Here is a 57,671-nt window from a genome sequence, read left to right on the forward strand (position 1 = left end):
TGGTAGTGTGGGGTTTCCCATGTGAGAGTAAGTCATCGCCAGCTCATTATTCTAACACCCCGGTCTCGAAAGAAACCGGGGTGTTTACTTATGCAGGAATTAAATTAATGAAAACAATTTAATGTATAGAAGAGCCAGATTTTTATTAAGGGAACTCTTCTAAATTGATTATTTCAACTGTCTACGAGCATGTTTTAAAGCAGTGCGAAGACCTTCTTCTAGAGTAGGGTGATAGAAAGGCTTCTCCAGAATATCATTTAAAGTCAATTCTTCACCTATTATCCAGCTTAATAAATGAGCCATATGTTCTGTTGCTTCTGTAAATAATTCAGCACCAAGAAGTTTTTGGCTTCCTTTTTCTATATAAACCTCAATCGCACCTCTGTTTTTCCCAAGAACTATAGCTCTTCCTTGCCGTTCATAAGAGGCTTCACCTGTAATAAAGTCTATACCATTGTCTTTTAGTTGTTTATAACTTTGCCCGACGACCGCCATTTCAGGATGACTGAATACAATTCCTAATGGAGTAAGCGTCTTAACTGAATTAACCTGTGGATAATTCAAACAGTTATAAACAACTTTTTTCCCTTCATGTGCCGCCTCATGTTGCAGTGGTGTTGAGGTATAAGCATCACCAACAACAAAAATTGGATATGTGTCTAACTGCTTGGTTTTTGCATTTATAGGTAATAACTTAATATCTTTAAAAGAGTTATCAATATTTTCTAGTTTTAAAGTATCAATTAAACTTGTACGGCCTGTTGCTGCTAAAACATATTCAACTTTGAGAGTTTTCTCTATTTCATTAAGTTGGTAAGTTAATACAACGTTTTCTTCACTGCATTTAACTTCATTTGGTAGTGTTTCGAATAGAATTTTTAACTCTTTGCCTAGCTCTTTTTGTGCAAGTTGTTGAAGCCTAGAACTAGTAAGTACTCCAATTCGTTTACTACGAGCAAAGATAGTAGTTTCTACACCTAAACGATGCATTGCTTGAGCAATCTCAAGAGCAATCACACCACTTCCAATGACAGCAATAGATTTAGGCAGTGTTTTTAACTCAAATATTTGATTTGTTGTTATAAGCCGATTACCAAGTTCTTTTTTCCAGGTTTGATCATAATTAGGAGTTGAACCGACAGCGAGAATAAAACTTTTTGATTGGTACTGTTGCCCATTAACTTCTACAGTTTGTGAATCCATAAAATGTGCTTTACCAGAAATTTTATGTTCTGCAGGCCATTGTTCTACATCTTTTAATGTTGCTTGTGTAAAACGATCACGTAAAGTTTGTACGTGCTGCATCACTTGATCTGTATTAATTTTTGCAGATACATTCAAAGCAACCTCTTGAGCATTTTGAATGTCAAACATACGGTTTGCTGTAGAGATAAGGACTTTACTTGGCATACAACCTACACGAGCACAAGTAGTATCCCATGGCCCATCATTTATAATTAAAATATTATTGGTATGTTTAATGGCTTCTTTATATGCGCTAATACCAGCAGTACCTGCGCCAATGATAATAATATCGAACATTGTCATTAAGCTATTTTAATAGATATTTAGAATATATAGAAAAACCCTCTTGAACAGAGGGTTTGGCTCTAATTATTTAGCTTTAAAATGTAAATTTTTGCATAAAAGGTGTTTTTAAAGTGGTTGAAACAGTCCCATTTTGATTAATAGATTGACCTTCAATGCTGATACCATTAATGACATGCTTAAAGTTTAATGTAGTTCCATTCGGAGACTGTTTAAAAGTGAAAATATTTGGTCCTTCTAAATAAATACTGCCATTAAATTTTTGTGCATTCGTTGTTGGAGATTGATTCTCAACGCGACTTCCTTCAATACCAGTAATACTTGGTAGACTCAATACTTGATTACCACTGAGTTTCACTTGATATGTCGCATTGTTCGTATTGCCTGGAGTAGAGTTCACAATAAATGAAATTGGCTCTGCAAAAGGAACATTTGGGTTATCATTAATAAGTACGTTGAAACCAGAACCACTCTGAACTACGTAGAGATCACCATCAGTTGATGTATTATCTTTATATACACTCATTGCACCAGTAGTAACTTCTTTTTCAGTCGGTTGAGCTGTATCTGGATCTTGAACAATAGTCGATGTAGTGATTTTATAATCACTTGTTGTTGAATTAATTAATACGAATCTTTTTTGCTTAGTTTGTTCAAGTCCCCATGACTGTTGGAATGGATACGCAAAGGCTCCAGTAATTGTTACATCTTGGAAGTTCTTATCATTATTTTCATTTTGAAAAATATAAATTCTGGTATTTGATTGATAATCCTCTAAATTCGGAGAGGTATTGTCATTCGCTAGTTTAATATTTTTTAAATCATCTGCCGTAATATCAAAGTCCCAATCACTATATCCAGTGAGTAAACTTTTAATTTCTTCACCTTTAAATACATAGCAGGCGCGGTAGTCTGTAGTACTTTTAATAAAGCATTTATCACGATAATGGTCGGAGTACTTGATAAGATCTACTTTGCGAATATCTAAGGTTAACTTGAGTGGACCTTGAGCGAAGGTGTCTAGTGCGTGATCAATGTAACCTTTTGATAGTTTTTCATCGTTAAGATCATAGGCGCCAAACAAATATTTTCCTTCTTGCTTTACACTATTTAAAACAGAAGTAGCCAACTCTTGATCTGTTGATGGTGTGGTTGGTGTTGTTGTAGAGCCAGAACTTGAATTTTGGTTATAGTAGCCATCACCGCCACCTCCACCACAAGCTGTCAAAAAAGCAGCCAAAGTAATCCCACATACCCCATGAGTAAGTTTCATCATTATCCCCAATTAAAATGATAAGTTATTTAAAATAATTTTTTAGATTTATAAAATAACATATATTTCATGAGGTTGCTCATTATATTTATAGGCAATTAGCTAATTAAATTCTTGTACCCATAGTTACTCCAACCGTAGGTTTTACTTGCATTGAGGAGCATGCTGTAAGAATTAAACAGCTTAAAAGAGCGAATATAAATTTATTCATAAAAATTAATAAATGATTCAAAAAAGATTTAAATACTTTAGATCAATATTATTTTTAGTTCTGTTGAATTCGTGCAGAGATATGCAAAATAAGTTATCAAAAAACCCTACTTTAAGGAAGAAATAGGGTTTTATGGAATATTAATTTCTTAAAATTAGTCGTCTAATAAATCCATTTGTTTTGCTAATTGATATAGATTATTTGAGCGGTTTCCTGTGCGGCAAAACATAAGTACAGGTTTTGGCAACTCGTTGTAATGATTAGCAAAAGTACGTACATCGAGTTCTGTAATTTGTCCAGCTACAACAGGTTGATAAACATAGTCTAGACCTACTTGGCGTGCTGCTTCTTCAATTTGAGCACTTGTAGGCTGTTCTGGGCCGCCTTCCATATCTGGTCGATTATTAATAATCGATTTAAATCCTTTTTCTACAACTTGGCCAACATGCTCTGGACCAATTTGACCTGCGAAACCAACATTATCTGACATTTCGTCACTCCAAAATTTAACAAAACCTCTTATGCTGTATCATAGCATTAAGCTTAACCTGAGATACAAGACACTCTTGTGTTGTTCTGACTGAGAAAGTTATGTCTTATAGCTAAGTTATAAATTTTAAAAACGATCATCGCGCTATTTTAAAATTGGTTATTCATATTCTATTTCAACGGAGCACATATGCACGCTTATACGGTTGAGCCTTTATATGTTCCATGTGGTCAGGAAACGATCGCAGCTGATTTTTATATTCCTAAAACAAATAAGAAATCTGCCGTAATTATTATGGCCCATGGTTTTGCTGCGTTGCGTCAATTTAAACTAATTCAATACGCTCAGCGGTTCGCTCAAGCAGGTTATGCTGTTATTTTGTTTGATTATCGATATTGGGGTGGGAGTACTGGCAAGCCTAGAGAAATGGTCTCAATCAATTCCCAATTAGAAGATTGGAAGACCGTTATTCAATATGCTTCGACCTGTAAGCTTGTAGATAACCGAAGGATTGTGCTGTGGGGAACTTCTCTAAGTGGCGGATATGCGCTAAGCCTAGCTTCTGAATTAAAGAATATTCAGGCAATCTTAGTACAAATTCCTTATGTAGATGGCGCTGAAACTGCAAAGCTCTATCCTTTGCAACGCTATCCTCAAGCATTGAAGTTATCGAGTCAGGATTATATGGGATCAAAAATGGGGCTTAATCCAAAGAGGTTGCCTGTGGTTGATCAACATAATTTATGCTTTATGCCTACAGCAGATAGTTATTATGGCTATCTATCGATTGTAAATCCTGACTATTATTGGAGCGGGGAAGTCCCAGCTCGTGTCTTTTTTAACTTGATGCGATACCGTCCAATTCAGGTTGTACGTCAGATTAATATTCCTGTTTTATTTATTGCAGCCCAAAAAGATTCACTTATTCCTATTGAGTCCAGTCGCGAAGCCGCGACAAATATTGCACCTTTTGTGAGTTATCATGAGTGGGATATGAAACATTTTGATATCTATCACGGTTCATGGTTTGAAAAAGCAGTGATAACCCAATTAGAATTTTTACATCAGCATATAGGAGTGATGTAAATGATTATTGTATGTGCATCGTGTGGTGCTAAAAACCGAGTTCCGGAAGAAAAACTTCCTGAGCAACCAAGCTGTGGGCAATGTCATCAGCCATTACTACCGCTTGCATCTATTGAACTAAATGAGCAAAATTTTAGTAACTACATCACGAATAGTGATTTACCTATTCTCATAGACTTATGGGCAGAATGGTGCGGACCCTGTAAAATGATGGCTCCACATTTTGCGCAGGTCGCAAAACAGAATCCAGGCGTTATTTTTGCCAAGATTGATACCGAAGAATCACCTCGCTTGAGCCAAGCTTTTCATGTGAGAAGTATTCCGACACTTGTCTTAATGAATAAAACGACAGAGGTCGCGCGTATTAGCGGTGCATTACGTGCGCCTGAATTGCAGCAGTGGCTCGATCAACAACTTCAAACGAATTTCGGGAGCTAAGGTGTCAGAAGCTTATACCAAACCAGAAGGAATTTTATCCTTACAAACGATTGCCATGCCAGCAGATACAAACTGGAGTGGTGATGTGTTTGGTGGATGGATTGTGTCACAAATGGACTTGGCTGGAGCAATTCACGCAGAACGTTTCAGTCGTGGCCGTTGTGCTACGATTTCCATTAATCAAATGACCTTTTTGGTTCCGGTAAAGGTTGGCTTTGTCATTAGCTGCTATACCAAAATCTTAAAAGTTGGAAATACTTCTATTCAGATGCAAATTGAAGTTTGGGATAGTCATGATGACTCTCGTGAGCCAATACGTATTACTGAAGGAGTCTTTACCTTTGTAGCAGTGGATGTAAAAGGTAATAAGCGTCAAATACCCGAAGAAGCAAGACAAAAGTTTTTAGATGCTCAATAAAACGTATAAAGCCTGAATATCAGTATTCAGGCTTTAATTTTTAATTTAGAGAAAGAACTCATTTTTAGAATTAAAACATCGTATTGGTATTTTTGCTTTGCTCAGGAATATTTTGTATTACATCCCAATGCTCTACGATTTTTCCATTTTCGACACGAAATATATCAATAATCGCTCTTCCTCGATCTTTTTCATTTTCAGTCGAATGGACATGTAAAACGACAAGATTACCTTCGGCAATCGCACGTTTAATCTCATTTTTAGCTTGAGGATTTTTTTGGAATTTTTCAGTGAAGAAATTAACGAAAGGTGCTTTCCCATCTGGCACATTAGGATTGTGCTGAATATATTGTTGACCAATATAACGGTCTGCATATTCTTTGACTTTATGTTTTAAAAAGACGCCTTCATAAAAGTCGATGACTATTTTTTTGTTTTGAGCACTTACTTTATCTATCGCTTCTGATTTAGTCGAAGTTAATTTACTGGTTTTAAGATTAGGTTCAGTCGCATGAGTCGTTATTGTTGTAAATATTAAACTGGTAAATAAAGAGGAAAGAATCAGTATTTTTTTCATTTTTAACCTCAAGATATAAAAAATAATTTTTATATCTTGAGGCAAATAAAAATCTAAAAGTACTTTAGATTAGTTATTATTTCTTACGTTTAGGTAACCATGCCCACAGCATTTGGCACTGGATTGGTTCATTGCCTGCATCATCAATGACTGTAACCGGAATCACAAGTTCACCTTTCTCATTAGCTGCAATAAACTTTTGCTGTTCAGCAGACAATGTTGCTGTAGCAGTCAAACCGCCTTCAACCACTTTTAAATAATCTACATGCAATGATTTGATTAATAAAATGCGGTTATCAGGAATATGTAAACCCGTTAGAAAACCTGTTGCAGTTTCTGCTAAAAGAGCCATCGCCGCAGCATGGACTCCTTTAATATGATTTTGCATGTTTTTCTGGTTTTCTAAACGGACCTTAACGTGGTTTGAGTCTACTTCCAGATAGCGGATATTTGCTGTACCCACCATTGGCACGATACGACCAAACGCCTTGCTCCAAAGCGTGCTCCGAATACCTTTAGGGAATTTTGAAGTCGCTTTTACCAGTTTTGATAGACGATTGGATTGAGACATGGAATTACCTTAGCTTTGAATGTCACGAAAAGAGATTAATCTTTAAAGTTATTAAACTGTAATGGCACACCAAATTGCTGTTCACGTAAAAAATTCATGACTTGTTGTAAAGTGTCACGCTTTTTATCTGTTACACGAATTTTGTCGCCTTGGATAGAAGATTGCACTTTAACGCCACTTTCTTTAATGGCTTTATTAATTTTTTTTGCAGTATCTGAGTCAAGACCGTCTTTAAGTTTAATAACTTGTACAAAATTTTTGCCTGAAGCAGCGGCTTTTTGTGGATCAAGTGCTTGAACATCAATTTTACGTTTATAAAAGTGATTTTCTAACATGTTGTAAACTTGTTCACACTGGAAATCACTTTCTGTACTGATTTTAATTTCTTTATTTTTTTCGTTTATTTCGACTGAAACATCATGACCACGGAAGTCAAAGCGTGTTGCAATCTCTTTTTGTGTGTTTTGTACAGCATGATTAACCTCAAATAACTCTAATTCAGAGACAATATCGAAAGAAGGCATAGTTTAGACCTTTACAAAGTGAAAGAATATTTGAGATGCTAAGAGGGTTTTCTTCATTTGCCAAGTGTTGTTTACATCAAAGGAGTGCACAATGATCCGTAAACAAGAAATTACAACATTTGAATTCCCAGAAAATGCTGTTATCTGGGATGTCCGTGATACTAATGCTTATGCAGAAGGGCATGTTAAAGGTGCGGTGAATCGCCCGATTAATGATTTGAATGCTGATATTTTGAACCAGGTCTCTGCGGGTCAGCCGATTTATATTTTATGTGGTGGTGGTAGCAAAGCTCCTCGTGCAGCTGAGAAACTAGAAGGATTGGATGCCTCGCGTGAATATGTCGTGCTGATGGGGGGGACACGTGCAGCTCGTGATGCTGGCTTGCCTCTAGAGCAGGGCGCATAAAAAAAAGCACCTTAGGGTGCTTTTTTATTGAAGAGAACTATTGCGGTTTGAAATACGGCTTTTTAGGTTTTACTTTTTTTTGAAATCTTTGCGGATTCAGTTTTTGTAATAAACTGTCCGGTACTGGGCAAGCCTCTCCTAATATCTGGGCAACCAAGATCTCGCTACATAGAGGAGCAAATAGAAAGCCCTTAGAACCAAGACCCGCAAAAGTAGCAATTCGACTATTCTCAAGCATTTTTCCGACCAGAGGAAAATAATCTAAGCTTTGTGCACGGATAGATGCACGGCCTTGCCACGTCGAAGTTGATGGTAACTTTTCTGCATATGCAGGGAATACGCTGTGGATTAATTCAAAGTTATGCACATGGTCTTCGGGAAGCACATCTTGATCTTCACGATTTGGGTAAAAAGATGCACCTAAAATTATCTGTGAAGCATCAAGTTGCATACAATACCCACCATAGCTATAAGCTTCATTTAAAGGTAGGGGAGCAAAAGAATTATTAACCCAGCTCACTTGTCCGCGTATTGGTTTTAACTGTGGATAGCTTTCAAATAAAGCAGCACTTCCCCGAGCACAGCACACAACAGCATGGTCTGCTTCAGCAATAACTTCATTATCAGCCTGCAATTGAACTTTATTTTCAAAAGGAACCAGTGCTGTGACATGGGCAATTTTTAGAGCAATTAAAGGGTGTTGTAAAATTTCATCACGTAGTTGATGTGGTGAAACAGAACCCGCTTCGGTCAGTGAAACACTAGAATATGCAGTTTCAAGTGAGTTTGTTGAATGGGTAACAACTTCTGCTGGATATTGGTTTACAAGATCGAGAAGTTCATCTGCATTTTTCAATGCGATTTGTTGTATTTGAAGTGGACGGAATGCTTGAAAATTTTTATAAAAATTTAAAGCATGTTGCCAACTTAAAGTCATGAGATGTTCATGGCTTTGTTCAATCGGACATAGTTTAGGATTAAGCAATGCCAAAGGATTTCCAGAAGCACCAGATAATGCTTCTGTTTGCTCGTATAAGGTGACTTGATGCCCGCGTGCTGCAAATGCCCACGCCGTAGTTAAACCTGCTACACCGGCCCCAATTATCGCAATATGCTGCTGTTCTTTACCCAATGACTGAACTTGGTCTAATTGTGAGGATTCATCATCAGATTGAGGTGGATTCCAGATTGCTTTGAGCATTTCCCGTTTATGCCGAAAACCACGTGGACGAGAAATAGTAATACCGTGCGCCTTTAGCCCACGTTTTAAAACACCCGCGACACTAAAAGAGGAAAATGTGCTGCCATATTCTGAAAGACGAACAATATGGTTTAAAACATTTTGTTCCCACAGCTCTGGATTGCAAGAGGGCGCAAAGCCATCTAAAAACCAAGCATTTACTGCTTTAGTTTTCGCTATGCTTGGGAAAATGTCTTGTGCATCTCCTAGCCATAGGTCGATGCTAAAACGCTCGTTTGGAAAAGTTAAGCGATGACATCCAGCAATAGGGAGCGGATATTGTTCAATTAACTGCTCTGCAAGTGGTTTAAGCTCATCCCAGACATTTAAAGCCCGAATAAGGTCAGCTTTACTTAAGGGAAATTTTTCAACACTAATTGCATGTAAATGACTTTGATTGTCTGGACGAACTTGTTGCCAAAGTTGCCAGAGTGCAAGAATGTTTAAACCTGTACCAAAACCAGTTTCTCCTACACTGAAATATTCAAAATCTTTTAGATTGGCTAAGCGTTCTGATAAGTCATTACCATTTAGAAAAACATGTCGTGTTTCAAGTAAGCCATTATCTTTAGAGAAATAGACATCACCAAATTGTTTGGAAATGGGAACCTCGATACCATCGATTAATTCCCAGTCCAGTTCTGCTGTTTGGATACGGTTTGATACGTTCATTTGGTTTAATAGATTGTTTCGATTTACCACTGGCGTCGACGTTTTGTATGGATATAACTAGCAATAAAGAATCCTAGCAATACGCCACCCGCTAAGGTAACCGCGCCATATAAAAACATTTGTGCACTACGTTCGCTTTGTAAAACTTGAACCTGAACAGAGAGGCTGTCGTTTTTTAACTGTAGCTCTTGGTTCTGAGCAAGTGCTTCAAGATTGGCATGTTCTAACTGTTTTAAGCGAGATGCTTGATCTTGAACTAAAGCTTTGATTTTCGCATCTTGCTGTTGTTTATTCTTTACGAGTTGTTCAGCTGTAAGTGGCTGAGCTGTAGTCGGTGTTTTTACACCTGTTGGTGCTGTAGGAGCGGGTTTAGCTGCCTGAGTTGAAGGCGCGCTTGGAGGAGGTGTTGCTGGTGTTGCAGCAGGTTCAACTGCTCCAGCAGTTGAACATATCAAACACAAGCCAAGAAAGCCTTTGATTGCAAGCTGCATGCGATTACCCTTTTGGAAATGCTTTATTGAACGGTTTTACATCAATATGGGCATAAATGCCTTCTTTGAGAAATGGTTCTTCTTTTAACCATTCATCTAATGCTTCGCGACTGTCGAATTCAACAATCATGGTGCTACCATAGAAGCCTGCTTGTGGATCATTAGGATCTTTTGGCATAGCACCAGCTGTAACGAGGCGGCCTTCATCATCGAGTTTTTGTAGACGTTCGATATGCTGAGGGCGTACTGCTAAGCGCTTCTCTAAAGTTCCTTCGTTATCGGTACAGCTTAGAACAAAAAAAGGCATGTAATCGTATCTCTATAATCAATCAGGAACCACTTTAAGCGTCTGGTGACTTAAAATGTTTACGTAAAATAATGAACTGAATAATGATAAATGAAAACATCACAATCATGTCACCAAATGCAGTAAATTCGCCCCAATATTTTCCGCCGTGAAATAAAAATGCGAAGAACACATGTAAACAAGACATCACTACAAACATAACTGCCCAAGCGAAGTTTAAATTTTTCCAACCTTTTTCACTTAACTCTAAAATAGGATCAAATAAACGTCGTATGAGTGGCTTACGGTCTTTACCAAACCAAGGTGAAACCAAGAATGCGCCTGCAAAAACCAAATTTAAAATTGCAGCTTTCAGACGAATATAGAAATCATCACTTAGCATGAGCGTGATGCCACCAAAAATCACAGTCATAAACAATACAAACCATTGTTGTTTATCTAGACGGAATTTTTGGAAAATAAATAGGGCACCATATACCACGAGCATTGAAATAATTAGACCAGTAGTTGCTACAAGAATATTATTATTATCTGCACCGCCCGCAGACCCGATCAGTTTAAGTAAAGGATGCTGTGCGTTAGCTGGATCAACTGTTTTATATAAATAGAAGAAAATAATTAATGGAACAAAGTCCAGAAGTGCTTTCATGTTAGAGTATCTGATCAGGTTTGGTGAATGGCATAGTATAAAAGATGCAAGGCATAGATTTACATACACATAGCAATATTTCTGATGGAACTTTGTCTCCGGAATTACTGGTGCAAGCTGCTATTGATGTGAATTTGCATACTTTGGCTTTAACTGATCACGATACAATGGACGGATTGCAGCGAGCTAGAATTGCTGCGCAAAGTCATGATTTAAAAATCATTTCTGGTACGGAAATTTCGAGTCAGTGGTCACGCCCAACAACTAAAAAGAGTTATGGCGTACATATTGTTGCTTTAAACATGCAAGATGAAGCACCAATTTTAGAAGCATTAGAACAACAAAAAAGAGTACGAGCGCAAAGAGCTAAAGTCATTTGTGATTTATTAGAAAAATGTATTGGTTTTCAGATCTATGAAGATGTTCTTGCCAAAGTGGAAAATCAGGCCGATCGAGTGACAAGAACCCATATTGCTAAAACACTGGTCGAGAAGAATGTAGTAACCCGTCCTCAACAAGCATTTGATCGTTTCTTAAAAGAGGGAAGACGAGCCTTTGTTAAGTTTGAAGGGTTAGGATTAAAAGAAACAATTGATGTGATTCATGAAAGTAAAGGGCTGGCGGTTTTAGCACATCCAACTCGTTATGATTTATCTGCAACTAACATTCGATATTTAATTGAATTGTTCGCAACTTCAGGTGGAGATGCAATTGAGCTACCTCCACCTATGGAAACGTTATCTACTCGCCAAATGGTTGATCGGATGATTGAGCAACATCAATTAGCTGTATCGATTGGCAGTGATTTTCATGGTGAAAATATGCCATGGATTAAATTGGGAAATACACCTAAACCAACGGCTAATCAGCAAGGTGTTTGGGAGCGTTTTCTCTAATAGCGCTTAGAGCAAGTTATTATCTTGAGCTTGAATTGGAGGCGGCGTAGGTTTGCCTAGCGTTCCTAAAAGTTCAATTTCGATACTACGTACCATGGCATCTAAAGGTAAATCATTGCTTTGAGTACCAAAAGGCTCTTCAATTTCTGAGCTTAGTGCATCAAGTCCTAAGAATGTATATGCCAAAATTCCAACCAGTAAAGGTGTTGCTAAACCAAGCAATGAACCAAGACTAAATGGCAACATAAAACAGAAAAAATAGACAGTGCGATTGAGCAAAACTGAATAGGCAAATGGAATAGGTGTATTGGCAATTCGGTCACAGCCAGTTTGTACTACACTTAAATCTGAAACATTTTTATTCATCTGTGCATAGATGATGTCAGAGATTTCACCTTCTTTAAGTGCTTGTAATAATTCCCAGTGAATAAGGCTCAACGTGTACTGAGGGGCATTATTCTGCTGATAGAGTTGGGTGAGTGCTTGCTGGCTCATACCACTGGTTTGTATTAACTCAGTTGGGTTCGCAGTCTGACGACGTAAACGATCTCGTAACACATTAGCAAAAACAATCACATGTTGAATGACACGTTCACGGCGAGCCTGAGTCAAAATTCGGCAGTCACGGTCAAAATGGCGCGAAGTTGCAATTAAAACACCCCATAATTTCCGGGCTTCCCACCAACGGTCATAACATGCAGTATTTTTAAATCCTAAAAAAATAGAAAGCACGACACCAATCAGAGTAAAGCCAACTAAAGGAATTTCTGGAAAGCGATAAAGGTTAATATATTCCACGCCACCAATGATTGCTGAGATCAACATAACAAACCCTAAGGAAGGGAGAATTTTGGGTAAAATCGTCCCTCGCCAAGAGAATAAAACTTTGAAAATACTAGGTTGATCACGAACAATCATTTTATTTTAAGCATCACTATTTTTGTTTTGATCTTCTAGACTTAGTTAAGCTTTGTCAATATTATTGAACTGATATTGTTGCAGGGTTGAGCAGTTGTTGTTCAGCAAATGAAAAGCTTCCTTCTGGAGAAATAATAAAATGATCCAAGAGGTGTATTTCGACAAGCTTGCATGCATTTTCCAGTTGTTGAGTTAAGGTAATATCTTCAGCAGAAGGCTGTGCTGAACCAAATGGATGATTGTGTGCAATAACGAGCTGGCAAGCATGCTGTTGTAAGGCGTAGCGTAAGGTTTGATTGACCGAGACTGCACAATGTTGCATTGAACCAAAAAATAGCTTTTTAAAATGGAGCTTTCTTAATTCTGGGTCTAGACACAGCACGGCAAAGACTTCTTGTTTTTCACCTTTTAATTCATAGCGTAAATAATCCAAAACTAAATCAGAAGAGTGAAGACTAAGATTATTCTTCTGAAAGTGATGATTGAGATAACGTCGTCCGAGTTCTTTGACTGCCAGTAATTGAGAATATTTCGTTGCTCCAATTCCATTAAATTGAGTTAATTCGCTTAACGATGAATCAAATACTGCATTTAGGCTACCAAAATGTTGAATGAGTAAACGTGACAATTCGACTGCTGAATGTTGCTTTGAACCTGAGCGAAGAAAAATCGCCAATAGCTCTGCATCAGAGAGACTTTGAGGGCCTTGTTGCAATAACCGTTCTCTTGGCCGCTCTTGTTCGGGCCAATTTTTAATAGAAGTATTCATATTCCCCAGCATAATTCGCTTAAAATTTTATTTTGTTTGCCCAATCAATCTTGGGTCTGCGCGTATTTAATGCTATTGTGAGCGCCACTGCAACAGTAAGGTATCCTGTTCGTGAGCTTTGATCTAAGTGTTATTCCTCATAAAAACATTGTTTTAGCTGTTACTGGCGGAATTGCTGCCTATAAAAGTGCCATCTTAGTCCGCCGCCTCAAAGATTATGGCTTTGATGTGCGTGTAGTCATGACACATGGTGCTCAGGCATTTATTACCCCACTAACTTTTCAGGCTCTTTCTGGTAATCCTGTCCATACTGAACTTTTAGACCCTGCGGCTGAAGCTGGAATGGGACATATTGAATTAGCACGTTGGGCTGATTTATTACTGGTTGCGCCTGCAAGTTGCGATACTTTGGCAAAATTTGCGCATGGTTTAGCAGATGACTTGCTCAGTACAGTATTTTTGGCAACAAAATCTCCTGTATGGGTTGCGCCTGCCATGAATCAGCAAATGTGGGCGGCCAAAGCTACACAACGAAATTTACAAACCTTGGTCGAAGATGGTGTGCATGTGATCATGCCAGATGCGGGTGAGCAGGCGTGTGGTGATGTTGGTTTAGGCCGAATGCCAGAGCCAGAAGAAATTGCCAAGCAAGTGGCTGGCTACTTCCATCAGGCTCAACGTGCAATTGCTGAAAAATTTGGGTTGTTGGCAGGTAAGCGAGTTGTGATTACGGCTGGGCCAACACGTGAAGCAATTGACCCTGTTCGTTATATCTCGAACCACAGTACTGGTAAAATGGGCTTTGCTTTAGCGGCTGCTTGTTACGCTGCTGGTGCACAAGTGACTCTGATTGCTGGACCTGTAAGTTTAGATACACCGAATGGTGTAAAAAGAGTAAATGTTGCCTCTGCAAGACAGATGTTAGATATCAGTATGGATTCATTAGAAACAGGCTGTGATATCTTCATTGCAACCGCCGCAGTCGCTGACTATCGTGTAGCAGAAGTTGCCGAGCATAAAATTAAGAAGGCAGGGGATGAGTTGAATGTTTCCCTTGTAAAAAATCCGGATATTGTTGCAACTATTGCTGGTCAGGAAAAACGTCCATTTATGGTGGGCTTTGCCGCTGAAACACAAAATGTTGAAGAATATGCGGCAGGAAAGCTGGTTGCTAAAAAGCTCGATATGATTGCATGTAACGATGTATCACGTGCAGATATTGGTTTTGCTTCTGATGAAAATGCGATGACGGTTTTCTTTGCTGAGAACTATCACATGAAAAAGCGTGAGTTAGAAAAAGCATCTAAACAAGAAATTTCTCAACAGTTGGTTGAAGCAATTTCGGATGCATTACGCCGTAAATAATATGTTTTAAATAAAAAAACCGCGAATTAATCGCGGTTTTTTTATAAGTCTTACTTTATTCAACTTAAGGAATGTCATCTTCAAATTCAGGTTTAACCTGAACGATGAAGTCCTGACGGTTAAGACCACGCCATAAGGCAAAAGCTGTACCGATATAAATTGAAGAGTAAGTACCTACAAAGACACCAACAAACATTGCAACAGCGAACCAGTGTAGACCATCACCACCTAAGAACATCATTGCTAGAACGACTAGTAATAAGGTCATTGATGTATGAATGGTACGACGTAAAGTTTCGGTTAAAGCAATATCGACGATTTCACGAGGAGTCGCACCGCGAATTTTACGGAAATTTTCACGGATACGGTCTGACACTACAATGTTATCGTTAAGCGAGAAGCCAATGACAGCAAGTACCGCAGCTAAAACCGTAAGGTCAAATGGCCACTGGAATAATGCAAAAGCACCAATAATAATGATGATGTCGTGGAATAAAGACATCACGGCGCCCATCGCGAGTTTAAACTCGAAACGGATCGTCACGTAAATCAACATTAAGATAAGTGCAAGTGCAACTGCACCAGCAGAACGAACATAGAGCTCGTTACCAACTTGACCACCTACAGAGTCCACTTTGTGAACTTCTGCGGCATTGTTTGGCAACTGTACAGCCTTAGTAATCGCGTTATTAAGGTCTTCAACCTTAACTTCTTGTACAGGCATGCGTACAAGTAAGTCTTTATTGCTACCAAGTGTCTGTACTACAGCATCTTTAAAGCCAGCTTTGTCGAGTGCCTGAATAACTTCAGACTGATTTGCTGGTTGAGCGTAGTTAAGCTCAGCTGAAACACCACCTGTAAAGTCCAAACCGAGGTTAAGACCTTTAGTTACAATAAAGAAAATACTCGCTAACGTAATAAGGATCGAGAAGATTGCCGCAGGTTTAGCAATCTTCATGAACGGGATGATTTTTGCATCATCCGGACGTCCATATTGTTTTGAATCTTGTTGAGTCACTTTAGTCATCATCGATCTCCTTAAATGCTCAACTTTTTCAAATTACGGCGTTTACCATAAATGATTTGTACAATTGCGCGAGTCACTGTAATTGCAGTAAACATCGAACACACGATACCAATCATTAATGTTACGGCGAAACCTTTGATCGGGCCTGTACCAATTGCAAACAGAATGAATGCAACGAGGAACGTCGTTAAGTTCGAGTCAAAAATGGTGTTGTAGGCTCGATCATAACCGGCCACAATGGCCTGTTTGGGCGATGCACCCCAGAGCATTTCTTCTCGAATACGCTCACATATCAATACGTTCGCATCGACGGCCATACCAATGGTAATAACGATACCCGCAATACCTGGTAAGGTGAGGGAAGCCCCAATCCATGACATAACCGTTAAAATCATTGCCAAGTTAACAACAAGTGCAAAGTTAGCGATTAAACCGAATAGACGGAAGAAAACCACCATCCAGATTGCAACAAGCAAGAAGCCGATTTGAGTTGATAATACGCCCTTATCAATGTTTTCTTGACCAAGGCTTGGACCAACCACACGTTCTTCAACAAAATACATTGGCGCAGCCAAAGCACCTGCACGTAGCATTAATGCAAGTTCTGATGCTTCTTGAGGAGAACTTAAACCGGTAATACGGAAAGTTGAACCTAAAACAGCCTGAACTGTTGCAGCATTGATGACTACAGATTCAGTGTATGGAGTACGAACTTCTGTTTGTGCACCAGTTTTAGGATCTGTGACATAAGTAATTTTTTGCTTATTTTCGATGAACAATACCGCCATGCGTTTACCAACAGCATTACGAGTTGCATCGGACATAAGCTTACCGCCAGCACTGTCGAGAGTAATATTTACTTCGGCACCACCAGAGTCTTGGCTAAAGCCAGAACTTGCATTTTGAACACGCTCACCCGTCAAGATACGGTTACGTTGCAACAAAAGTTGACGACCGCTATCTAAAGACTCATAAGCAAAAACTTCTGTGCCCGGAGGTAAAGGTTGACCATTATATTTACCTGTATATGGGTCAATATATTGATCATTTGCGTCAGAAACCAAACGGAATTCGAGGTTTGCAGTACGGCCTAAAACACGTTTCGCTTCAGCTGTATCCTGAACACCCGGTAATTCAACGACAATACGGTTGCTACCCTGACTTTGTACCAATGCTTCTGCAACACCAAGTTCGTTAATACGATTACGTAATGTTGTTAAGTTTTGGTTTACCGCATATGACTGGATTTCTTGGCGACGTACATCGGTATAAGTAAGCTTTAAAGTAGAACCTGTAGAGCTTGCTAATGCCTGTTGGGTATATTCATTCCCATTACGACGTAGAAAATCCATTGCTGCATCACGGTCAGCATTGTCAGCAAATTGAACAGTGATTACATTGTTTGTTAAAGCAAGACTATTAAATTTGATCTTGTTTTCACGGAACTGACGACGCAAATCGGTGGCAGAGGTTTCCATACGTTGGGCAACGGCTTTGTCCATATCTACTTCAAGCAAGAAGTGGACACCACCACGTAAGTCCAAACCAAGTTTCATTGGTTTTGCCCCAATTTTTTGCAACCATTCCGGTGTGGTCGGTGCAAGGTTTAGGGCAACAACATATTGATCACCTAAGTCACGGCGTAATACTTCTTTTGCTTTCAACTGCGCTTCAGAAGAGCTGACACGCAAGAGGGCAGCATTATTTGTAAAAGTATTATCGTGACTTGCAATATTTGCTGTTTTTAAAATTTGCTCTGCTTTTTGCACCACACTTTGATCAATTTGGGTACCAGCTTTGGCACCGGAAATTTGAACGGCGGGCTCATCCGGATATAGACTAGGCAGTGCGTATAATGTACTGACTACCAGAACAACCAGAATCAGTAAATATTTCCATGCAGGGTAACGCATTCGCTTTCTTCTTAAATGAAAAAGTCGTGCTAAAGCACGACTGTTTTATGATTAAAGGTTATTTAGAGTGCCTTCAGGTAATACTGAAATTACGCTGGCACGCTGAATTTTTACTTCTACACCACGGCTAAGTTCAACAACTGCATAGTCACCTTCAATTTTGGTCACTTTGCCCATTAAACCACCAGCGAATACAACTTCACTACCTACACCTAAGCTTTCGATTAAAGAACGGTGCTCTTTAGCACGCTTTGCTTGAGGACGCCAAATTAAGAAATAAAAGATTGCAACGAATACAACAATCATCAAGATGTTTGGCAAAATACCTGTAGTTGGGCCAGCTGCCGGTGCTGCATGTGCAGCAGAAATTAAAAAGCTCATTTTGATTTCCTAAAGTTAAAAATATGAGTCAGATACCTGACATAATCCTAATTCGTTTTGCAATTTACCTTGTCTTGAGGTTGAGCGCAAATCGGGCTTATTCATCAACCGGACATGGTGGAACTTCTAAACCACGACGGGCATAGAAGTCCTGAACAAATTCATCAAATGTGCCATTCTCTAATGCATCACGCATACCTTCAGTTAAACGTTGGTAATAACGTAAGTTATGAATAGTACCGAGCATAGACGCTAACATCTCTCCACATTTTTCAAGATGGAATAGATAAGCGCGGGTAAAGTTCTTACAAGTGTAGCAATCGCAATGTGGATCGAGCGGACTTTGGTCATGGCGATATTTACTATTACGAATACGTACCAGACCATCAGTGACAAAATAATGACCGTTTCGCGCATTACGGGTTGGCATTACACAGTCGAACATATCGACACCGCGGCGCACCGCTTCAACGATATCTTCCGGTTTACCAACGCCCATCAAGTAACGCGGTTTATCTTGTGGCATTTTGCTTGGTAGATAATCTAAAACTTTGATCATCTCATCTTTAGGTTCACCTACAGATAAGCCGCCAATCGCATAACCGTCAAAGCCAATTTCAAGAAGACCATTTAAAGACTCATCACGTAAGTCTTCATACATACCGCCTTGAATAATGCCAAATAATGCATTCTTATTTTTGAGTTCATCATGATGATGAGTTTTACAACGTTTTGCCCAGCGTAAAGAAAGCTGCAATGATTTTTGTGCTTCTTCATGCGTTGCAGGATAAGGTGTACATTCATCAAAAATCATGACGATGTCAGAGTTCAATACCTGCTGAATTTCCATAGAAATTTCAGGCGATAAAAACACTTTTGAACCATCAATCGGCGAGCGGAAAGTAACACCTTCCTCTTTGATTTTGCGCATTGCGCCGAGACTAAAAACCTGGAAACCGCCAGAGTCAGTCAGAATTGGCTTATCCCATTTAATAAAGTTATGCAAACCGCCGTGTTCTTTAATCACTTCAAGACCCGGACGCAAATATAAGTGGAAGGTATTTCCTAAAATAATTTGTGCCTGAATGTCTTCGATATCACGCGGTAGCATACCTTTGACTGTGCCGTAAGTTCCCACTGGCATAAAAACAGGTGTTTCAACAACACCATGCTCTAAAGTTAAACGACCACGACGGGCGCGCCCCGACTGACCTAATTTTTCAAACTTCATCTAAAAATCCTGAACACAAGCAGAGGCGAAGAAACAGTTCGCTGCTAAAAAGAGAGCTATTTTCCTTGATTCTGCGATGTAGTTCTACTACTAAATGTAGCTGGTTATAAAATAGATAAAATTTCCGATATGTTAGGGCCTATTTTTTTCCTATTAAAAATTAGGTTTATAGTCAAAATTTTCATTAACAAGATTATCCTTAAAAGGACGAATCGCTTTCTTGGATAAAGTTAATGTATTGATGAGATTGTTAGGGAATACTTCAATCTGATTGTTGAACAGCTCGACATTACGGTTAAAAATGCTAATCGCAGCACCCACATTTTCGTTTTGTTCCTGAATGTCGTCCATCATCTTGCTATAGAGTGAATCGGCTTTAAGCTCAGGGTAGTTTTCAACAATAACATTTAAGCTGTGAATTAGTTCTTTGCTCATTTTCTCGATTTGTTGGAGCTGAGAAATATCCGTGTTATTCACATTTAAATTAAGAATTTGCTGACGTAATTCAGTGACTTTTTCTAATGTCGATTTTTCAAAATGAGTATATTGATTAAGTGTTGTCTCAAGCGCCTCTAAAGTCTTTACCTTTTGACGTTCGAAATTAGCAACCTCAGACCAAGCACGTTTGGTCGCATTAAAATAACGTACGATGGTATTACGAATGTGAACGCCCCAGACGATCAGTACAACAAATATCCCCAAGAAAATAATTAAACCAGTCATGGTCAGTTCCTTATTGTTATTCCCTCAGTGTACTTTTGACTTCTCATTTTTAATGAGACGACAATCAAGTCATACGAGAGATTTATTTAATTAAGTTCAACATTAATTGCTGAAATTTTTCATATTGCGGCATGGTCATGGTACGCAAGTGCCCACGCAATGCTGAAACATTATGAATTTCACTTTGCTTACTTGTGGTCTGAAAAAGATTTTGCTCCCCCAGATAACACAAAATTTGTTCTTCGTGATGATAAATTAAATCACCTTTAAAGTGCTGAAAAAAATCATTTAATTTTAAAGTTAAGCTCGGACTGACTTCTTTGGCTAACTGATGTTGATCAATCCCAAAAATATTAAGTTCTTGGTTAATTAAAATATCGCTACTTTGCCATTTACTGGTGTAGGGAGTAAAAAAACGAGAACGTTGATTGCTAACAGCAATGCCCAAAGCTGGTATTTGAAATATAAAAGCGCCCCATAAATCTTTATGAATTTCTTTTATAATTTTTTTATCACTATTTTGGTCTTGAATAATAGGGATTTCATTAACGTAATGATATTGAAACAGCAAGACTTGATGATCGGTTACTCCATCGTTCCATGTCGTCGAAGCAAAATGAGTAATTTCGTTAGACTCAGTCCCTCGGTTAAACAGAGGGAAATACTGTTTTAATTTACTCAGAACTAAAACTGGCTGAGCATGAATGGGAAGATAAGCTGGTAACTGCTGAAACTGTAAACTGTAACGCAAAATCACCATGCGTTGTTCTAGATAACGAATAACTTGCGTTAATGGTTCTTGAGATTGATAGAGTAAATAAGCCAGAAACCCTGTTAAAAAGGCACCTAAAAAGCTCCAAATATATTGAATATGTGGATGAAGAAAATAGCCAAAGGTCAATATTGTGATGCTGCAAATGGCGAGTAAATAGGGGAACACATTAAAAAAGCGAAGGTTGTGATCTTCACGCCATGGATGTAAAGCATCTAAAAGATCTTGGGCTGAATGAGATTTTTGCCCAGCATCCCAAAGTCGAGCAATATTACGAAAAACCTGTGTATTTTTTTTACGCCTTATATGAAGAGCTTCTTGTACAGTATCGATTGGCATGGAAGTAATAAGTGCATTATCATAAAGAGCTATTTCTAGATTATCTTTTAAATTGAAAGAGATAAATACTAAATTTTTCTAAATTGAGAATTTTTCTTTAAAAGTGGATGCCTGATTTCATTGCTAAATTTCTGCAACTCACAGAGCTAAAGTCATTATTTTTTATTGTGAGTATTTGGGCTGGGTTAAACCTCGAATCAACTTATAAGGTTTAACCCAGCCTTAGTATTTAAACGTCTAATTTATCAACCAGCATTGCATCGCCATAACTAAAGAAACGATAGCGGCTTTTAACTGCATGTTCATAAGCAGCCAAAATGTTGTCTCGACTTGAAAGTGCAGATACCAACATGAGCAGAGTAGACTCTGGCAAATGGAAGTTAGTAATTAAACGATCTACGATGCAGAACTCATAGCCCGGATAGATAAAGATTTGCGTGTCACCAGTCCAAGCCGCGATTTTACCACCATGAGCTTGAGCTGCACTTTCTAAAGCACGTGTTGCTGTTGTACCAACGGCAATCACTTTATTACCGCGTGCTTTAGTCGCTAAAATTAAATCAATAGTTTCTTGAGGCACATCACACCATTCACTGTGCATGATATGGTTGGTAATGTCATCAGTACGAACCGGCATAAATGTGCCAGCACCGACGTGTAAAGTCACAAAAGTTTTTTGAACATTTTTTTGTTCTAATTTTTCTAAAAGTGTTTCATCAAAATGTAAGCTTGCAGTAGGTGCTGCAACACTGGCAATTTTTTCTGGGTTATGGAAAACCGTTTGATAGCGTTCAGTGTCAATTTCTTCTGCTTCACGGTTAAAGTAAGGCGGAATAGGTAACTGACCATATTGCTCAAGTACAGGCAAAATTGGCTGTGAAAACTCAACCACAAATAAATTTTCGTGACGGCCACGAACAATCACAGGAATGTTATCTGCACCAACATAAAGCTCAGCACCTGCTTTAGGCGAGTTACTCGATTTAATATGACAATACGCTGTGGTGTGGTTCAGCATGCGCTCAACTAAAATCTCGATAGCACCGCCTGTAGAACGTTTTCCTTTAAGTCGTGCTTTCATGACTTTAGTGTCATTGAGCACTAACAGATCACCTTCTTCGAACAGATCGATAATGTCTGTGAACATGTGATCGTGATATTGACCCTTTGAGTCTAAGTGCAACAACCTTGAAGCACTACGTGATTCGAGAGGGTAACGGGCAATAAGTTCATCTGGTAATTCAAAGGAAAAGTCGGACAGTTGCATATTTAGAAAAAAACACCGCAAAAATTGGGCCTAGTATAAACTTTTTCGCTTTTTTATGGCTGTGCTTATGGCCTAAATCATGAAAAATGTTTAAATGATCTAAAAGTGAACGATAATATTCACTTAGGGTTTGACAAGTTTTACAAACGCGCTAATATACGCAACACAAACATACTTCCTCTCCCGAGGTGGTGAAATTGGTAGACGCGGCGGACTCAAAATCCGCTGTCAGAGATGACGTGTCGGTTCGAGTCCGACCCTCGGGACCATATTCAGAATCGTAAGATTCTACGAAAACCCCTAAGCTAACGGCTTAGGGGTTTTTTGTTGGGTAAATTTTTTTACGAAATTTTGATAATATATGATGAAGCAAAGCTGATTCAGTTATACCGTCAAACACGTGAAGAAATGCGCTCAGGGTTAGTCTCTTTAGCTGAGACTTATGCAAATCAATTCAAGTAATTATCTTTATAAAAATTAGGCTATTAATGGAAAATAAAAATTATCACTGGCTAATCTTATTAGTCATTTTGCTTGCTGTAGTTGCTGCTTGGTTAAGTTTTCCTATTTTTTTTGAATGGTTGATAACGAAGCATTTTCTTATAAACCCTGAAGAATATGGGAAAAAATTTGGGGCAGTAGGTGATACTTATGGAAGTTTAAATACTCTTATTTCTTCTATCGCTTTGTGTGCGGTGGCTTATTCTACATGGTTGCAAGTAACTTCTCTGCAAGAGTCCCGTAAAGTTAATGAGCAACAATTAAATCTAGCTATTAATAACCATCAAGAGCAGGTAAGAGAGTCAAGAAATACAGTATTTGCAAATCAATTTTATTCTTTATTGAATTATAAAAATGAGAAATTTAAGGAACTGGCATTTTGTGATAAAAATGGTAATAAAGTTAAAGGGTATAATTTTTTTAAAATTTTAACTATTGAGCTTCATAAAAAAATAATGGTGCAGAATTATTCAAAAATTGATGAGATTAATGAAAATATTATTAGAGAATATTTCGAGGAAGTATGTAAGAATTTAAATAATAACGAACTTTATTATGAGCTGTTTACATATCTTGAAATCTATTCAGCTTTAATAAAATTAATTAATTCATCTGATTTAAGTCAGGAGGATAAAAATTTTTATGGAGACTTGCTCCGTACTACAGTAGCTGGGAATGAACAATTAAGTATATTTTTGATTGCACCTATGTGGGAGAGGTTGTATAGCGAAATAAGGCTAGTGGCATTTTTCAATTCATTTAATCGAACTGAAGCATATGAAAAATTTGCTTTAAAATTTTATAGCAAAGGTAACTTTGCAGTAGAAACTTGGCAGAAAGTATTTAACTAAAAACAAAACCCAGCCTAAGCCGGGTTTCTTTTAATTTATTTAGCATGAACCGCTCGGTTAATGCTAACCACGTTGGTGATGTAACGTGTTGATGATAGCGCTAAATTCTTGTTCTTTTAAACCATCATCGACTTTCAGTTTTGAAAAGGCAAAAAGTAAGTTTTGAAGATTCTCAAGTGGATATTCAATTTCTTCCAATATTTCTTCAGCTGTCATTTTCTTTTGGCTTTTAACGTCTAGTGTTGAGTGCATTTCTCTGTCGTGTCCATTAAACAAGAAGCTATTTATAAACTCGCATTTCTAACATCTTACAACTCTTTACCTTCAAACATTTGTTGTATTTTCCTCAAGCATACCCACTTTATGTATCTGAAAACCTTTAATTGAAACTTCACATTTCTATTTTGAAAAGAACGTTGCTCTTTTAATGTACTGTGTTAAAGTTTGTAGTAGATCATAATGATTATAAGTACATTTTTTAAGAGCGGTTCCGACCAAAAACGACAAAATCTGTGAGGCGGGCAATGACATTCCAGCGTTTAGAACTAAATCAGGTTGAGCAGTTAAGTGCTTGTAGGATATCTCTGTTACTTGGATTAAATGCCGAGCAGAACTACATTGAGCAATTTTTCCGGTTTAGTCTTCGTCTTTTGAATTGTAAAAAAGCCTTATTGACTTTTAATCAGGAACCTTACTTTTGGCATCGTTGCCCAGAGGGCATGACAGCAATCTCGTTTAAACCTTCGAAACATTTAAAACAGTGCTTTGCTAAACAACAGATCATTAATCACTCACATCCTTCTTATCAAAACTTAACCAACTATTTAAAAGAACTAAATATCGAGTGCAGCAGGGCATTGGCGGTGCATCTTTTACACCCCGATAAAACGTCTATGGGCTTTGCTGTCTTTTTCGATGACGATGCAGCTATATTTGAAGATGACGATATTCAATTGCTGCTCGATTACTGCTCTACCTTTATGCAGCAAGTCGAATTGAAGTTTAACTATGAAGAGTTAAACGAACTCTATGAACAGCAAGTTGCGATTAACTCAAGTAAAACTAAATTTTTCTCGATTATTTCACATGACTTACGAGCGCCGTTTCATGGGTTGCTCGGGTTTTCTGAAGTACTCGCCAAAGAGCGTGAAACTTTAGATGAATCTAGTATTCAAAACATTGCAGATTATTTATATGACACCTCACAATCGACCTATAACTTACTTGAAAGCTTACTAACATGGGCGATGGCAGAAGGTGGGCGTTTTGTTTATCACCCAATTAACTTTAAGCTTAGACAAGTCAGCAATATTGTTTGTGATGTACTGCACACATTAGCTTTAAAGAAAAATATTGAACTGGTTAATGATGTTCCAGATGATTTAAATATTTATGCCGATATCAATATGATGACCTCTGTAATTCAAAACTTGGTGTCAAACGCGCTGAAATTTACAGATATTGATGGCTCTGGCAAAGTTTTTATTGAAGCTAGGCAAGCTGACAAAAATATAGAAATAACCGTTCGAGACACTGGTTTAGGCATGACCGAAAAACAAATGACAAATTTATTCCATCCACGTATTACAGCCAGCTTTAAAGGAACCGCTGGTGAAAAAGGTGCGGGTTTAGGTTTAAGTCTTTGTAAGCGTTTTGTCGAAATTAATCAGGGTAAAATTGATGTCAGTTCAAAAGAAGGCGTAGGAACGACATTTACAGTTTTATTACCTTCTGCTCAAGAAAGTCATGAGGCTCATGCAGAGCATTACTCTTCAGCGGAAGCAAAATTAGTCTAATCCCTTTTCCTACCACTACTCGAACTGCTATAACTAAAAACAGAGTACGAGGAAAAGAGCTTTTTATATGAATGCGGAGCAGTTACAAAAAACATTGCGTGCGAGTCAGTACGCAGAACAAGTTTTAGGCTTGCATCAAGCTGTTTTAGAACAAGATTACCAACTAGATCAATTTACTGCACCGCTCTCGACCGAACAGATTTATCAATTTGTACAAACCACATTAGATGGAATTGGTGACGAAACATCTTGGATGCGTGGATTACGCATTTTAAGAAGTCGTTTAATGTTCCGTTGGATTTGGCAGGATGCCAATCAGCTTACCGATGTTGTCACTCTCACACGCGAACTTTCTGATTTTGCCGATGCCAGTATTTGTGCGGCAAAGGATTTTGCACGTGTAGCGCTTGTGGCAAAACACGGTGAACCTGTGAGTTACTCTGGCAAAGTTCAAGATTTGATTGTGGTTGCCATGGGTAAACTTGGTGCGCAAGAGCTTAATCTGTCGAGTGATATTGACTTGATTTTTGCTTTTGATGAACAAGGCGAAACTAATGGCCGCAAGTGCATTGATGTACAGCAGTTCTGTATTTTGTGGGGACAAAAACTCATTTATTTGCTTGAGCACATTACCGCAGACGGTTTTGTATTTCGAGTTGATATGCGTTTACGCCCTTGGGGCGATGGCTCGGCACTAGCGATTAGTCATGCAGCTTTAGAAAAATATTTAAGTCAGCATGGCCGTGAGTGGGAACGCTATGCGTGGATTAAAGCGCGTGTTGTGACGGGCGGTAAAGAAGGGCAAGACTTGTTAGAAATGACACGTCCTTTCGTATTCCGCCGCTATGTTGATTACACCGCTTTTGCCGCGATGCGCGATATGAAAGCGATGATTGAGCGCGAAGTTTTACGTCGTCATATTGAGGATGATATTAAACTCGGAGCAGGCGGTATTCGCGAAATTGAGTTTATTGTTCAGGTCTTCCAGCTTATTTATGGTGGTTCTAAACGTGAGCTACAAGACCGCCAATGTTTAGTCAGCCTTGAGCACATTGGCGAAGCTGGTTTGTTAGAAAGACAAGCTGTTTTAGAACTTGAGGATGCTTACCTGTTTTTACGCCGTGTTGAACACGCAATTCAAGCCCTCAATGACCAACAAACTCAGCTATTGCCAGAAGAAGTAGACTTAAGACAACGCATTATAGATACCTTAGGTTTTACGAGTTGGGATGAATTTATTGATGTTCTTAACGAGAAACGTCAAAAAGTTAAAGTTCAATTTAAGCAGCTTATTGAAGATACTAGTTCAAATGCCGCAACTGAGAACTTTGGACAGTTAGAGCAGCAGTTAGATGAAGTGTTGGATGATAATGCGAAAAATTTGATTCATGAATTCTGGCATGGTCACGCACTCAAAAAATTACCTTCAAATGCTGTTCAGCGATTAAAGACATTCTGGCCTCATTTAATTGAAGTGATATTACAGTCAGAACAACCTCAAACTGCACTTCTGCGCTTAATGCCGCTGATTGAGTCGGTCATGCGTCGAACCGTGTACTTGGTGATGTTGATTGAAAGTAAAGGTGCATTGCAACGTTTAGTTAAAATGGCGACCGTAAGTCCTTGGATTTGTGAAGAGCTAACGCAATATCCAGTACTGCTTGATGAGTTTTTATCGATGGGCTTTGAGTTGCCAAAGCGTAAGGACTTAGAAGACTCATTACGTCAGCAATTGCTTCGCATTGAAATTGATCAAGTTGAAGATCAAATGCGGGCACTGCGACTGTTTAAAAAGAGCAATGTACTTACTGTTGCGGCAAGTGATGTATTAGCGGAAAGCCCGCTAATGAAAGTATCTGATGCATTAACCGATATTGCTGAAGTTAGTGTTAATGCAACACTTCATTTAGCTTATCAGACTGTAGCAAAGCGTCATGGTTATCCATGTGATGTTGATGGAAAACGCTGCTCACTCGACTACAAAGCCTTTGCTGTTATTGGTTATGGCAAAGTGGGTGGGATTGAGCTTGGCTATGGTTCTGACTTGGACCTTGTCTTTATTCATTATCTAGATGAGCAAGCAGATACGGATGGAACGAAGTCAATTAGTGGCTTTGAGTTTGCTATGCGTGTCGCTCAAAAGTTTATGTCACTCATGACCACTCAAACCCTTGATGGCCGTGTCTATGAAATTGATACACGCTTAAGACCTTCAGGTGAGGCCGGTTTATTGGTGACAAGTCTTAAGGCCTACGAACACTATCAGTTGAAAAGTGCATGGCTTTGGGAGCATCAGGCATTAGTACGTGCACGCTCTATTGCAGGTGACGAGGTACTTTGCCAGAAATTTGAAATATTTCGACGCGAGATATTGACTCAATCTAGAGATGAGGCTTATGTTCGTGAGGAAGTGTTGAAAATGCGTCAGAAAATGAAAGACCACCTAGGTTCGTCTTCTGAACAAAAAAAACATGGTATTTTTCATTTAAAACAGGACGCAGGTGGTATCGTCGATATCGAATTTATGGCACAGTATGCTGTACTTGCATGGAGCGGGACGAAACCCGATCTCGCCCATTATTCTGATAATGTAAGAATATTAGAAGATGCTGCTAAAGCAGACTGCTTATCCAGTGAAGATGCCACAGCATTAATTCGAGCCTATCTTAGTGAACGTGCCGAAAGCCACCGCTTAGCCCTTGCAAATCAATCCATGCAAGTCAGCGCAGCGGACTGGCGTAGTACCCGTGCGGTCGTTTGCAATTTATGGCAAAGATTAATAGACCCAACCGCCTCGGTTGAGTTGGATAGTGAATGATTTTATAACAATTTGGAGTGTTCCATGAATTTGGCTGATCGTGATGGTTTTATTTGGCAAGATGGAAAATTAATTGATTGGCGTGATGCAAAGATTCACGTTTTAACCCATACATTACACTACAGTATGGGCGTATTTGAGGGTGTTCGTGCTTATGAAACGCCTAAAGGTACTGCCATTTTCCGTCTTCAAGACCACACAAAACGTTTGTTAAATTCAGCAAAAATTTATCAAATGAAAGTGCCGTATGATCAAGCCACGCTTGAACAAGCACAAATCGATGTTGTTCGTGAAAATAAATTAGCTTCTTGCTATTTACGTCCATTAATCTGGATCGGTTCAGAAAAACTTGGTATTGCAGCAACAAATAACACGATTCATGCCGCAGTTGCAGCATGGGCGTGGGGCGCATACCTTGGTGATGAAGCAATGGCGAATGGTATTCGCGTTAAAACTTCATCATTTACTCACCATCATCCAAACGTGACGATGTGTAAAGCAAAAGCATCTGGGAACTACACGTTGTCAATTCTTGCTCATCAAGAAGTTGCACATTCTGGTTACGACGAAGCAATGTTAATGGACCCACAAGGTTATGTGTGCCAAGGTTCTGGTGAAAACGTATTCTTAATTAAAGATGGCGTTTTACACACTCCAGATATCGCTGGTGGTGCGCTTGATGGTATTACACGTCAAACAGTAATGACGATTGCTAAAGATCTTGGTTATCAAGTTGTTGAGCGTCGTATTACACGTGATGAATTCTACATTGCAGATGAAGCATTCTTCACAGGTACTGCTGCGGAAGTAACGCCAATTCGTGAATACGATGACCGTCCAATTGGTACAGGTGGCCGTGGCCCAATTACTACTGAAATTCAAAAGACTTACTTTGATGCAGTTCAAGGTAGAAATCCGAAATATGAACACTGGTTAACTTACGTAAAATAAGTTAATCCGTTAACATAAAAAGGCGAACATAAGTTTCGCCTTTTTATTTTTGGCTTCGGGAGCTTTTATGCATATTGTCTATGTCTCTGATGGTAAGGCAGGGCACCGTTCACAAGCATTAGGCTTGTTTCAGGCAATGCAAAGACAACAGCCAGAAACAACTTTTGAAGAGATCCTTATTTCTGATTTGCCAATTATTTTTTTAATTCAGGCGCTTTTCTCTTCAAAAAAATCGTTATTAAAAAAAACACCTGATTTTATATTTGGAGTGGGAAGCCACACACATTTTCGTGTCTGGTTACTCGGCAAAATTTTTAGAAAAGCCAAAACTATTATATTGATGAAGCCTAACTTACCTGTGGTTTGCTTTGATTACGCTGTGATTCCAGAACATGACGGTATCCATGCTGATAGCCATGTGATTGTTACACGTGGCGCATTAAATCCCATTCGTAATGAAAACCGCCATCAAAAAGACCGAATTTTAATTGCTTTAGGTGGTTCATCTAAACGACATCAATGGAACCAAAACAAAGTATTAAGCAGTGTTCAAAAAATTGTTGAGAATAATCCAAACGCTGAAATTATTTTAACAACTTCACGCCGCACGCCAGCAGAATTTATCGATACTTTAAGACAGCAAAGCTTTGCTGGGCATTTACAAATATTTCCAGTTGATCAAACACCTCAAGGCTGGATTTTTGAAGAAATGCAAAAAGCAGAAGCTGTTTGGGTAACAGAAGACAGCGTATCTATGATTTTTGAGGCGCTTACCGCGGGTTGTCGAGTCGGTGTAATGGCAATGGACCGGTTGAAAGACGACCGGATTACCCACTCAGTTGATCAAATGTTAGAATCAAAATTAATTTCACAGCAGACTTGTGTTGTACAGTTACCACAACCTTATGCTTTTAAAGAAGCAGACCGTGTGGCAACATATCTTTTAGCGAAAAATTAAATTTTTTATTTTGAGTAAATAAATGAAAATATTGCATATTGCGAATTTTGGCTTTAATAAACAAGGCGCCCATTTTTACTGCACAGACCGTAAAATTTCTGCCGGATTAATTGAAAATGGCCATTTCGTTTATGACTTTAGTTTTCGTGACATGGCTCGAATGGGTACCATTTTTAAAACAAAAAAACTGGGCGCCAGTTGGGCTAATAAAGAAGTACTAAAGGTCGTTAATAATATTGAGCCTGATCTGGTACTTATTGGACATAGTGACTTAATGAGTCCAGATGTTCTTAGACAGATTAAAGAAGCTTATCCAAATACTAAAATTGCATTTTGGTATGTTGACCCGCTTTATCTTGAAAGCAAACTCGACTTTGTTAAAGCGTTCTCGCCGTATTTAGATGCTATTTTCTGTACAACAGGTGGCGAATATCTACAAAAATTAAAACAGCCGCATTTAAGCGTAGCCTATCTGCCAAATGTGGGTCACCGTAATGTAGAAACACTACAGCAATTTTCAAATGTGAATACGGATAAGACCTTTATTTTTTGTGGCGTAGTCTATAAAGAACCTGAGCGTGAGAAGTTCTTAAAGGACTTAGCAGATGCGTTGCAACAAGGCCATGTGAATTACCAATATTATGGTTGTTTTGAACAGCCTGGTGTCTACGGTAAAGCGTATTATAAAGTTCTATCTGAAACAAAAATGGGACTTAATTACTCACGCCGTAATGATGTAACTCTGTATAGTTCTGACCGTATTGTACAGCTGACTGGTAATGGTTTATTGACTTTTAGCCCAAGAATTCCGGGCTTTGAGAAGCTCTATACCGAACAGGAAGTGGTTTATTTTGATGATCAATTTGATTTGGCCAAGAAGATCCAATTCTTTGATCAAAACCCAGATCAGGCTGAAAAAATAGCGAAAGAGGGCTGGGAGAAAACACGTAGATCTTTCAATGCTAAACGCATCACCCAATTTATGGTTGAAGTGACATTTAAGCAGCCCCTTTCAGAAGATTATGAATGGTCACATGAGGTTTATGCATGATGTGGTTTTTGTACGTTGCGGTAGGCCTACTAGTACTTGCTGCACTGTTATATGTGCTGGGTAATTATACTTTCTGGCTTCCGTTTCGTTCGAACAAACTACCACGCATTGTGATGTTGCATCAGGTTACAGCTAAAGATGCAGCCTCTGGCATGAACATGCCTCCTGAAAAGTTTGAACAACTCTTACAGTTGTTGACGCGTAAAGGGGCTACTTTTTGTTTTGTCTCTGAGCTTGAACAATATCGTAATCAAAAAAATGTCGTTGCTTTAAGTTTTGACGATGGCTTTATGGATAATTATCTTTATGCCTATCCCTTACTTAAAAAATATAATGCAAAGGCAACCATTTATTTGGCAACGCAAATTGAAGGAATCGAAAAGCTAACTCATGAGCAAATTCATGAAATGGCAAATTCTGGTTTGATTGAATTTGGTGCGCATACCCAACATCATGTGAACTTACTTAAGCTTGATGATCAAACTGCTTACGATGAAATGCTTCAGTCTAAACAAGATGTTGAAGCATTAGTCGGTAAGTGTCCGAGCTTTGCTTATCCATTTGGTCGATTTAACGAAAAACACCAGAAAATGGCTCAAGAGATTGGCTTTAAAAACGCAGTATCGACTCGTAAAAAAATCGAAGCTTATGAAGCTGTTAATCAATTTAATATTCCACGTGTTAGCACGCATGGTGCCATGAATGCTTTACAGATGCGTATCGCCCTTGCTAAAGGACGTTATAAGTTATGAATAAAATTCAATGTAGTGTCTATATTGTCACTTTAAATTGTGGTGTTTGGTTAGAGCGAACTTTACAAAGTGTCAGTGAGTTTGATGAAGTTATTATTTTAGACTCTGGCAGTACTGATAATACTTATGAAATTGCAGAGCGCTTTGAAAATACGCAAATCTCTCATCAAGATTGGCAAGGTTACGCTGGGCAAAAAAGTTTAGCTTTAGCAAAATGCCGAAATGATTGGGTACTCAATTTAGATGGTGATGAAGTCTTATCTAATGAGTTAAAACAAGAAATTGTTGAGACCATTCAGCAGAACAAGCTTGATGCTTTAATCACACCGATTAATGACGTGTTTTTAGGTGTTCCCAACAGCAAACATACTAAAAAACATGCAAAGGTGCGTTTTTTCCGTAAGTCTAAAGGGTATTATGATCTTGCCAATAAGGTCCATGAAAATGTGATTGTAGAGGGTGAATCTCAGCGTGCTCAACATGATATTTATCATTATGGCGAGTCGAGCATTTTCGTTAAAGTCGAAAAAAATAACCAATATTCCAACCTCAAAGCATTAGAGAAATACCAAAAAGGAAAGTCTCCAAGTGTTGCAAAATTGGTTTTGGTAATGCCAGTGACTTTCATGAAGTCTTATTTTATTCGTCGTAGTTTCTTAAATGGTTGGCGTGGTTTCGTAAATAGTATGATTAACGCGTTTTATGCTTTTCTAAAAGAAGCCAAACTATTTGAACAGACGATGAATAAAGATAAAAAATAAGTAGACAAGCTATGAAAATTGTTCAGGTATTGGCAACGAGTGGTGGAGTTGGTGGTTTAGAGCAGCACACTTTTAACCTTGTTAATGAGCTCGCTTTAAATCATGAAGTACATGTGATTGCACATCCTTGCTATCTAGACAAGTTTAGCCAACAAGTACATTTTCATGCGGTTGATTTTGCACGTAGCCGTTGGAATATTTTTTTACTCTGGCAACTTAAAAATCTTATCCAGCAAATTCAACCTGCTATTGTTCATGCACAAGCAGGAAAGGCGGCTGAACTGATTGCCCGAATTAAGCCATTTTTATCTGGCCCAAAGTTTGTGACAACAGTACATGGTACTAAAAAGAATAAATCTGCCTATTTCGCAGGTGATGCCGTTATTGCAGTGAGTCAAGCACTCACGCAAGGCATACCAGAGTCTAAAGCACACGTGGTTTACAACGGGGTCTATCCTCAACCCGTACTTACAGTTGAAAATAAAGAAAAGTTACTTCAATCGATTCAAAAAGATTTTGCTGAGCTAGATGCAAGCAAAAAAGTTGTTATGTGTATTGGACGTCTAGAGCCAGTAAAAAATATCAGTTTACTGATTGAGTCGATGCAACAGATTGATGCCAATTTATGGATTATTGGTGATGGTTCACTTCGAGCAAGTTTAGAAAAACAAGTCAGTGAATTAAACATACAAGATCGGGTCGCTTTTCTTGGGTTTAGAACTGATGCTCGAGATCTGGTGCAATTAGCAGATATTGTGGTTTTGTCATCAGATCGTGAAGGTTTTCCACTCGTCATGGTCGAAGCTTTACAGGCTGATAAAGCAATGGCTTCAACCAAAGTAAACGGTGTGATTGAGTGGCTGCCAGAGCAATATCTGGCAGAAATTGGAGATGCACAAGGTTTAGCAAAAGCGATTAAATGTGCGCTTCAACCTGAAGCTCAAAACGACTTTGGCCCTTTATATGCAAAAGCCAAGGCTGAACTGACTGTACCAGCCATGGCTGAGCAGACGCTTAATATTTATAAAGGCCTGCTGAAAACTTAATTATTCTTCGGTGTAAGGCGGATGGCATCAAGTACCACAAAGTTATCTTCGACATTAATGGTATGACAACCGTCATCTGCTTGATCCCAGTCTGGTAAAACTACTTCTAGTAATTTTTCTTCGTAAGCTGTCGGGCTAAGCTGAGTAATCGCTTTTAATTCGATATTACCGCCATAACGTTTTAAAGAGTCTTGGCTTGGTCGAACCAATTGGCCTTTATAAATAAAAGGTTTACCCGCCATACGGAACTGCTGACTGCCTCGGCACACTGGGTTCATTGGGTGCTCTTGCCAGTTCGGATTTAAAATATCTTCGGTAAAGAACAGATCTAAACGATCACCAAATTTCTTACAATCACGACGCGTTGAAGTAAAAAGATACCATAAGCCTTCATGATAGAAAGGGGTGCTGTCGACTGCTTCGATATTCTCAATCACATTAGAATGCTTTTCCCATTTCAGTGGAAATTCAGTACATTTCCAAAGTTCAATTGTCTTGTTGGCAGAAGTCTCTGGGATCATGTACCAAGTGTTTTCTAACTTAAATACACAAGGATAAGAAAGGTGATAGTCGAGCTTTAAGATTGTCTCTGGTGGCGTATAGGTGCCATCTTTAAAAACTTCTAAAACTGAAAGAAAACCTACAGGATGTTCGTCATCGACCTCTTCAAAAAAAATGAAATGACGGCCATTTTCATAAGCATAAAAGCTATCTGCAAATGTAAACTTTTTAGGGGAGTGGATCTCAAAGAGAGAATCTAATTGCTCAAGTGTTGTAAACGGTTGTTCTAACCAGCCAAAACGCATATACCAATGAGAGTCAAAAGATTTTGCTTTTTTTGCTTGTTGGTATTTATACCATTTTTTTTGAATCAGGCGATTTAGCATTAAATTTTACACTCGATATAACTATAATTAGATAGACTATCCCTGACTCATTTTAACATTTGAATGAAATGAAAAAATATTTAATCAGTATTGAATCTGCTAATAGTGAACGTTTAAAAAAGTTGTACTCTCAAGCAACATTTTACAAGTATCGCGATGAATTTAAGCAGTTTGGGGTAATCGGTAAGAATTTAAGCGTTAGTGAATATTTTCAACAAGGTGTAGCAGGCAAGAAAAAACCGATGACGCCTGGTGAGCTTGGTTGTGCCATGTCTCATATTGCTGCACTAAAAGATTTTTTAAACTCCGACGAAGAATATGCAATTATTTTTGAAGATGATGTGATCGAGCGTTTTGAAATTGATTTCCAAGACTTAGAAAAGCACATTAGTTCTTTGAATCTAGGGCCTTGCTTTTTTCTAAGCTTGGGCGGTATTCAAATGAAAATATGCAATCGCGTTCGTGGAAAATTCTTACCGGAAGAGTTGTATAACCAGAAAATTCTAAAAGTTGATTACGATTATCTCGAAAAACTAGCCTATGCGTATGCCTATGTTGTAGATCGTAAAATGGCACAGATGTTGGTTGATTATCATCAGCCGATAAAAATTTATGATCACTGGCAAGGCCTTGTTGGACGAGGTGATTTCAGTTTCTATGTCAGTTTTTTATTCGATCACCCAATCATCGAAAATAATGATGCGTTAAGTTATTTAGAAAAGGAAAGAAGCTTAATTACTCCTATTTCACAAGATGATAGTGATTTGTTACGTTACCTAAGAGTTAAACTAAAGAAATATATACTTAATAAATATATAATTTAGTCGTTTTTTAGATTTTCTTACTAATTTTATGACTAAGCAAAAAAATATTATTATTGGGTCAGCAACTGGATACAGCGCTGACCTCATTTCTTCTTTTGTATATTCTTTGGAAAAGACAGACTTTGATGGCATTTTGACTTTAATTATCTATAAAGAGCAAATGCCTGAGTTTGTTAATGCATTTTCAGATATCAAAAATTTTAAAATTGAATTTAAAGTTTCAACGATTGGGAAATTTAAATCGAAGTCAAAATACTCAGGTATTTACAAGTTTAAGTTTATAAAAAATATTCTTAAGAAAATTATTGGATTAACTGTAAATGAAGCAGTTCCTGATTCAAAAATAAAAGCACTTAAAATCACAGGCTATCCGCATGTGAGTCGCTTTTTTGAATATAAAGAAGTTGTAGAAAGTCATCCTGATGCTTCACATGTGCTGCTCAGCGATGTACGAGACGTTTTTTTTCAGGGTAATCCTTTTAAAGATCTCGGCAAAGGACTCTTTGTTGGTATGGAAAATCCAGATTATACGATAGGCACTGAACAATATAATCAAAAATGGATTATCGATGCCTATGGAGATAGTTTTTATAATAGTGCAAAAGATGAGCAGGTTTCGTGCTCAGGCGTCACAATTGGAGATATGAACTCGATTAAAGTCTATATTAATAAAATGATTGAAGAGTTCTGCAAACAACCATATCAAAAAATGTCTGAAAGAATTTATGATCAGGCAATGCACAATAAATTATTAATTACCAATGATTTAGCTGATGTAACTCGCTGTCAGCCATTTGAGTCTATTATTGTAACTCTTGGATTATATCCAATAGATCAAATTACGATTAATGATCAAGGTCTTATTATTAATCGTAACCAGAAGATCATTCCTATTGTCCATCAGCATGACAGACATCCGGAATTGATACAGTTATGCGATAACTATATTGGGAAATAAATTTTAGGATTATCTAAATTTTATGAGGGGAGGCGGATATTAATTTTTATCCGCATTTCCTTTTAAAACCATATAAATCAGCGCAACAAAAATAAGCAATGCACCTGCTAAGCTACTTACGCAGAAATAAAGAATACGTTGATTTGTAGTGATGTTAAATAATTCATTTGCAAGGATATAGCGCATGAAAAACCACTGCGCAAGAGAGAATACAATTACGATTAAAGCATGTCGACGTACATCAGGGCGCATTGCCATAATGAATCACCAAGGGAGAAAAAGTGGTGATATTATGCCATTTGCCCACTCTCATCTCAATAGAGTCTAAATTGCCTCAATTGTGTAGAAAAATTAAAATTATGAATAAATTGTGAATTTTTATTAACATTAATAAACCTTGAATTCCATTTTTTATCTGAGATTTTCTAGTAAATTTCTGTACTTATTTGGATATATGTTTAATGCAGCCTGTTGATTTTGTAATGATTTGGGTGGACTCAACCGATACGAAATGGCAGCAACAATACATATATTATAAATCTAAAGAAACTAAAACAAAGGCGGTTGAACTTGTTGATCAATGCCGCTATCGCGACTGGAATAATCTTCATTACTGGTTCCGATCTGTTGAGAAATTTTGCCCGTGGGTTAGAAAGATCCATCTGGTGACTTGTGGTCATTTCCCTGAATTTTTAGTCAAAAATCATCCTAAGTTAAATTTGGTCACACATGATCAAATCATGGAATCAAACTGTTTACCAACATTTAACTCACATGCTATTGAAATCAATATTCATAAAATTGAGGGACTAGCAGAGCATTTTGTCTATTTTAATGATGATACTTTTATCAATAGGCCTTTAGAGCCTGAGTTCTTTTTTAGAAATGGTTTACCTTGTGATGGTGTGCGTTTACAGCCACTTATGGTTGTAGGTGAAGAGAACTTTCTAGGTGCCGTTGCCCTGACTGATGTTGCGATTATTAATAAGCACTTTGATAAACGAAGATTACTCCATAAAAATCCCTATGCACTTTTTAACTATCGCTATTCTATGAGTAGTAATTTGGGTAATTTTTTAAGTTTATATAATCGAAAATTTTCAAGTTTTTATAGTACTCATTTGCCTCAACCTTTTTTGAAATCAGTATTTGAAGAAGTTTGGAAAACTGAAGAAGCTTATTTAAAAGAAGTATCAAGTCATCGATTTAGACAGCCTTTAGACGTTAATCAGTATCTGTTTCGATTGTGGCAGTTGTGCTCATCCCGTTTTTATCCTGTCAATATATTTGAGCGTGGACAAAACTTTAACTTAAGGCTACAAAATCTTCCTGAAATTAATCAGGTTATTAAGAATGAACAACTTCCACAAATTTGTCTAAATGACGATGAACACGTGGTCGATTTTGAAAAGCTTAAAATAGAAATCATTCAAATTTTTGATCAAAAATTTAAAACGCTCTCAAGTTTTGAAAAAGAAATATCCCATTAAAATTTGAAAATTAATAAATAAAAAACCCTGCATAAGCAGGGTTTTTAATTTGAAAATCTAAAAATTATTTAGATTCTTCAGCTTTTGGCTTTTCACGTAAGCGGATACCCAAGTCACGAAGCTGATTTGCTTCAACAGGAGCAGGTGCTTGAGTAAGTGGACATTCAGCAGTCTTCGTTTTAGGGAATGCAATAACGTCACGAATAGAAGTCGCGCCAGTCATTAACATCACTAAACGGTCAAGACCAAATGCCAAACCACCGTGAGGAGGAGCACCGTAACGAAGTGCATTTAATAAGAAGCTGAATTTCTCTTCTGCTTCTTCATCAGAAATACCAAGCGCTTCGAAAATCGCTTTTTGCATTTCTAATGTATAAATACGTAGAGAACCACCACCAACTTCAGTACCGTTCAATACCATGTCGTAAGCAACAGAAAGTGCTTCACCTGGATTGCTCTTCACTTCTTCTACACTTGATTTTGGTAGAGTGAATGGATGGTGAACAGAAGTCCATTTGCCATCGTCAGTTTCTTCAAACATTGGGAAATCAACAACCCAAAGTGGAGCCCACTCACAAGTTGCAAGATTCAAATCATGGCCAATCTTCACACGAAGTGCGCCCATTGCATCATTTACAACTTTAGCTTTATCAGCGCCAAAGAATACGATATCGCCATCTTGTGCACCAACACGTGCCAACAATTCAAGTACGATCGGTTCAATGAATTTCACGATTGGAGATTGAAGGCCTTCAATTCCTTTAGCGAGTTCATTAACTTTGATGTAAGCCAAACCTTTTGCACCATAGATGCCAACAAATTTGGTGTATTCATCGATTGCACTACGTGGCAATGACGCTGCACCTGGAACACGTAAAGCAACAATACGGCCTTTAGGATCTTTTGCAGGACCCGCAAATACTTTGAACTCTACTTCTTGCATTAAATCTGCAACGTCAACGAGTTTCAACGGAATACGCATATCAGGTTTGTCTGATGCATAGTCACGCATTGCATCTGCGTAAGTCATACGTTGGAATTTATCGAATTTAACGCCAAGAAGTTCATCGAACATCTTCACAGTCAGGACTTCCATTAAGTCCATAATGTCATCGTCACTCATGAACGATGTTTCAACGTCGATTTGAGTAAATTCTGGTTGACGATCAGCACGTAAGTCTTCGTCGCGGAAACATTTCGCGATTTGGTAGTAACGATCAATACCACCCACCATCAACAATTGTTTGAATAATTGTGGTGATTGTGGAAGTGCATAGAAACTGCCATTTTGTACACGACTTGGTACTAAGTAGTCACGCGCACCTTCAGGAGTTGCACGTGTCAAAATAGGTGTTTCAACGTCTAAGAAACCATTATCTTCGAAATAGTTACGAATAAGATTGGTCAATTTAGAACGGAAGCGTAAACGATCCAACATTTCAGGACGACGAATATCTAAGAAACGATATTTCAAACGAATTTCTTCAGAAATATTGGTATTTTCATCATTTAAAGGGAATGGAGGTGTTTCTGAAGCGGCAAGAACTTCGATGTCTTTACCTAAAACTTCAATTTGACCACTCACCATGTTGGCATTTTCAGTACCTTCATAACGGCGACGAACACGACCTGTAATTTTTAATACATATTCAGAACGTGCTTTATCTGCAGTTGCAAATGCTTCTGGAGTATCTGGGTCAATAACCACTTGAACGAGGCCATCACGGTCACGCATATCAAGGAAAATAACACCGCCATGGTCACGGCGACGATGTACCCAACCGCATAGTGTAACGGTTTGGTCGATTTGGGCTTCAGTTAAAGAGCCACAGTAATGAGTTCGCATCATGATGAAAAATATCCAAACTATATTGGCTGAAAAGACGGATGCGTAAACCGCGCACCGTCAAAAAAATAAGTTTTCGATTATGCCCTGTTGCATGGTTTGCCACAAGAACTAGATCAAAAAACCGCGGAAATTAACCTGAAAATGAGCAATTTGGCAGCAAATTTTCTGATTCATCCCATTCTTTGTTGCCGATCTAAAAACAAGAATAATAAGCATCCTAAGCTAAAGGTACTTAACCAACCTTGCATAAACTCGTTGATAGAACGGCCTGTAAAATAATAGGTATCGGCATGCCAAACTTCATGGGGGATGTAGCGTGCATAATCCCAAAATGAAAATAAGCCTAAGACTGTAGATAGAATAAACAGAGACCACGCGAAAAATTTAATTTTTTTACTTACTTTCCAGTGTTGTTTGTAGCGCTGGTAATAGTGAATACCCATCCAACCAAGAAAAGGTAAGGCAAGAGCAGAGGAGCCAAGTTGTAAAAGACGATGCAAAGGGTAGGGATGACCAAAAAGATGAATAGTTGTCGCTAAAACATCTTTAAATACAAACGTTCGAAAATCTGAATGTGTTAAACCATCCCAAATCAGATGAGTTGCTATACCGACAATGAGTGCAAATATAACTCCAATAAAAAATATAAAAATAAGTTTTAAAGAGCTGAGGCCAAGATCATGTTGCACACCAAAAAAACGGTATACCACTGGACGATAAAGAAAATACCAAACTGCACAAAAGACGAGGCCTAATGCAAGATTGGGATAAATCAGACCTTTCCATTGGTGCGTTAGCATGCTGGACTGAACTGTAAATAAGCGGTAAAGATCGGGTGTCATACTCCCAATGGCTAACGCGGCAATTGGTAAAGTGTTTTGGCTAAGTTTGGATAGAGGAGGAGCTATAACGGCATGAGAGATGGTAAAAGGCATTAGAAATCAAAAATTACTCACATCATTTAGTTGACCAGTCTAACGAATCGTCGAATCAGAAATGTTTTTTATTGCAAAACAAACGAAATGTTATAATATAACAAAAATAAAACATATCGTGATCCGGGACACATCCAATGCAGTTTTATAAAAATATTTTGACCTTATCCATTTTAGCTGTCATATCCGTTCCTTCGTTTGCAGCAGAAAGTGAAAATGTTGAAAAGTTAGAAACTATTCGAATTAAGGCTCATCCACTTGAGCAAACTTCACAAGATTTTGCGGTTGCAGATACTGTTGTTGATCAAAAGCATTTATCGCAAGGGGCCGCCACCATTGGGGATGCGCTGAATAGTGAAGTCGGAATCTACGCTAATCAGTTTGGGGCTGGTTCGAGTCGACCAGTGATTCGTGGGCAAGATGGACCACGCGTTAAAGTACTCCAAAATTCATCAGAAAATATTGATGTTTCGACCTTGTCTCCTGACCATGCGGTAACTGTAGATCCTGTACTTGCGAAGCAAGTCGAAGTGATTCGAGGCCCTTCAACTTTACTGTTTGGTGCTGGAACTGTTGGTGGTTTAGTCAACGTAATTGATAACAAGATCCCTACGCAAATGCCTGAAAACGGTTATGAAGGACAAGTTGGCTTACGTTATAACACTGGAAGTGATGAAAAACTGGCGAGCGCTGGAGTAACTGTTGGCTTGGGTAGCCAAGTTGCTTTACGTGTTGAGGGGTTAACACGTGATGCGAATAACTACATTGCGCCAAATTATATTCATGAAGGTGAAAAAGAGCGCCGTGTAGACAATACCTTTGCTCAGGGCGATTCAGTTAATGTCGGATTGTCTTGGATTTATGACCGTGGTTATACGGGTATTTCTTATAGCAACCGTCGCGATCAATATGGCTTACCAGGGCATAGTCATGAATACGAAAGTTGTAGCGCTCATTTAACAGGAACACCACATTTGCATTGTGGAGACCATGAGCATGAAGATGGTGAAGAAGCTCATGATCATGGACAAGAAGCTCATGATCACGAACATGGCGGTCCATGGATTGACTTAAAATCTGAGCGTTATGATTTTAAAACTGAGTTAAATGATCCATTTGCAGGCTTCCAAAAGTTACGTGCACAAGCGAGCTATACCGACTATCAACATGACGAAATTGAAGAGGGAGCAATTGCAACCCGATTCCAAAACAAAGGCTATGACGGGCGTGTTGAGTTAGTACATAACCCAATTGCAAGTTGGGAAGGAGTGATCGGTGCACAGTTAGGTCAGCAAAAACTGAATTTAACTGGCGAAGAAGCCTTTATGGCACCGACCACTACCAAGAAGTGGAGTGTATTTGCTTTAGAACATAAGCAATGGAAAGACGTACACTTTGAGCTTTCTGCACGTGCAGATCAGCAAGAAGTTGATGTAGACGATAACTCTAAACAAGATTTTGATGGCTCTGCATTTTCTTACGCAGGTGCTGCGAATTGGGAGTTTGCACCGAACTACAAACTTTCTTTTGTCGCTTCACATCAGGAACGTTTACCTTTAGCTCAAGAGTTATATGCAAATGGTGGACACTTTGCGACAAATACTTATGAGTTAGGAAATGATCAACTCAGTAAGGAAAAATCCAATAATGTTGAGTTAGGTTTGCATTTTGATAATAACAAACTTGATTACCATCTTCATGTTTACCATAACTGGTTTGATGACTACATCTATGCACAAACCCTTGACCGTTATAAAGACTTCCGTTTAGTCCAATACACTCAAGATAAAGCACGCTTCTATGGTGCAGAGGGTGAAATTGGTTATCAAATTACCCCAATGTATAAGATCAGTGCTTTTGGTGATTATGTACGCGGTAAAATTGATGCAGAAGGTAATGCCCCGCGTATTCCAGCAGGACGTTTAGGTACTAAAGTCGACGCAGATTTTGGTGATGGTTTTAGTGGTTCTGCTGAGTATTATCATGTCTTTAACCAAGACAAGATCGCAGCTTACGAGACCGAAACTGAAGGCTATAACATGCTTAATCTTGGGGTGGCATATTCTGGACAATATGGTGCAAAAACAGATTATCGTGTTTATATGAAAGCGAATAACTTGTTAGATGACACGGTTTATCAACATGCATCTTTCTTATCAAATATTCCACAAGTTGGACGCAATTTTACGGTAGGTGTTGATTTTAGTTTTTAAGGCTTTAACACGAAACTAAACTTGAAAAATCAATCCAAAAGACCTAATTTGAAAGCATCAAGTTAGGTCTTTTTTATGCGTATTTTTCAACGAATTCATCAAAAAATAAATTGGTCAGGGCGTCGTTATATGGCGATATTACTTTGCGTTGTTGCTATTGCATATATTGCATCGGCAATTTATCACACAGTAAAACCATTGCCGCAAGGGATTAACTTTAGTGGCAAGCTTAGACATGCCGATGTCAAATTTTTAGCAGATAAAACCTACCTTGATGCAAAAGGGCAACAGCAGGTTGATCAGCACATCTTTGATGAAATCTTGAAAATGATTGATGAGGCAAAAACCACGGTTGTGGTCGATATGTTCTTGTTTAATTCAGAAGTGGGTGACTCAAAACTAAAGCAAAGGCCATTAATGCAAGAGTTAACCAATGCATTAGTCAGTAAAAAAAGACAAAATCGCCAAATCCAGATTGTATTAATTACTGACCCGATTAACTCAGTATATGGTGGTTTAAGCCCTGAACATTACCGCCAGTTACGTCAAGCGGGTGTTGATGTGATTGAAACCAATTTAGCTCCTTTAAGAGCTTCTAATCCATTCTGGTCAGGCTTATGGTATATCTGCTGTCAGAATGTTGGAAATAACCCTGAGAAAGGCTGGTTACCAAATCCATTCGGTGATGAAAAAATTACACTGCGCAGTTATTTGAACTTATTTAACTTTAAGGCGAATCACCGTAAAACTGTAGTCGTCGATACCGATGCAGGTTGGAAGTCACTAGTGACTTCAGCAAATCCGCATGATGGTAGTTCTAGACACTCAAATGTTGCATTAGTTGTAATAGGAGCGACAGCCGCAGATGTTTTACAATCTGAAGCCGTGGTTGCGCGAATGTCAGGCAGTAGTTCTCCATCGCTCATTTTAGGTGACTTTGAAAAAGACGTAACCAAACCTCAAGTTCAAGTGTTAACTGAAGGTGCGATTTATCAATCTGTATTGAAATTGATTAACTCAGCTAAGCCTAAAGAGCAGCTTGATTTAAGTATGTTCTATTTATCTGAACGCAAGATTATTCAGGCTCTAAAAAGTGCTCAAAATAGAGGGGTTATTGTCCGAGTTTTACTTGATCCAAATAAAGATGCATTTGGCCGACAAAAGAATGGTATACCAAACCGTCAGGTAGCTTCAGAGCTACATGCTGCGGGAATTCCAATCCGTTGGTGTGACACGCGTGGTGAGCAGAACCATAGCAAAATGATTTTGAAATATAACGCCCAACACGCTGAATTAATTGTAGGATCTGCTAATTTTACAGCCCGTAATTTAAAAAATTACAACCTTGAAACGGATATGTTGGTCATTGGCAAAGTTCAAGATCAAGTCTTTAAAGATGCGCAAGATTACTTCAATACCTCTTGGTCAAACCTACAAGGTAGACAAATGAGCGTCGATTACGCGAAGTATGCAGATGAGTCTAAAGTAAAGTATTGGATTTATCGTTTTATGGAATGGTCAGGTTTGTCGACTTTCTAAGCCTAACTTTATATAAAGCTTGAGGCTCTATCTTCACGACGGAGCCTTAATTAGTTTGATTCTAAACTTGGAGCTTATTTATTGCCGTGATTTTGTACAAAATTGGCAAGGTGATTAGCGACATGGATGTCGCCGTTTCACTGTGTTGCAGGGAAGCAACATCAGTGAAACAAAGGTTTTTGTCACTTTTGACCTCTCAAAAGTGAGGCATTAGCCTGTACAAAAGACATTAGAACATCACTGTAAGTAAAGGCTGTGCCATAAGTCCGATTTAAGGCGCTGGAGGAATCAACTGATCTAAAGTCTTATCATCTAACTTTTCTAATTCACTCAAATCAGTCTTAATTTTCCACTGCGACTCATCATCTACAGGATTTGGTAAACGAGCCTCAAGCCAGTCACAGACCACATCTGGGTTAAATTCAGGATGGTTACACTGAATAATCCACGATAAAAAGTCTTTCGCTTCACCGTTCATGTATGGCGGTGGAGAAACAGGGAAGAATAAAGTCGGTAGACGTTCATTCGTCGATAAATAGTTTAAAACATGTCCTAATTCTTGAACTGTTTGCCATGCTAGCGGATGTTCTACATCAATACTGAACTTAAACCACCAAGCATGTTCGCCGTCTGCTCCATGAGCCATGATACGGGCTTCTTGTACAGTTGGAACTTTGCAAAAAAATTGATGAAGACGTTCAAAACTGATTTCAGACACAGCAATTGACCTAGTTTGAAAAATGGTAATGGTAGCACAGATACAGATTCTTCATATTTTCTTTATAGTCATTACAAACAATATCAATCAAAGCTGTTTTATTCATGGTTTCTCCTTGACTCTCTTTTAATCTAGCTCCAGATCAAGATAAAAGGAAATAGGTCATGAAAAAGCCAATCGTTCTTGTACTTTCAACATTAATGTTGGGTATGTCAGCTACTGCGATGGCCGATACAAGTCATCGTTGGGACAATAATCATGGTAAAAACTATGATCGATATGAGCATCGTGATGACCGCCGTCATGACTATCGAAATGATCATCGTGCTCCACAGTGGTCAAATGCCGATCGCGGTAAGCACTATGGCCGATATGTAGCATTTAAACGTGGCGATCGTGTTCCAGCAGAATACCGCAATAGTCGCTATTATGTTTCAGACTGGAGATCGCATCGTTTGTATGAGCCACCACGTGGATACCGTTGGGTTAAAACACCGAATCAATATTTACTCGTAGACTCAAAACACCAAATTTATCGTGTCCGTTAATTTTGAAATATAGAATATATAAATGGCCTCAATATTGAGGCCATTTTTTTATGCTAATTCATCATCTTGAGGCTGAGGGGGCTTTAAAGGCGTTGGTGTTTTTGCATGTTTCTCTTTCATCACTGAAGGATAATTCCAGGATGCAAAACGAACAACTAAGATAGAAAGGGCTAAAATAAGAATTGAGCCTGTAATAATGACTTGGTCCATATCCGCTTTATGGTCATGTTGGATATCTGAAATGAGTAGACGGGTTAATGCCGTAATCGCAACATAAATAAGAAAGCGTACTGGCATATGATTGGTTTTAAAGTAAATCCCAACCATTGCTCCAAGTTCTAAGTATATAAATAATAATAAAATATCATCAATTGAAGCATACTTTTTGACTGTCAAAATTTCAAAAACAGTATTGGCTGCGGACCACGCCACCATACAGCCAATAATAAACAGGGCTAAATAATGAAAAGCTTCAACGGCATAATGACCAAATCGGTCCAGAATACGCTCATACTTTTTGGGATCAGGCATAGTAAAATCTTTTGTTTGCTTCGTAATGTTTAGAAATTAAACAAATTTCATGCCAATTGAAATAGTAGATACAAAATAAAAAACGCCTGATTTTTCAGGCGTTTTTTATAAAGAACTTAATTAAGCTTGGTTCGTAAAGTAATCTTCACTAAAGCCCATAATTAAGTCAGAACCTGCTTTGATTTTAGCAATACGCGCATCAATATCTGGCAAGATACGTTCAACAAAGTATTGAGCTAAAGCAAGTTTGTTTTGATAGAAGTCACCAGACTTATCTTTTGCTGCCGCTGCAATTTTTGCAAACATATAAGCGAAGCTGAGTAAGCCAACTGCATGTAGATAATCAACAGCAGCAGCATTCGGGAAGTCTACGTTTTCAGCAGCTTGTTCAATAATAAACTGAGTGATTGCTTCGATTTCAGTTGCAGCATCTAAAGTTGCATCTTTAATGAAGTTCAAATCGGTGTCTAGGTCATTTGCAAAGTCACGAATTTCAGTGATGTATTCAGCAATGAATGCACCGCCACATTTAATGGTTTTACGACCAATTAAATCTTGAGACTGAACACCGTTCGTTCCTTCGTAGATTTGAGCAATACGAAGATCACGAATACATTGTTCCATGCCCCATTCACGAATATAACCGTGACCACCGAACACCATCTGAGCATCTAAAGTTGCTTGGAATGCGGTATCTGTGAGGTAAGCTTTAGCAATTGGTGTTAAAAGCGCAACGCGATTATTGGCTTTTTTCACAGCTTCAGCATCAGTTGAGAATTTAGTGATATCGAGCTGTTGACCAACATAGACTGCAAAAGCACGTGATGCTTCATTGTTTGCACGTACGTTTAACAACATACGGCGAACATCGCCATGGACTAAAATGCTGTCAGCAGGTTTATTTGGTGATTGAACACCAGCTGCACTACGACCTTGTAAGCGGTCGGTCGCATATTGCGCTGCATTTTGGTAAGCAAATTCAGATGCGCCTAAACCTTGGATACCCATTGATAAACGTTCGTAGTTCATCATGACAAACATGGCAGCAAGACCTTCGTTTTCTTTACCAACAAGGTAACCTTTTGCTGCATCAAAGTTCATCACACAAGTTGCAGACGCTTTAATCCCCATTTTATGTTCAATAGAACCTGGGCCAACGAGGTTGCGTTCACCTAATGAACCATCTTCGTTTACCAAATACTTTGGCACGATGAACAAAGAAATACCGCGTGAACCCGCAGGAGCATCTGGCGTTTTAGCAAGTACTAAATGAATAATGTTTTCTGCTAAATCGTTGTCACCGCCAGTGATAAAGATTTTAGTACCTGTGATGTTATAAGTACCATCTTCATTAGGTTCTGCTTTGGTTTTAATAATACCTAAGTCAGTACCTGCATGTGGCTCGGTTAAGCACATCGTACCCGACCATTCACCTGAATAAATCTTTGGTAAGTAAGTTTCTTTTTGTTCTTGAGATGCATAGCTGTTTAAAGCCATACCTGCACCCACAGAAAGAAGCGGGTAGAGCATGAATGATGGGTTAGTTGCAAATAACATTTCATCAGAAAGAACGGTGAGCATTTTTGGCATGCCTTGACCGCCCCATTCTTCATCGGCACCTAAGCCAATCCAACCACCTTCTGCATATTGACGGAATGCATCTTTAAAACCAGCTGGTGTGAACACCTCGCCGTTTTCATAGCGAGCGCCTTCTTCATCACCGGTACGGTTTAATGGATGAGTCACGTTCTGAGCAAATTTAGCCATTTCTTCTAAAATTGCTTCAGCTGTTGCAGCATCTACATGAGCGAGTTTCTCATTAGACTGCCAAAATTGTTCTGCTTTAAATACATCATTTAAGATGAATTTCATATCAGCTAAAGGAGCATTGTAAATTGGCATAATCGTTCACCTTTTTTGTGCACATTGGCCTGTGCTAGATATCCTGTAAAACGAAATGGATATGGAATTTAAAGTGTAAATTTATCATTGATTTTATAAAAAAAGGACCGTCAAAACTGAGCAGTCCTTTTTTGTTTTTTAACATTGCATATCGCAACTAACTATGGTTAGAAAGCGAAATGTTCAGCGTCTAATGACATCAATGGATCTAGACCACCTGCAATCACGTCTACATGAGAACGTACGCGTGGCAAGATTTTCTTGAAGTAGAAGCGAGCAGTTGTAACTTTCGCGTTATAGAAATCAACATCGGTCGTACCTCCTGCTAATTTCTCTTGTGCAACAAGTGCCATACGAGCCCATAGATACGCTAAAGTGATATAACCTGAGAAGTAGAGGTAATCTACAGCAGCAGCGCCTACTTCATCTGGGTTTTGCATTGCGCGCATACCAATTTGCATAGTGAGATCGCCCCATTCTTTGTTAAGAGCTGCAAGCGGCTCAACAAATTCTTTCATGGCAGCGTTGTCTTTATTTGCTTCAACAAATTTGTGAACAATTTTGGTAAAGTCTTTTAGCATTGCGCCTTGAGTTTGCAATACTTTACGGCCTAACAAATCAAGTGCTTGAATTTCGGTTGTACCTTCATACAAACATGAAATACGTGTATCACGTACGATTTGTTCCATGCCATGCTCAGAAATAAAGCCATGACCACCGAAGACTTGAACACCGTGCTTAGCAGACTCAGAACCTGTTTCAGTTAAGAATGCTTTTGCAATTGGAGTCAATAAAGACAAGATGTTGTCAGCAAACTTACGCTCTTCTTCTGTTTCGCCTTTTTCAACGATGTCAGCATATTGAGCAAGTAAGTAAACAAGTGCACGACCGCCTTCAGCAAATGCTTTTTGAGTTAAAAGCATGTTACGAACAGCAGGGTGAACGATAATTGGGTCTGCATCTTTTTCTGGAGCTTTAGGACCAGAAAGCGAACGCATTGCTAAACGTTCTTTTGCGTAAGTTAACGCACCTTGGAAAGATGATTCAGATGCTGCTAAACCTTGAACCGCAGTGCCAATACGTGCTGTGTTCATGAAGGTAAACATACAGTTCAAACCACGGTTTTCAGGTCCGATCAAGTAACCTTTAGCTTGGTCAAAGTTAATGACACAAGTCGCGTTACCATGAATACCCATTTTGTGCTCGATAGAACCACAACGAACCGCATTACGCTCGCCCACAGTACCATCTGCATTTACATGGAATTTAGGAACGATGAATAATGAGATACCTTTGGTACCTTTTGGCGCACCTGGTAAACGAGCAAGAACGATATGGATGATGTTTTCAGCCATGTCATGTTCACCAGCAGAGATAAAGATTTTCTCGCCAGAAATTGCATAGCTACCGTCAGCATTTGGTTCTGCTTTAGAACGGATAATACCTAAGTCAGAACCTGCATGAGATTCAGTTAAGCACATCGTACCTGTCCAAACACCTGAAACAAGGTTTGGTAAATAAGTATTTTTTTGTTCATCAGAACCATGATGTTCTAATGTACGTACAGCTCCGTGAGACAAGCCAGGGTACATACCCCAAGACCAGTTTGCTGTACCAACCATTTCAGAAATTGCAATACCTAAAGAGTTAGGTAAAGCCTGACCACCGTATTGTTCTTCTGCTGATAAAGACGGAAAGCCAAGTTCAATATATTTTTGATAAGCTTCTTTAAAGCCTGTTGGAGTGGTAACTACGCCATCATTCCAAGTACAACCTTCACGGTCGCCAACTTGGTTTAAAGGAGAAAGTTCATTTTCACAAAAGTCTGCCGCAGCTTCTAAATATTGATCAACCAATTCACGGCTTACGTTACCTTGGAAATCAGGTAATTTTGCATAGTGTTCTTCAGCATTTAATAATTCATGCAAAACGAATTGCATATCACGTAAGGGCGCTTTGTATTGTGGCATATCGGGTTCCTCAATACTGGTGAAACCAGAGTTATAATCTTAATCTATGAGAATGTGCCATGAGGCACCTTGGACTATTACATCGTGCAACAACTTGCATAACTGCACAAGCACCTCAGGACCTTTACTTTGTGACTGCAAAGTCAAGAAAAAAATGCTTAAACTAGCTAAGTGCTTTGAGTGTAAACACTTTTGGTTATGTTTATATGATACAAATAGTCAAAATCGTAAACAGTTATGTATAAACAAAAGGCGCCTATAGGCGCCTTTTGTTTCATGATTTTTAGAATTATTTTGCTTGAGCTGATGCAGGAGCAGGGGCGTTAACTGGTGGTTGAGGGCGCTTTGGTTCAAAACGAAGGTTACAAGTACCTTCAAGTGTCTTATCTCCAATTTGAACATTTACTGCTTGTCCGTTGGCCTTACCATCACATGCTTTTTGGATTTGTTCAAAGCGAGCTTGACGTTCGGCACGGTGCTGTTCCCATGCTGCTTTTTGTTCTGGTGTGAACTCACGATGTTTCATACGGTGGTGGCCTTCACGTGGGCCATCTTGCATCATGCCACGCTCTGGCTTTGGTGGTTGAGTCGTCGATTGACACGCCGCTAAACTTCCCATTGTTACAATTGCCGCACTGAATAATGCAATTTTTGCCGTCATTTTCATATTTAAAGCCTTTTAATGTTGTGTTTACTGATCGCTTAAAGATTAGATAATAAAGATGTAGAAACAATGGAGAGTTTTTCTTTTCGTTGTTGGTTACAATGCGAAATATAGGGTAAAAATGAGAGAGTGCTTTTGAACGTTCTACGTGTTCCCATTGCATTACGGTTGTTTTTGACAGTCTTGCTCACCACATTGCTTATTGCGACTGCAAGTTTGAGCGTTTTGCACTGGACAATGCAAAAGAACTTTGCCAAATATGTGGCTGACGTTGAAATGCAGAAGCTTGACCGACTCATTACCAATCTAGGCGATGTCTATACGGTGTACCATGATTGGGGGAATGCGATTCAGGCACAGATTTTACAAATTGAAGGAACCGCTGCTCCTGACGACTACGATCGTCTCTCGCAGTGGTGGCTTCGTCGTCAATATGACATTGCCATACAACAGCATTCTTTCGATGAACATGCCCTTATTAATATTTCACCGCAAGTTGCACCGACAAATAAAAATACTATTTTTAGCGATGAAGAGTTAAGAACGCTTGAGCAAAATTTACCTTCTCAATATCAACCCTTTGAAGGATTAAGATTCCCCTTAAGCGCAAACCAATTTCGCCCAAGTGATGATAAAAATAAATCAAAGAAAGGGAGCTTAAAAGATATTGAAACTCAAAATGGTAAGAAGCGTTTTATTGCTTTGCCTGACCGTTTAGGTTTGAGTTCTCGTTTATCCTTATATGATGCACGACACCAGTTTGTTGTAGGTGAGCCACCTTCTTCAGATCAGATGTCATTTCGCCCGATTATCTTAAACAATCAAGTGGTTGGATATTTGGGTTTAAAACCTGTTTTAGATAAAGAAGATGCTTTGAGTATTAATTTCTTTAGTAACCAAAAGCGCTATTTACTCTTAATTTATGCTTTAACCTTACTTTCAAGTTTAGTTGCAGCGCTATTGATGGCGACTTATTTTAAAAAGCCGATTCAGCGTTTATTAAATGCAACCAATGAATTAACGAAAGGAAATTATCAACATCAAGTTGTTATTAAACGAAATGACGAGTTGGGCGATTTATCAACTCAATTGAACCATTTAGCAGAAATTTTACATCAGCATGAAGAGTCGCGACGTCAATGGGTGGCAGATACTTCTCATGAGCTAAAAACGCCGTTGGCTGTATTACAAGCACAAATTGAAGCGATGCAAGACGGGATTCGAAAAGCAACCCCTGAACATTTAGATGCGATGATGCGTCAGGTTTCAAGTCTGAAAAAATTGACCCAAGACCTTGCAGACTTGGCACAGGCAGATGCCCAGCAGCTTAAGTGTTATTTGAGTTCTGTTAATCCATGGGAAGTGGTATTACAGGAAGTAGAAAACTTTAAACCTAAACTTGAGCAGGCTGGTCTCGAAATTCAGGTTGAAGGAACAAGTTCTCCGCTATTATTAGACCGTGATCGGTTTAAACAGATTATTGTTAATTTAATTAGTAATAGTATTCGTTACACAGAAACAGGTGGCAAAATCCATATTCATACAGCTCAAACTCCGCAGGAGTGGACTTTGTATGTTGATGACAGCCCATTTGGTTTAAACGATGAGCAGTTATCTCGTTTAGGTGAACGTTTCTATCGCGTAGATGATTCGCGTACGCGTAGTACAGGTGGAACAGGGCTAGGCTTGGCTTTGTCTTGTAAAATTGCGCAGGCGCTTGGTGGTACACTCAGTTTTGAACATTCACCGTTAGGTGGTTTACGTTGTGTGCTCACTTTTAAAAAGCAGAGTTAAATATAAAAGGAAAAATATCTCATGAAACATGTGATGTTGGTTGAAGATGAAGTCGAATTAGCGCATTTAGTGCGTGATTATCTTGAAGCTGCCGGTTTTGAAGTAAGTATGTTTCATGATGGTCAAGATGCTTATGCGAGTTTCCAGCAACGTAAACCTAATTTAATGGTTCTGGACTTAATGGTTCCACGAATGGATGGTTTGACCATTTGCCGTAAAGTTCGTGAACAATCAGATTTACCGATTATTATGGTCACTGCCCGTACCGAAGAAATTGACCGTGTATTAGGTCTGAATATGGGCGCTGATGATTATGTATGTAAGCCATTTAGCCCAAAAGAACTTGTTGCTCGTGTACAGGCAGTTTTACGCCGTTTAGAGCGGAAGGCAGAGCCTGAACAAAATGATTCTTTCCGAATTGATAAAGCTCAGCAAAGAATTTGGTATCAACAAAAATCGTTGAGTTTAACGCCAACCGAATTTCGCTTACTTGAGCTATTTTTAGAGCATGTAGGGCAAGTGTATTCACGTGCACAATTATTGGATCATATTAATCCAGATAGTTTTGACGTTGCTGATCGTGTAATTGACAGCCATATCAAAAACTTGCGCCGAAAAATTAGTGAAGCGGCTGAAACTGGTAACCGTCATGAATGGATTCAAGCTGTTTATGGTGTAGGTTACCGCTTCGAATATCCTGAAGAGTAAAACACTAGTAAAAGTTATTCTGTGGATAACCACAATGTTATCCACAGAAAATGTGGATAGTTTTAAAGATTTTATGGATAAATAATAATCTTCGTATGATTTGGTACGAATTGCCAAATCTCATCTATATCTGTATTTCTAACCGCAATACATCCTAATGTCCAATCTTTATGGGGCATATAAGTCGAGCTAAAAGGCATAGATAAAAAGGATTTTGGAACTGATCCATGAATCATGATATCTCCACCTGTTGGTTGATTATGTTGCTTGGCATAAGCAATATCTTTCATATCGGGATAGGAAATATGCAATGATTTATAGAAAACACTTTGTGAATTGCGCCAATCTATAGAATAGATCCCCTCCGGTGTTTTTCCATCATTTTCAAAATGTTTATGTCCTTTGGGATTAAGGCCAAGACGAATAGGATAACGACGAATCACGTCCTGATTACTCTTGAGCAGAAGTATGCGTTGACTTTTAAATACTTCAATTGAGGTGACAGGCTTGGTCTTGATTAGATCCGAAATCTCTTCGCGTGAAAGCGCTTGATGGCTTGGCGTAAAAGTCGGTAAATATTTTTCATATTTATAAAAAGCGATTCCGAGTGGAACTATAAGAAGTGTACAAATAATGATAGGTCTAATTTTCATATATTATTCTTTGATGTTTAAAAAACTCTCTTAAGTGACTTAAGAGAGTTTTAGTTTTTAAAGTATTAAGAAGAACAGCTGACAGCTACGTCTGGTACGTCACTTGGTAACGGGCCTAAATCTTGTGGTTGTTCGAGCTCTGGTTGTCTTGTATATGGCTGATCAAGAAGCTTAAACAAACGGTCTACTTCGCTAAAATCATCACGTTCCGCAGCTTCAATAGCACGCTGAGCCATGTGATTACGTAAAATATAAATCGGATTTGCTTGCTGCATGTTTGCATCAAGTTCAGAAGTATCTTGATGTTCACGAATGCTTTGATATTGGCTAAGAAATTCATCAAACTGTCGAATATCAAGGCAATCATCTCGTAGAGTTTTATATTCTTTATTTTGAAGTCGGATAAAGCTCTGAGTGTAATCGAGTTGTTCAGTTTGTAAGATTTTTAAAAAACTAAAACTACAATCAAGACTGTCTTTATGAAAATGGGGAAGTCCCATTTTTTGACATAAACCAGTTGTGTAATGTTCAATAAAAGTCGGTTCAAATTGTTCTAAGCAACGCGCTAACTCTTCTTTGAACTGATCCTTTTGTTCAGGTTCAGCAAGTGGAATCAAGTTGTTTAACCACGTCCATAAATTCCAATGGCCTATGCTTGGCTGATTTTGATAAGTATAACGGCCTTGATAATCTGAGTGGTTATTAATCCAGTTCGGGCGGAAGCGTTCCATAAAACCATATGGACCAAAATCGAGTGTTGAACCAGTAATATTTAAGTTATCGGTATTCATCACGCCATGAGCAAACCCAACCAATTGCCATTTTGCAATCATGATTGCAGTCCGCTCAATTACCTTTTTGGCAAAGGATAAAATAGGATTCTCAGTTTCTAGACACTCAGGATAATGCCATTCAATACATTTTTGAGTGAATTCTGGCAGTAACTCTGGAGCGTATTGATTGATCCATTCAAAATGTCCTAAGCGGATATGACATTCAGATGTTCTGAGCAGCATTGCGCCTAACTCTAATTTTTCGCGCTGTACCCCTTGAGTAGAGGTGGTAAAACCTACCGCGTGACTAGAAGCGACGCCTAAGGCATTTAAAGCATGTCCAGCCAAATATTCGCGGACGACAGAACGCAATACTGCACGTCCATCTCCCATTCTTGAATAAGGGGTAGGGCCTGCACCTTTGAGATGTAGGTCGATGGTTTGACCTTTTGTATTGAGTATTTGTGCAATCAGTAAGCCACGACCATCACCGAGTTGTCCAGCCCATTGTCCAAATTGATGGCCAGCATAGACCATCGCCAGAGAAGGGAATTCAGAGAAAGTACGCTGTCCGCTACAGATTTCAACCCATGCATTTTTTTCGTCTTCTGACCATTGCAGCTCATCTGCCAAAGCGGCATTGAAATGGCCTGCTTTTGCACCACGCAAAGGAGATGGCTGCTGAACATGGAATAATTTAGAAGGAAGTGAAGGGTAGAGCGGATTAAATTGCATGGGCTTGGCAAAATAGAGAGAGCGGATTTCACTATACCATAGTTAAAAAGCAGGCATAAAAATAGCTCCCGAAAGAGCTATTTTTGATCAGAATTTATTTTAGTCTGACACCACGTTGGTATTCTTTTTAACACTACGCATAAGTGTTTCTAAGCATTCACGGTGATGACTTAAACGGTGTTCAAGCAACTGAAAATCAACTTTAAGCTTGTGATCCATTCTATGAATCTTTTCAGCCATTGCTGCTTTTTTCGCTTGTAACTCTTGTTCTTTAAGTTTTGCCCAATCATTTAAAGTATGGGTAAATGCTTCGTATTCTTGTGCAATACGTTGTTTCATTTGACTAATGTCAGCATTTACATCATGACCATAGATAGCAAGATCTTGCTCGGCATATTTAAACTTCATCGCCAGTTCTGCTTTTTTAATATTAAAGCTTGGAATACGACGTAAATTTTTAGCTAAACCAAGTTTAGAACAAGACCAAATCAACCATTTTGTTGGGTCATATTGCCACCATTTCACACCGTTACGATAATCGTATTGGAAGATATGGTGATAGTTGTGGTAACCCTCGCCCCAAGTGGCGATAGCTAACCAGAAATTATCACGTGCCGAGTTTTCGTCTGTATAAGGACGTTTACCGAACATATGACAAAGTGAGTTAATAAAGAAAGTCACTTGATGGCTAATGATTAAGCGTAAGAGACCACCTATGAGGACTACACCCCATAAATCGCCAGTTGCCCAACCAATTAAACCTAAAATTCCAACATGAACTGCAACTACGAGTAAAGCATAGTATTTATGCTGGAACATAACCAATTTATCATTGAGCAAGTCAGGTGCATTTTTAAAGTCAGGCTCAGATGGCGAATGATCGCGGATCATCCAACCCATATGGGCATACCAAAAACCACGCTCAATTGAATATGGATCTTCATCGACATGATCAACATGTCTGTGGTGAGTACGGTGACCAGATGCCCAGAACAAAATACTATTTTGTACGGCAAAAGTTCCACCGATCATTAAAAGAATTTTAAGCGGTAACGACGCTTCGTAAGCTCGGTGAGCCCACAGGCGGTGATAACCAGCAGTAATCCCCATACTACTTAGAGCTAAAAGAAAAAATAAGCTTACCCATGCGCTTACACTAAAATCATAATAATACGCGTAAATCGGGATTATGATTGCGGCAAGAATTGGTAAACCAATTAAGGTAATGCTAGCGGTCCAGTTAATTGGGGCTTTGAGTGGGGCGGAAGTCATATCCGGCAGCGCTCCTAGAATCCTTGTCAGACAAGGTACAAAGACAAAACGACATAGCAAAACCGATCATTAAGATATATTGCTATTCTATCCTTCATATTAGCACGTGCTTAGTGAGAATCACTAGCATTATTGTACAGATGTATTGAAAGAACGGTAACAGAATTAAACTATGTCACAGAGTTTTTCAAGTAGGAGAAGTTGTTTAATGAACGTACAACGATTGAAAAAAAAGAACAGCATTGATATTGCAAGGAAATTATCATTGAAGTGTATCTTGGTCACAATCAGTCTTGTATTAGCCGCATGTCAAAGTGCACCCGATCAAAATACAAAAAAAGTCCAAACAAAAAAAACAGTTCATCATGTTCAATCGCCTGTTGTAAAAAAGAGAGTGAGTCCTGATGGCATTCAAGATATTGATTGGCAGATTACTCAGATCAGTGGTCATAAGGCAAAATTCTTTACACAGTGGCCGACGCTCTCTCTAAATTCTGCTATCAAAACGGTATCAGGCCATACTGGATGTAACGCAGTTTTTGGTCGTTATACATTTAATTTTAGCCAGCAAAAACTTGATATGCAGGTTAATGCAGGGCATTTAAGCTGTGATGGTGCTTTGGCCCAAGAGGCAGAACTCGTGGATGCTTTGCAGCGTATTCAACGCTTCCAACTCGTAGGTAATACGCTATATCTGCTTGATCAGAGTGGACAACGCCTT

General features: G+C 38.6%; 55 protein-coding genes, 1 tRNA gene and 2 pseudogenes (1 of these 58 running past the window's edge). 26 read left to right on the forward strand and 32 right to left on the reverse strand.

Going from position 1 to position 57,671, the window contains the following annotated elements; genetic code table 11:
* Window positions 1-168: 168 nt before the first annotated feature.
* From QLG01_RS10810 to QLG01_RS10820, 3 genes are all read right to left on the reverse strand, one after another.
* A complete protein-coding gene (locus QLG01_RS10810) occupies window positions 169-1,542 on the reverse strand; it encodes a dihydrolipoyl dehydrogenase (RefSeq protein WP_282496458.1) in 1,374 nt (457 codons plus the stop codon).
* Window positions 1,543-1,624: 82 nt separating this feature from the next.
* Window positions 1,625-2,821, reverse strand: a complete 1,197-nt coding sequence (locus QLG01_RS10815) for a hypothetical protein (protein ID WP_282496426.1) — start codon at window positions 2,819-2,821, stop codon at window positions 1,625-1,627.
* Between the two features lie 365 nt (window positions 2,822-3,186).
* The gene (locus QLG01_RS10820; RefSeq protein ID WP_002116083.1) at window positions 3,187-3,522 is read right to left on the reverse strand and encodes a TIGR01244 family sulfur transferase; all 336 of its coding nucleotides are present in this window, start codon (window positions 3,520-3,522) and stop codon (window positions 3,187-3,189) included.
* 189 nt (window positions 3,523-3,711) lie between these two features.
* Here QLG01_RS10820 and QLG01_RS10825 point away from each other — a divergent pair, with 189 nt between their 5' ends.
* The 3 genes from QLG01_RS10825 to QLG01_RS10835 are packed head-to-tail and all read left to right on the forward strand — an operon-like array spanning window position 3,712 to window position 5,464.
* Window positions 3,712-4,608 (forward strand): alpha/beta hydrolase, encoded by an 897-nt coding sequence (locus QLG01_RS10825; RefSeq protein ID WP_005309502.1) that lies wholly within the window; start codon window positions 3,712-3,714, stop codon window positions 4,606-4,608.
* Window positions 4,609-5,046, forward strand: a complete 438-nt coding sequence (gene trxC / locus QLG01_RS10830; RefSeq protein ID WP_282496427.1) for a thioredoxin TrxC — start codon at window positions 4,609-4,611, stop codon at window positions 5,044-5,046.
* A gap of 1 nt (window position 5,047) precedes the next feature.
* Window positions 5,048-5,464 carry an acyl-CoA thioesterase gene (locus tag QLG01_RS10835; protein WP_151822489.1) on the forward strand — a complete coding sequence of 139 codons (417 nt, stop codon included), beginning with the start codon at window positions 5,048-5,050 and terminating at the stop codon, window positions 5,462-5,464.
* Window positions 5,465-5,534: 70 nt separating this feature from the next.
* Here the strand turns inward: QLG01_RS10835 and QLG01_RS10840 are convergent, their stop codons facing one another.
* The 3 genes from QLG01_RS10840 to QLG01_RS10850 all read right to left on the reverse strand — a co-directional run bounded on the left by QLG01_RS10840 (window position 5,535) and on the right by QLG01_RS10850 (window position 7,136).
* Complete coding sequence (locus QLG01_RS10840; protein WP_282496428.1) at window positions 5,535-6,041, reverse strand: ester cyclase; 507 nt, start codon at window positions 6,039-6,041, stop codon at window positions 5,535-5,537.
* 76 nt (window positions 6,042-6,117) lie between these two features.
* Window positions 6,118-6,612 carry a DUF4442 domain-containing protein gene (locus QLG01_RS10845; RefSeq protein WP_282496429.1) on the reverse strand — a complete coding sequence of 165 codons (495 nt, stop codon included), beginning with the start codon at window positions 6,610-6,612 and terminating at the stop codon, window positions 6,118-6,120.
* 35 nt (window positions 6,613-6,647) lie between these two features.
* Window positions 6,648-7,136: a YajQ family cyclic di-GMP-binding protein gene (locus tag QLG01_RS10850; RefSeq protein WP_004789065.1), complete on the reverse strand. Its 489-nt coding sequence runs from the start codon at window positions 7,134-7,136 to the stop codon at window positions 6,648-6,650.
* Window positions 7,137-7,227: 91 nt separating this feature from the next.
* Here QLG01_RS10850 and QLG01_RS10855 point away from each other — a divergent pair, with 91 nt between their 5' ends.
* The gene (locus QLG01_RS10855; protein ID WP_002116171.1) at window positions 7,228-7,542 is read left to right on the forward strand and encodes a rhodanese-like domain-containing protein; all 315 of its coding nucleotides are present in this window, start codon (window positions 7,228-7,230) and stop codon (window positions 7,540-7,542) included.
* Between the two features lie 37 nt (window positions 7,543-7,579).
* Here the strand turns inward: QLG01_RS10855 and mnmC are convergent, their stop codons facing one another.
* From mnmC to QLG01_RS10875, 4 genes are read right to left on the reverse strand one after another with little or no spacing between them, the layout of a single operon-like run.
* Window positions 7,580-9,454 (reverse strand): FAD-dependent 5-carboxymethylaminomethyl-2-thiouridine(34) oxidoreductase MnmC, encoded by a 1,875-nt coding sequence (gene mnmC / locus QLG01_RS10860; protein ID WP_282496430.1) that lies wholly within the window; start codon window positions 9,452-9,454, stop codon window positions 7,580-7,582.
* Window positions 9,455-9,477: 23 nt separating this feature from the next.
* A complete protein-coding gene (locus QLG01_RS10865; RefSeq protein WP_107881293.1) occupies window positions 9,478-9,945 on the reverse strand; it encodes a hypothetical protein in 468 nt (155 codons plus the stop codon).
* 4 nt (window positions 9,946-9,949) lie between these two features.
* Window positions 9,950-10,252 carry a YciI family protein gene (locus tag QLG01_RS10870; RefSeq protein WP_005309522.1) on the reverse strand — a complete coding sequence of 101 codons (303 nt, stop codon included), beginning with the start codon at window positions 10,250-10,252 and terminating at the stop codon, window positions 9,950-9,952.
* Window positions 10,253-10,286: 34 nt separating this feature from the next.
* Complete coding sequence (locus tag QLG01_RS10875) at window positions 10,287-10,901, reverse strand: septation protein IspZ (protein ID WP_174743592.1); 615 nt, start codon at window positions 10,899-10,901, stop codon at window positions 10,287-10,289.
* A gap of 44 nt (window positions 10,902-10,945) precedes the next feature.
* Between QLG01_RS10875 and QLG01_RS10880 the strand changes: the two genes are divergently transcribed.
* Window positions 10,946-11,797 (forward strand): PHP domain-containing protein, encoded by an 852-nt coding sequence (locus QLG01_RS10880; RefSeq protein ID WP_282496431.1) that lies wholly within the window; start codon window positions 10,946-10,948, stop codon window positions 11,795-11,797.
* A 6-nt stretch (window positions 11,798-11,803) separates the two neighbouring features.
* Here the strand turns inward: QLG01_RS10880 and QLG01_RS10885 are convergent, their stop codons facing one another.
* Window positions 11,804-12,715: a bestrophin family protein gene (locus QLG01_RS10885; protein WP_005309531.1), complete on the reverse strand. Its 912-nt coding sequence runs from the start codon at window positions 12,713-12,715 to the stop codon at window positions 11,804-11,806.
* A gap of 61 nt (window positions 12,716-12,776) precedes the next feature.
* The gene (radC, locus tag QLG01_RS10890) at window positions 12,777-13,496 is read right to left on the reverse strand and encodes a DNA repair protein RadC (RefSeq protein WP_192455222.1); all 720 of its coding nucleotides are present in this window, start codon (window positions 13,494-13,496) and stop codon (window positions 12,777-12,779) included.
* A 99-nt stretch (window positions 13,497-13,595) separates the two neighbouring features.
* On the opposite strand from radC, the gene coaBC reads away from it, so the two are divergent.
* Complete coding sequence (gene coaBC, locus QLG01_RS10895) at window positions 13,596-14,849, forward strand: bifunctional phosphopantothenoylcysteine decarboxylase/phosphopantothenate--cysteine ligase CoaBC (protein WP_009389455.1); 1,254 nt, start codon at window positions 13,596-13,598, stop codon at window positions 14,847-14,849.
* Between the two features lie 64 nt (window positions 14,850-14,913).
* Here coaBC and secF read toward each other — a convergent pair whose 3' ends face one another.
* From secF to queA, 7 genes are all read right to left on the reverse strand, one after another.
* Window positions 14,914-15,879 carry a protein translocase subunit SecF gene (gene secF / locus QLG01_RS10900; RefSeq protein WP_282496432.1) on the reverse strand — a complete coding sequence of 322 codons (966 nt, stop codon included), beginning with the start codon at window positions 15,877-15,879 and terminating at the stop codon, window positions 14,914-14,916.
* 8 nt (window positions 15,880-15,887) lie between these two features.
* Complete coding sequence (gene secD / locus QLG01_RS10905; protein WP_282496433.1) at window positions 15,888-17,789, reverse strand: protein translocase subunit SecD; 1,902 nt, start codon at window positions 17,787-17,789, stop codon at window positions 15,888-15,890.
* A gap of 51 nt (window positions 17,790-17,840) precedes the next feature.
* Entirely contained in the window at window positions 17,841-18,170 is a 330-nt protein-coding gene (yajC, locus tag QLG01_RS10910; RefSeq protein ID WP_003655131.1) for a preprotein translocase subunit YajC, read from the reverse strand.
* A gap of 97 nt (window positions 18,171-18,267) precedes the next feature.
* Window positions 18,268-19,401, reverse strand: a complete 1,134-nt coding sequence (gene tgt / locus QLG01_RS10915) for a tRNA guanosine(34) transglycosylase Tgt (RefSeq protein WP_004638765.1) — start codon at window positions 19,399-19,401, stop codon at window positions 18,268-18,270.
* 153 nt (window positions 19,402-19,554) lie between these two features.
* The gene (locus QLG01_RS10920) at window positions 19,555-20,124 is read right to left on the reverse strand and encodes a LemA family protein (protein WP_267531397.1); all 570 of its coding nucleotides are present in this window, start codon (window positions 20,122-20,124) and stop codon (window positions 19,555-19,557) included.
* Between the two features lie 82 nt (window positions 20,125-20,206).
* A complete protein-coding gene (locus tag QLG01_RS10925) occupies window positions 20,207-21,235 on the reverse strand; it encodes a hypothetical protein (RefSeq protein WP_282496434.1) in 1,029 nt (342 codons plus the stop codon).
* A 229-nt stretch (window positions 21,236-21,464) separates the two neighbouring features.
* The gene (queA, locus tag QLG01_RS10930) at window positions 21,465-22,502 is read right to left on the reverse strand and encodes a tRNA preQ1(34) S-adenosylmethionine ribosyltransferase-isomerase QueA (protein WP_282496435.1); all 1,038 of its coding nucleotides are present in this window, start codon (window positions 22,500-22,502) and stop codon (window positions 21,465-21,467) included.
* Between the two features lie 182 nt (window positions 22,503-22,684).
* On the opposite strand from queA, the gene QLG01_RS10935 reads away from it, so the two are divergent.
* The 3 genes and pseudogenes from QLG01_RS10935 (at window position 22,685) to QLG01_RS10940 (ending at window position 23,854) form a co-directional block, all read left to right on the forward strand.
* Window positions 22,685-22,771, forward strand: a tRNA-Leu gene (locus tag QLG01_RS10935).
* Between the two features lie 94 nt (window positions 22,772-22,865).
* Window positions 22,866-22,964 (forward strand): annotated as a pseudogene (locus tag QLG01_RS19050) (XRE family transcriptional regulator); the annotation flags it as partial.
* A 26-nt stretch (window positions 22,965-22,990) separates the two neighbouring features.
* A complete protein-coding gene (locus QLG01_RS10940; RefSeq protein ID WP_282496436.1) occupies window positions 22,991-23,854 on the forward strand; it encodes a hypothetical protein in 864 nt (287 codons plus the stop codon).
* Between the two features lie 35 nt (window positions 23,855-23,889).
* On the opposite strand, the pseudogene QLG01_RS10945 reads toward QLG01_RS10940, so the two are convergent.
* Window positions 23,890-24,106 (reverse strand): annotated as a pseudogene (locus tag QLG01_RS10945) (hypothetical protein).
* A gap of 272 nt (window positions 24,107-24,378) precedes the next feature.
* On the opposite strand from QLG01_RS10945, the gene QLG01_RS10950 reads away from it, so the two are divergent.
* From QLG01_RS10950 to QLG01_RS10985, 8 genes are all read left to right on the forward strand, one after another.
* Window positions 24,379-25,650 carry a HAMP domain-containing sensor histidine kinase gene (locus tag QLG01_RS10950; protein ID WP_282496437.1) on the forward strand — a complete coding sequence of 424 codons (1,272 nt, stop codon included), beginning with the start codon at window positions 24,379-24,381 and terminating at the stop codon, window positions 25,648-25,650.
* 67 nt (window positions 25,651-25,717) lie between these two features.
* Window positions 25,718-28,468 carry a bifunctional [glutamate--ammonia ligase]-adenylyl-L-tyrosine phosphorylase/[glutamate--ammonia-ligase] adenylyltransferase gene (gene glnE, locus QLG01_RS10955; protein ID WP_282496438.1) on the forward strand — a complete coding sequence of 917 codons (2,751 nt, stop codon included), beginning with the start codon at window positions 25,718-25,720 and terminating at the stop codon, window positions 28,466-28,468.
* 24 nt (window positions 28,469-28,492) lie between these two features.
* Window positions 28,493-29,419, forward strand: a complete 927-nt coding sequence (locus QLG01_RS10960; RefSeq protein WP_004789093.1) for a branched-chain amino acid transaminase — start codon at window positions 28,493-28,495, stop codon at window positions 29,417-29,419.
* 67 nt (window positions 29,420-29,486) lie between these two features.
* On the forward strand, window positions 29,487-30,377 hold the full coding sequence (locus QLG01_RS10965) for an ELM1/GtrOC1 family putative glycosyltransferase (RefSeq protein ID WP_282496439.1): 891 nt from the start codon (window positions 29,487-29,489) through the stop codon (window positions 30,375-30,377).
* A gap of 22 nt (window positions 30,378-30,399) precedes the next feature.
* Window positions 30,400-31,428, forward strand: a complete 1,029-nt coding sequence (locus QLG01_RS10970) for a glycosyltransferase (protein ID WP_111856156.1) — start codon at window positions 30,400-30,402, stop codon at window positions 31,426-31,428.
* Window positions 31,425-32,180 carry a polysaccharide deacetylase family protein gene (locus QLG01_RS10975; RefSeq protein WP_282496440.1) on the forward strand — a complete coding sequence of 252 codons (756 nt, stop codon included), beginning with the start codon at window positions 31,425-31,427 and terminating at the stop codon, window positions 32,178-32,180. The genes QLG01_RS10970 and QLG01_RS10975 overlap by 4 nt, the downstream gene beginning before the upstream one ends.
* Window positions 32,177-32,941, forward strand: a complete 765-nt coding sequence (locus QLG01_RS10980) for a glycosyltransferase family 2 protein (RefSeq protein WP_282496441.1) — start codon at window positions 32,177-32,179, stop codon at window positions 32,939-32,941. Before QLG01_RS10975 ends, QLG01_RS10980 begins: the two co-directional genes overlap by 4 nt.
* Before the next feature lie 11 nt (window positions 32,942-32,952).
* Complete coding sequence (locus tag QLG01_RS10985) at window positions 32,953-33,987, forward strand: glycosyltransferase (protein WP_282496442.1); 1,035 nt, start codon at window positions 32,953-32,955, stop codon at window positions 33,985-33,987.
* Here QLG01_RS10985 and ghy read toward each other — a convergent pair.
* Window positions 33,984-34,874, reverse strand: coding sequence for a glycosyl hydrolase Ghy (ghy, locus tag QLG01_RS10990; protein ID WP_282496443.1), 891 nt, complete (start codon window positions 34,872-34,874; stop codon window positions 33,984-33,986). The genes QLG01_RS10985 and ghy overlap by 4 nt on opposite strands.
* Window positions 34,875-34,942: 68 nt before the next feature.
* Here ghy and QLG01_RS10995 point away from each other — a divergent pair, with 68 nt between their 5' ends.
* Together QLG01_RS10995 and QLG01_RS11000 are read left to right on the forward strand one after the other, a co-directional pair.
* Window positions 34,943-35,698 (forward strand): glycosyltransferase family 25 protein, encoded by a 756-nt coding sequence (locus QLG01_RS10995; RefSeq protein WP_199943783.1) that lies wholly within the window; start codon window positions 34,943-34,945, stop codon window positions 35,696-35,698.
* A gap of 28 nt (window positions 35,699-35,726) precedes the next feature.
* A complete protein-coding gene (locus tag QLG01_RS11000) occupies window positions 35,727-36,656 on the forward strand; it encodes a lipooligosaccharide outer core biosynthesis glycosyltransferase GtrOC6 (RefSeq protein ID WP_151988955.1) in 930 nt (309 codons plus the stop codon).
* Between the two features lie 39 nt (window positions 36,657-36,695).
* Here the strand turns inward: QLG01_RS11000 and QLG01_RS11005 are convergent, their stop codons facing one another.
* Complete coding sequence (locus QLG01_RS11005) at window positions 36,696-36,914, reverse strand: hypothetical protein (RefSeq protein WP_004789113.1); 219 nt, start codon at window positions 36,912-36,914, stop codon at window positions 36,696-36,698.
* A gap of 203 nt (window positions 36,915-37,117) precedes the next feature.
* Between QLG01_RS11005 and QLG01_RS11010 the strand changes: the two genes are divergently transcribed.
* The gene (locus tag QLG01_RS11010) at window positions 37,118-38,146 is read left to right on the forward strand and encodes a stealth conserved region 3 domain-containing protein (RefSeq protein ID WP_282496444.1); all 1,029 of its coding nucleotides are present in this window, start codon (window positions 37,118-37,120) and stop codon (window positions 38,144-38,146) included.
* 64 nt (window positions 38,147-38,210) lie between these two features.
* Here QLG01_RS11010 and aspS read toward each other — a convergent pair whose 3' ends face one another.
* A complete protein-coding gene (gene aspS / locus QLG01_RS11015; protein WP_004789117.1) occupies window positions 38,211-39,995 on the reverse strand; it encodes an aspartate--tRNA ligase in 1,785 nt (594 codons plus the stop codon).
* A gap of 170 nt (window positions 39,996-40,165) precedes the next feature.
* Window positions 40,166-40,930: a DUF4184 family protein gene (locus QLG01_RS11020; protein WP_282496445.1), complete on the reverse strand. Its 765-nt coding sequence runs from the start codon at window positions 40,928-40,930 to the stop codon at window positions 40,166-40,168.
* Between the two features lie 137 nt (window positions 40,931-41,067).
* Here QLG01_RS11020 and znuD point away from each other — a divergent pair, with 137 nt between their 5' ends.
* Window positions 41,068-43,143, forward strand: coding sequence for a zinc piracy TonB-dependent receptor ZnuD (znuD, locus tag QLG01_RS11025; RefSeq protein WP_282496446.1), 2,076 nt, complete (start codon window positions 41,068-41,070; stop codon window positions 43,141-43,143).
* Window positions 43,144-43,218: 75 nt separating this feature from the next.
* Entirely contained in the window at window positions 43,219-44,682 is a 1,464-nt protein-coding gene (locus tag QLG01_RS11030) for a phospholipase D family protein (RefSeq protein WP_282496447.1), read from the forward strand.
* Window positions 44,683-44,953: 271 nt separating this feature from the next.
* Here the strand turns inward: QLG01_RS11030 and QLG01_RS11035 are convergent, their stop codons facing one another.
* Window positions 44,954-45,400, reverse strand: coding sequence for a hypothetical protein (locus tag QLG01_RS11035; RefSeq protein ID WP_004789125.1), 447 nt, complete (start codon window positions 45,398-45,400; stop codon window positions 44,954-44,956).
* Between the two features lie 164 nt (window positions 45,401-45,564).
* On the opposite strand from QLG01_RS11035, the gene QLG01_RS11040 reads away from it, so the two are divergent.
* Window positions 45,565-45,948, forward strand: coding sequence for an RcnB family protein (locus tag QLG01_RS11040; RefSeq protein WP_004789127.1), 384 nt, complete (start codon window positions 45,565-45,567; stop codon window positions 45,946-45,948).
* 48 nt (window positions 45,949-45,996) lie between these two features.
* Here the strand turns inward: QLG01_RS11040 and QLG01_RS11045 are convergent, their stop codons facing one another.
* The 4 genes from QLG01_RS11045 to QLG01_RS11060 all read right to left on the reverse strand — a co-directional run bounded on the left by QLG01_RS11045 (window position 45,997) and on the right by QLG01_RS11060 (window position 51,018).
* On the reverse strand, window positions 45,997-46,479 hold the full coding sequence (locus QLG01_RS11045; RefSeq protein WP_004789131.1) for a phosphate-starvation-inducible PsiE family protein: 483 nt from the start codon (window positions 46,477-46,479) through the stop codon (window positions 45,997-45,999).
* Between the two features lie 120 nt (window positions 46,480-46,599).
* Window positions 46,600-48,381, reverse strand: coding sequence for an acyl-CoA dehydrogenase C-terminal domain-containing protein (locus tag QLG01_RS11050; RefSeq protein ID WP_151826656.1), 1,782 nt, complete (start codon window positions 48,379-48,381; stop codon window positions 46,600-46,602).
* A gap of 167 nt (window positions 48,382-48,548) precedes the next feature.
* The gene (locus QLG01_RS11055; protein ID WP_282496448.1) at window positions 48,549-50,351 is read right to left on the reverse strand and encodes an acyl-CoA dehydrogenase C-terminal domain-containing protein; all 1,803 of its coding nucleotides are present in this window, start codon (window positions 50,349-50,351) and stop codon (window positions 48,549-48,551) included.
* Between the two features lie 289 nt (window positions 50,352-50,640).
* The gene (locus tag QLG01_RS11060) at window positions 50,641-51,018 is read right to left on the reverse strand and encodes a hypothetical protein (RefSeq protein ID WP_282496449.1); all 378 of its coding nucleotides are present in this window, start codon (window positions 51,016-51,018) and stop codon (window positions 50,641-50,643) included.
* A gap of 132 nt (window positions 51,019-51,150) precedes the next feature.
* On the opposite strand from QLG01_RS11060, the gene baeS reads away from it, so the two are divergent.
* Window positions 51,151-52,809, forward strand: a complete 1,659-nt coding sequence (gene baeS, locus QLG01_RS11065) for a sensor histidine kinase efflux regulator BaeS (RefSeq protein ID WP_049838143.1) — start codon at window positions 51,151-51,153, stop codon at window positions 52,807-52,809.
* Between the two features lie 21 nt (window positions 52,810-52,830).
* Window positions 52,831-53,517, forward strand: a complete 687-nt coding sequence (locus QLG01_RS11070; protein WP_003655179.1) for a response regulator — start codon at window positions 52,831-52,833, stop codon at window positions 53,515-53,517.
* Window positions 53,518-53,588: 71 nt separating this feature from the next.
* Here QLG01_RS11070 and QLG01_RS11075 read toward each other — a convergent pair whose 3' ends face one another.
* The 3 genes from QLG01_RS11075 to QLG01_RS11085 all read right to left on the reverse strand — a co-directional run bounded on the left by QLG01_RS11075 (window position 53,589) and on the right by QLG01_RS11085 (window position 56,950).
* The gene (locus QLG01_RS11075; protein ID WP_282496451.1) at window positions 53,589-54,170 is read right to left on the reverse strand and encodes a L,D-transpeptidase family protein; all 582 of its coding nucleotides are present in this window, start codon (window positions 54,168-54,170) and stop codon (window positions 53,589-53,591) included.
* A gap of 65 nt (window positions 54,171-54,235) precedes the next feature.
* A complete protein-coding gene (locus QLG01_RS11080) occupies window positions 54,236-55,678 on the reverse strand; it encodes a protein adenylyltransferase SelO family protein (protein ID WP_192836078.1) in 1,443 nt (480 codons plus the stop codon).
* 99 nt (window positions 55,679-55,777) lie between these two features.
* A complete protein-coding gene (locus tag QLG01_RS11085; protein WP_005309628.1) occupies window positions 55,778-56,950 on the reverse strand; it encodes an acyl-CoA desaturase in 1,173 nt (390 codons plus the stop codon).
* A gap of 208 nt (window positions 56,951-57,158) precedes the next feature.
* On the opposite strand from QLG01_RS11085, the gene QLG01_RS11090 reads away from it, so the two are divergent.
* Window positions 57,159-57,671: the 5' portion of an META domain-containing protein gene (locus QLG01_RS11090; protein ID WP_198307074.1), read on the forward strand. Its footprint extends 21 nt past the window's final position; only the first 513 of its 534 coding nucleotides appear in the window; the start codon lies at window positions 57,159-57,161; its stop codon lies off the right edge, out of view.

It is taken from the genome of Acinetobacter sp. V89_4 (genome assembly GCF_029967875.1).
GTDB lineage: Bacteria > Pseudomonadota > Gammaproteobacteria > Pseudomonadales > Moraxellaceae > Acinetobacter > Acinetobacter oleivorans.

Bases quoted from the DNA above. Each gene is read 5' to 3' on its own strand.
- QLG01_RS10810 (WP_282496458.1), bottom strand. From the start codon at position 1,542: ATGTTCGATATTATTATCATTGGCGCAGGTACTGCTGGTATTAGCGCA.
- QLG01_RS10815 (WP_282496426.1), bottom strand. From the start codon at position 2,821: ATGAAACTTACTCATGGGGTATGTGGGATTACTTTGGCTGCTTTTTTG.
- QLG01_RS10820 (WP_002116083.1), bottom strand. From the start codon at position 3,522: ATGTCAGATAATGTTGGTTTCGCAGGTCAAATTGGTCCAGAGCATGTT.
- QLG01_RS10825 (WP_005309502.1), top strand. From the start codon at position 3,712: ATGCACGCTTATACGGTTGAGCCTTTATATGTTCCATGTGGTCAGGAA.
- trxC (WP_282496427.1), top strand. From the start codon at position 4,609: ATGATTATTGTATGTGCATCGTGTGGTGCTAAAAACCGAGTTCCGGAA.
- QLG01_RS10840 (WP_282496428.1), bottom strand. From the start codon at position 6,041: ATGAAAAAAATACTGATTCTTTCCTCTTTATTTACCAGTTTAATATTT.
- QLG01_RS10845 (WP_282496429.1), bottom strand. From the start codon at position 6,612: ATGTCTCAATCCAATCGTCTATCAAAACTGGTAAAAGCGACTTCAAAA.
- QLG01_RS10850 (WP_004789065.1), bottom strand. From the start codon at position 7,136: ATGCCTTCTTTCGATATTGTCTCTGAATTAGAGTTATTTGAGGTTAAT.
- QLG01_RS10855 (WP_002116171.1), top strand. From the start codon at position 7,228: ATGATCCGTAAACAAGAAATTACAACATTTGAATTCCCAGAAAATGCT.
- mnmC (WP_282496430.1), bottom strand. From the start codon at position 9,454: ATGAACGTATCAAACCGTATCCAAACAGCAGAACTGGACTGGGAATTA.
- QLG01_RS10865 (WP_107881293.1), bottom strand. From the start codon at position 9,945: ATGCAGCTTGCAATCAAAGGCTTTCTTGGCTTGTGTTTGATATGTTCA.
- QLG01_RS10870 (WP_005309522.1), bottom strand. From the start codon at position 10,252: ATGCCTTTTTTTGTTCTAAGCTGTACCGATAACGAAGGAACTTTAGAG.
- QLG01_RS10875 (WP_174743592.1), bottom strand. From the start codon at position 10,901: ATGAAAGCACTTCTGGACTTTGTTCCATTAATTATTTTCTTCTATTTA.
- QLG01_RS10880 (WP_282496431.1), top strand. From the start codon at position 10,946: ATGCAAGGCATAGATTTACATACACATAGCAATATTTCTGATGGAACT.
- QLG01_RS10885 (WP_005309531.1), bottom strand. From the start codon at position 12,715: ATGATTGTTCGTGATCAACCTAGTATTTTCAAAGTTTTATTCTCTTGG.
- radC (WP_192455222.1), bottom strand. From the start codon at position 13,496: ATGCTGGGGAATATGAATACTTCTATTAAAAATTGGCCCGAACAAGAG.
- secF (WP_282496432.1), bottom strand. From the start codon at position 15,879: ATGATGACTAAAGTGACTCAACAAGATTCAAAACAATATGGACGTCCG.
- secD (WP_282496433.1), bottom strand. From the start codon at position 17,789: ATGCGTTACCCTGCATGGAAATATTTACTGATTCTGGTTGTTCTGGTA.
- yajC (WP_003655131.1), bottom strand. From the start codon at position 18,170: ATGAGCTTTTTAATTTCTGCTGCACATGCAGCACCGGCAGCTGGCCCA.
- tgt (WP_004638765.1), bottom strand. From the start codon at position 19,401: ATGAAGTTTGAAAAATTAGGTCAGTCGGGGCGCGCCCGTCGTGGTCGT.
- QLG01_RS10920 (WP_267531397.1), bottom strand. From the start codon at position 20,124: ATGACTGGTTTAATTATTTTCTTGGGGATATTTGTTGTACTGATCGTC.
- QLG01_RS10925 (WP_282496434.1), bottom strand. From the start codon at position 21,235: ATGCCAATCGATACTGTACAAGAAGCTCTTCATATAAGGCGTAAAAAA.
- queA (WP_282496435.1), bottom strand. From the start codon at position 22,502: ATGCAACTGTCCGACTTTTCCTTTGAATTACCAGATGAACTTATTGCC.
- QLG01_RS10940 (WP_282496436.1), top strand. From the start codon at position 22,991: ATGGAAAATAAAAATTATCACTGGCTAATCTTATTAGTCATTTTGCTT.
- QLG01_RS10950 (WP_282496437.1), top strand. From the start codon at position 24,379: ATGACATTCCAGCGTTTAGAACTAAATCAGGTTGAGCAGTTAAGTGCT.
- glnE (WP_282496438.1), top strand. From the start codon at position 25,718: ATGAATGCGGAGCAGTTACAAAAAACATTGCGTGCGAGTCAGTACGCA.
- QLG01_RS10960 (WP_004789093.1), top strand. From the start codon at position 28,493: ATGAATTTGGCTGATCGTGATGGTTTTATTTGGCAAGATGGAAAATTA.
- QLG01_RS10965 (WP_282496439.1), top strand. From the start codon at position 29,487: ATGCATATTGTCTATGTCTCTGATGGTAAGGCAGGGCACCGTTCACAA.
- QLG01_RS10970 (WP_111856156.1), top strand. From the start codon at position 30,400: ATGAAAATATTGCATATTGCGAATTTTGGCTTTAATAAACAAGGCGCC.
- QLG01_RS10975 (WP_282496440.1), top strand. From the start codon at position 31,425: ATGATGTGGTTTTTGTACGTTGCGGTAGGCCTACTAGTACTTGCTGCA.
- QLG01_RS10980 (WP_282496441.1), top strand. From the start codon at position 32,177: ATGAATAAAATTCAATGTAGTGTCTATATTGTCACTTTAAATTGTGGT.
- QLG01_RS10985 (WP_282496442.1), top strand. From the start codon at position 32,953: ATGAAAATTGTTCAGGTATTGGCAACGAGTGGTGGAGTTGGTGGTTTA.
- ghy (WP_282496443.1), bottom strand. From the start codon at position 34,874: ATGCTAAATCGCCTGATTCAAAAAAAATGGTATAAATACCAACAAGCA.
- QLG01_RS10995 (WP_199943783.1), top strand. From the start codon at position 34,943: ATGAAAAAATATTTAATCAGTATTGAATCTGCTAATAGTGAACGTTTA.
- QLG01_RS11000 (WP_151988955.1), top strand. From the start codon at position 35,727: ATGACTAAGCAAAAAAATATTATTATTGGGTCAGCAACTGGATACAGC.
- QLG01_RS11005 (WP_004789113.1), bottom strand. From the start codon at position 36,914: ATGGCAATGCGCCCTGATGTACGTCGACATGCTTTAATCGTAATTGTA.
- QLG01_RS11010 (WP_282496444.1), top strand. From the start codon at position 37,118: ATGCAGCCTGTTGATTTTGTAATGATTTGGGTGGACTCAACCGATACG.
- aspS (WP_004789117.1), bottom strand. From the start codon at position 39,995: ATGATGCGAACTCATTACTGTGGCTCTTTAACTGAAGCCCAAATCGAC.
- QLG01_RS11020 (WP_282496445.1), bottom strand. From the start codon at position 40,930: ATGCCTTTTACCATCTCTCATGCCGTTATAGCTCCTCCTCTATCCAAA.
- znuD (WP_282496446.1), top strand. From the start codon at position 41,068: ATGCAGTTTTATAAAAATATTTTGACCTTATCCATTTTAGCTGTCATA.
- QLG01_RS11030 (WP_282496447.1), top strand. From the start codon at position 43,219: ATGCGTATTTTTCAACGAATTCATCAAAAAATAAATTGGTCAGGGCGT.
- QLG01_RS11040 (WP_004789127.1), top strand. From the start codon at position 45,565: ATGAAAAAGCCAATCGTTCTTGTACTTTCAACATTAATGTTGGGTATG.
- QLG01_RS11045 (WP_004789131.1), bottom strand. From the start codon at position 46,479: ATGCCTGATCCCAAAAAGTATGAGCGTATTCTGGACCGATTTGGTCAT.
- QLG01_RS11050 (WP_151826656.1), bottom strand. From the start codon at position 48,381: ATGCCAATTTACAATGCTCCTTTAGCTGATATGAAATTCATCTTAAAT.
- QLG01_RS11055 (WP_282496448.1), bottom strand. From the start codon at position 50,351: ATGCCACAATACAAAGCGCCCTTACGTGATATGCAATTCGTTTTGCAT.
- QLG01_RS11060 (WP_282496449.1), bottom strand. From the start codon at position 51,018: ATGAAAATGACGGCAAAAATTGCATTATTCAGTGCGGCAATTGTAACA.
- QLG01_RS11070 (WP_003655179.1), top strand. From the start codon at position 52,831: ATGAAACATGTGATGTTGGTTGAAGATGAAGTCGAATTAGCGCATTTA.
- QLG01_RS11075 (WP_282496451.1), bottom strand. From the start codon at position 54,170: ATGAAAATTAGACCTATCATTATTTGTACACTTCTTATAGTTCCACTC.
- QLG01_RS11080 (WP_192836078.1), bottom strand. From the start codon at position 55,678: ATGCAATTTAATCCGCTCTACCCTTCACTTCCTTCTAAATTATTCCAT.
- QLG01_RS11085 (WP_005309628.1), bottom strand. From the start codon at position 56,950: ATGACTTCCGCCCCACTCAAAGCCCCAATTAACTGGACCGCTAGCATT.